At 58.4% G+C, this 57671-nt stretch carries 53 protein-coding genes (2 of these 53 running past the window's edge); 24 read left to right on the forward strand and 29 right to left on the reverse strand.

What is annotated here, in order from left to right; translation table 11 throughout:
- From AWB80_RS05775 to AWB80_RS05815, 9 genes are all read left to right on the forward strand, one after another.
- Window positions 1–422, forward strand: the 3' end of a protein-coding gene (locus AWB80_RS05775; RefSeq protein ID WP_061173928.1) for an ApeI family dehydratase. Its footprint begins 1270 nt before the window's first position; only the last 422 of its 1692 coding nucleotides appear in the window; its start codon lies beyond the left edge, outside the window; the stop codon is at window positions 420–422.
- Window positions 423–490: 68 nt separating this feature from the next.
- Window positions 491–1399 carry an LpxL/LpxP family acyltransferase gene (locus tag AWB80_RS05780; protein ID WP_061173927.1) on the forward strand — a complete coding sequence of 303 codons (909 nt, stop codon included), beginning with the start codon at window positions 491–493 and terminating at the stop codon, window positions 1397–1399.
- 4 nt (window positions 1400–1403) lie between these two features.
- The gene (locus AWB80_RS05785; protein WP_061173701.1) at window positions 1404–1997 is read left to right on the forward strand and encodes a LolA family protein; all 594 of its coding nucleotides are present in this window, start codon (window positions 1404–1406) and stop codon (window positions 1995–1997) included.
- Window positions 1998–2004: 7 nt separating this feature from the next.
- Window positions 2005–4377 (forward strand): MMPL family transporter, encoded by a 2373-nt coding sequence (locus AWB80_RS05790; protein ID WP_061173702.1) that lies wholly within the window; start codon window positions 2005–2007, stop codon window positions 4375–4377.
- Window positions 4374–5189, forward strand: coding sequence for a polysaccharide deacetylase family protein (locus tag AWB80_RS05795; RefSeq protein ID WP_061173703.1), 816 nt, complete (start codon window positions 4374–4376; stop codon window positions 5187–5189). The genes AWB80_RS05790 and AWB80_RS05795 overlap by 4 nt, the downstream gene beginning before the upstream one ends.
- Window positions 5190–5228: 39 nt before the next feature.
- Window positions 5229–5951 (forward strand): class I SAM-dependent methyltransferase, encoded by a 723-nt coding sequence (locus AWB80_RS05800; protein ID WP_061173704.1) that lies wholly within the window; start codon window positions 5229–5231, stop codon window positions 5949–5951.
- A gap of 79 nt (window positions 5952–6030) precedes the next feature.
- Window positions 6031–7236 carry a beta-ketoacyl-[acyl-carrier-protein] synthase family protein gene (locus tag AWB80_RS05805; protein ID WP_061173929.1) on the forward strand — a complete coding sequence of 402 codons (1206 nt, stop codon included), beginning with the start codon at window positions 6031–6033 and terminating at the stop codon, window positions 7234–7236.
- Complete coding sequence (locus AWB80_RS05810; RefSeq protein WP_061173705.1) at window positions 7233–8030, forward strand: beta-ketoacyl synthase chain length factor; 798 nt, start codon at window positions 7233–7235, stop codon at window positions 8028–8030. The genes AWB80_RS05805 and AWB80_RS05810 overlap by 4 nt, the downstream gene beginning before the upstream one ends.
- Window positions 8027–8494 carry a hotdog family protein gene (locus AWB80_RS05815; protein WP_061173706.1) on the forward strand — a complete coding sequence of 156 codons (468 nt, stop codon included), beginning with the start codon at window positions 8027–8029 and terminating at the stop codon, window positions 8492–8494. The genes AWB80_RS05810 and AWB80_RS05815 overlap by 4 nt, the downstream gene beginning before the upstream one ends.
- Here AWB80_RS05815 and AWB80_RS05820 read toward each other — a convergent pair.
- The gene (locus tag AWB80_RS05820; protein ID WP_061173707.1) at window positions 8467–9219 is read right to left on the reverse strand and encodes a class I SAM-dependent methyltransferase; all 753 of its coding nucleotides are present in this window, start codon (window positions 9217–9219) and stop codon (window positions 8467–8469) included. The two genes, AWB80_RS05815 and AWB80_RS05820, sit on opposite strands and share 28 nt — an antisense overlap.
- A gap of 857 nt (window positions 9220–10076) precedes the next feature.
- Here AWB80_RS05820 and AWB80_RS05825 point away from each other — a divergent pair.
- Window positions 10077–10178, forward strand: coding sequence for a SymE family type I addiction module toxin (locus tag AWB80_RS05825; protein ID WP_087131074.1), 102 nt, complete (start codon window positions 10077–10079; stop codon window positions 10176–10178).
- Between the two features lie 856 nt (window positions 10179–11034).
- Here AWB80_RS05825 and AWB80_RS05840 read toward each other — a convergent pair.
- Window positions 11035–15156, reverse strand: coding sequence for an NACHT domain-containing protein (locus tag AWB80_RS05840; protein ID WP_061173710.1), 4122 nt, complete (start codon window positions 15154–15156; stop codon window positions 11035–11037).
- Between the two features lie 204 nt (window positions 15157–15360).
- Between AWB80_RS05840 and AWB80_RS05845 the strand changes: the two genes are divergently transcribed.
- On the forward strand, window positions 15361–16188 hold the full coding sequence (locus tag AWB80_RS05845; protein WP_061173711.1) for a GIY-YIG nuclease family protein: 828 nt from the start codon (window positions 15361–15363) through the stop codon (window positions 16186–16188).
- A gap of 273 nt (window positions 16189–16461) precedes the next feature.
- On the opposite strand, the gene AWB80_RS05850 is transcribed toward AWB80_RS05845, so the two are convergent.
- Window positions 16462–16863 (reverse strand): CoA transferase, encoded by a 402-nt coding sequence (locus AWB80_RS05850; protein WP_087131014.1) that lies wholly within the window; start codon window positions 16861–16863, stop codon window positions 16462–16464.
- 356 nt (window positions 16864–17219) lie between these two features.
- Between AWB80_RS05850 and AWB80_RS05855 the strand changes: the two genes are divergently transcribed.
- Window positions 17220–17840, forward strand: coding sequence for a Pycsar system effector family protein (locus tag AWB80_RS05855; protein WP_061173713.1), 621 nt, complete (start codon window positions 17220–17222; stop codon window positions 17838–17840).
- A 98-nt stretch (window positions 17841–17938) separates the two neighbouring features.
- On the opposite strand, the gene AWB80_RS45525 is transcribed toward AWB80_RS05855, so the two are convergent.
- From AWB80_RS45525 to AWB80_RS05875, 4 genes are read right to left on the reverse strand one after another with little or no spacing between them, the layout of a single operon-like run.
- Entirely contained in the window at window positions 17939–18469 is a 531-nt protein-coding gene (locus AWB80_RS45525; protein WP_087131015.1) for a Mov34/MPN/PAD-1 family protein, read from the reverse strand.
- A complete protein-coding gene (locus AWB80_RS05865; RefSeq protein ID WP_087131017.1) occupies window positions 18403–20049 on the reverse strand; it encodes a ThiF family adenylyltransferase in 1647 nt (548 codons plus the stop codon). Before AWB80_RS05865 ends, AWB80_RS45525 begins: the two co-directional genes overlap by 67 nt.
- Window positions 20046–21182, reverse strand: a complete 1137-nt coding sequence (locus AWB80_RS05870; RefSeq protein ID WP_061173716.1) for a CBASS cGAMP synthase — start codon at window positions 21180–21182, stop codon at window positions 20046–20048. The genes AWB80_RS05865 and AWB80_RS05870 overlap by 4 nt, the downstream gene beginning before the upstream one ends.
- Window positions 21176–22186 carry a CBASS cGAMP-activated phospholipase gene (locus tag AWB80_RS05875; RefSeq protein ID WP_061173717.1) on the reverse strand — a complete coding sequence of 337 codons (1011 nt, stop codon included), beginning with the start codon at window positions 22184–22186 and terminating at the stop codon, window positions 21176–21178. Before AWB80_RS05875 ends, AWB80_RS05870 begins: the two co-directional genes overlap by 7 nt.
- An 89-nt stretch (window positions 22187–22275) precedes the next feature.
- On the opposite strand from AWB80_RS05875, the gene AWB80_RS05880 reads away from it, so the two are divergent.
- Entirely contained in the window at window positions 22276–23175 is a 900-nt protein-coding gene (locus AWB80_RS05880; protein WP_061173718.1) for a helix-turn-helix transcriptional regulator, read from the forward strand.
- Window positions 23176–23526: 351 nt separating this feature from the next.
- Window positions 23527–25140: a hypothetical protein gene (locus tag AWB80_RS05885; protein WP_061173719.1), complete on the forward strand. Its 1614-nt coding sequence runs from the start codon at window positions 23527–23529 to the stop codon at window positions 25138–25140.
- Window positions 25141–25268: 128 nt separating this feature from the next.
- Here the strand turns inward: AWB80_RS05885 and AWB80_RS45265 are convergent, their stop codons facing one another.
- Together AWB80_RS45265 and AWB80_RS05895 are read right to left on the reverse strand one after the other, a co-directional pair.
- Window positions 25269–26291 (reverse strand): H-NS family nucleoid-associated regulatory protein, encoded by a 1023-nt coding sequence (locus tag AWB80_RS45265; protein WP_087131019.1) that lies wholly within the window; start codon window positions 26289–26291, stop codon window positions 25269–25271.
- Window positions 26292–26479: 188 nt separating this feature from the next.
- Window positions 26480–27913, reverse strand: a complete 1434-nt coding sequence (locus AWB80_RS05895) for an SWIM zinc finger family protein (RefSeq protein WP_061173720.1) — start codon at window positions 27911–27913, stop codon at window positions 26480–26482.
- Between the two features lie 396 nt (window positions 27914–28309).
- Here AWB80_RS05895 and AWB80_RS05900 point away from each other — a divergent pair, with 396 nt between their 5' ends.
- Window positions 28310–28723 (forward strand): hypothetical protein, encoded by a 414-nt coding sequence (locus AWB80_RS05900; protein WP_061173721.1) that lies wholly within the window; start codon window positions 28310–28312, stop codon window positions 28721–28723.
- A 225-nt stretch (window positions 28724–28948) separates the two neighbouring features.
- Here AWB80_RS05900 and AWB80_RS05905 read toward each other — a convergent pair whose 3' ends face one another.
- Window positions 28949–29200, reverse strand: a complete 252-nt coding sequence (locus AWB80_RS05905) for a hypothetical protein (RefSeq protein WP_061173722.1) — start codon at window positions 29198–29200, stop codon at window positions 28949–28951.
- Window positions 29201–29378: 178 nt separating this feature from the next.
- Window positions 29379–29708: a hypothetical protein gene (locus AWB80_RS05910; RefSeq protein WP_061173723.1), complete on the reverse strand. Its 330-nt coding sequence runs from the start codon at window positions 29706–29708 to the stop codon at window positions 29379–29381.
- Between the two features lie 301 nt (window positions 29709–30009).
- Between AWB80_RS05910 and AWB80_RS05915 the strand changes: the two genes are divergently transcribed.
- From AWB80_RS05915 to AWB80_RS05935, 5 genes are all read left to right on the forward strand, one after another.
- Window positions 30010–30348 carry a hypothetical protein gene (locus AWB80_RS05915; RefSeq protein ID WP_061173930.1) on the forward strand — a complete coding sequence of 113 codons (339 nt, stop codon included), beginning with the start codon at window positions 30010–30012 and terminating at the stop codon, window positions 30346–30348.
- A gap of 740 nt (window positions 30349–31088) precedes the next feature.
- A complete protein-coding gene (locus AWB80_RS05920; RefSeq protein ID WP_061173724.1) occupies window positions 31089–31448 on the forward strand; it encodes a response regulator in 360 nt (119 codons plus the stop codon).
- 665 nt (window positions 31449–32113) lie between these two features.
- A protein-coding gene (locus AWB80_RS05925; protein WP_087131022.1) for an IS5 family transposase occupies window positions 32114–32925 on the forward strand; the annotation gives its coding sequence in 2 pieces (ribosomal slippage) (window positions 32114–32462 and window positions 32462–32925; 813 coding nt in all).
- Window positions 32926–33116: 191 nt separating this feature from the next.
- Complete coding sequence (locus AWB80_RS05930) at window positions 33117–33440, forward strand: hypothetical protein (protein ID WP_061173726.1); 324 nt, start codon at window positions 33117–33119, stop codon at window positions 33438–33440.
- 273 nt (window positions 33441–33713) lie between these two features.
- Window positions 33714–34526 carry an H-NS family nucleoid-associated regulatory protein gene (locus AWB80_RS05935; RefSeq protein ID WP_061173727.1) on the forward strand — a complete coding sequence of 271 codons (813 nt, stop codon included), beginning with the start codon at window positions 33714–33716 and terminating at the stop codon, window positions 34524–34526.
- A 53-nt stretch (window positions 34527–34579) separates the two neighbouring features.
- Here the strand turns inward: AWB80_RS05935 and AWB80_RS43865 are convergent, their stop codons facing one another.
- The 11 genes from AWB80_RS43865 to pxpA form a co-directional block, all read right to left on the reverse strand.
- The gene (locus tag AWB80_RS43865; RefSeq protein ID WP_160147412.1) at window positions 34580–34723 is read right to left on the reverse strand and encodes a hypothetical protein; all 144 of its coding nucleotides are present in this window, start codon (window positions 34721–34723) and stop codon (window positions 34580–34582) included.
- Between the two features lie 315 nt (window positions 34724–35038).
- Complete coding sequence (locus AWB80_RS05940; RefSeq protein ID WP_061173728.1) at window positions 35039–36409, reverse strand: acetyl-CoA carboxylase biotin carboxylase subunit; 1371 nt, start codon at window positions 36407–36409, stop codon at window positions 35039–35041.
- A gap of 8 nt (window positions 36410–36417) precedes the next feature.
- The gene (locus tag AWB80_RS05945; RefSeq protein ID WP_061173729.1) at window positions 36418–36663 is read right to left on the reverse strand and encodes an acetyl-CoA carboxylase; all 246 of its coding nucleotides are present in this window, start codon (window positions 36661–36663) and stop codon (window positions 36418–36420) included.
- A 13-nt stretch (window positions 36664–36676) separates the two neighbouring features.
- The gene (locus AWB80_RS05950; RefSeq protein WP_061173730.1) at window positions 36677–37684 is read right to left on the reverse strand and encodes a 5-oxoprolinase subunit C family protein; all 1008 of its coding nucleotides are present in this window, start codon (window positions 37682–37684) and stop codon (window positions 36677–36679) included.
- Window positions 37685–37688: 4 nt separating this feature from the next.
- Window positions 37689–38546, reverse strand: a complete 858-nt coding sequence (locus AWB80_RS05955; RefSeq protein WP_061173731.1) for a 5-oxoprolinase subunit B family protein — start codon at window positions 38544–38546, stop codon at window positions 37689–37691.
- Between the two features lie 28 nt (window positions 38547–38574).
- Window positions 38575–39429: an ABC transporter permease gene (locus tag AWB80_RS05960; RefSeq protein ID WP_143327958.1), complete on the reverse strand. Its 855-nt coding sequence runs from the start codon at window positions 39427–39429 to the stop codon at window positions 38575–38577.
- Complete coding sequence (locus AWB80_RS05965) at window positions 39426–40340, reverse strand: ABC transporter permease (RefSeq protein WP_087131024.1); 915 nt, start codon at window positions 40338–40340, stop codon at window positions 39426–39428. Before AWB80_RS05965 ends, AWB80_RS05960 begins: the two co-directional genes overlap by 4 nt.
- Window positions 40341–40363: 23 nt before the next feature.
- Window positions 40364–41569 carry an ABC transporter substrate-binding protein gene (locus AWB80_RS05970; RefSeq protein WP_061173734.1) on the reverse strand — a complete coding sequence of 402 codons (1206 nt, stop codon included), beginning with the start codon at window positions 41567–41569 and terminating at the stop codon, window positions 40364–40366.
- A 31-nt stretch (window positions 41570–41600) separates the two neighbouring features.
- Entirely contained in the window at window positions 41601–42797 is a 1197-nt protein-coding gene (locus AWB80_RS05975) for an ABC transporter ATP-binding protein (protein ID WP_087131026.1), read from the reverse strand.
- Window positions 42791–44299: a TCP-1/cpn60 chaperonin family protein gene (locus tag AWB80_RS05980; RefSeq protein WP_087131027.1), complete on the reverse strand. Its 1509-nt coding sequence runs from the start codon at window positions 44297–44299 to the stop codon at window positions 42791–42793. Before AWB80_RS05980 ends, AWB80_RS05975 begins: the two co-directional genes overlap by 7 nt.
- A 20-nt stretch (window positions 44300–44319) precedes the next feature.
- Window positions 44320–45045 carry a 5-oxoprolinase subunit PxpA gene (pxpA, locus tag AWB80_RS05985; protein ID WP_061173931.1) on the reverse strand — a complete coding sequence of 242 codons (726 nt, stop codon included), beginning with the start codon at window positions 45043–45045 and terminating at the stop codon, window positions 44320–44322.
- Between the two features lie 402 nt (window positions 45046–45447).
- On the opposite strand from pxpA, the gene AWB80_RS05990 reads away from it, so the two are divergent.
- Together AWB80_RS05990 and AWB80_RS05995 are read left to right on the forward strand one after the other, a co-directional pair.
- The gene (locus AWB80_RS05990) at window positions 45448–46527 is read left to right on the forward strand and encodes a phosphotransferase (protein ID WP_160147413.1); all 1080 of its coding nucleotides are present in this window, start codon (window positions 45448–45450) and stop codon (window positions 46525–46527) included.
- Between the two features lie 6 nt (window positions 46528–46533).
- Window positions 46534–47871 carry an aspartate aminotransferase family protein gene (locus AWB80_RS05995; protein ID WP_061173737.1) on the forward strand — a complete coding sequence of 446 codons (1338 nt, stop codon included), beginning with the start codon at window positions 46534–46536 and terminating at the stop codon, window positions 47869–47871.
- A 57-nt stretch (window positions 47872–47928) separates the two neighbouring features.
- On the opposite strand, the gene AWB80_RS06000 is transcribed toward AWB80_RS05995, so the two are convergent.
- Both AWB80_RS06000 and AWB80_RS06005 read right to left on the reverse strand, forming a co-directional pair.
- Window positions 47929–48723: a GntR family transcriptional regulator gene (locus AWB80_RS06000; protein WP_087131031.1), complete on the reverse strand. Its 795-nt coding sequence runs from the start codon at window positions 48721–48723 to the stop codon at window positions 47929–47931.
- A 283-nt stretch (window positions 48724–49006) separates the two neighbouring features.
- Window positions 49007–49915, reverse strand: coding sequence for a LysR substrate-binding domain-containing protein (locus AWB80_RS06005; protein ID WP_061173738.1), 909 nt, complete (start codon window positions 49913–49915; stop codon window positions 49007–49009).
- A 102-nt stretch (window positions 49916–50017) separates the two neighbouring features.
- Here AWB80_RS06005 and AWB80_RS06010 point away from each other — a divergent pair, with 102 nt between their 5' ends.
- Window positions 50018–51112: a tartrate dehydrogenase gene (locus AWB80_RS06010; protein ID WP_061173933.1), complete on the forward strand. Its 1095-nt coding sequence runs from the start codon at window positions 50018–50020 to the stop codon at window positions 51110–51112.
- A gap of 6 nt (window positions 51113–51118) precedes the next feature.
- Window positions 51119–52591 (forward strand): NAD-dependent succinate-semialdehyde dehydrogenase, encoded by a 1473-nt coding sequence (locus AWB80_RS06015; RefSeq protein ID WP_061173739.1) that lies wholly within the window; start codon window positions 51119–51121, stop codon window positions 52589–52591.
- A 315-nt stretch (window positions 52592–52906) separates the two neighbouring features.
- On the opposite strand, the gene AWB80_RS06020 is transcribed toward AWB80_RS06015, so the two are convergent.
- The 5 genes from AWB80_RS06020 to AWB80_RS06040 form a co-directional block, all read right to left on the reverse strand.
- Window positions 52907–54499, reverse strand: a complete 1593-nt coding sequence (locus AWB80_RS06020) for a gamma-glutamyltransferase family protein (protein ID WP_061173740.1) — start codon at window positions 54497–54499, stop codon at window positions 52907–52909.
- A gap of 9 nt (window positions 54500–54508) precedes the next feature.
- Window positions 54509–55852: an aspartate aminotransferase family protein gene (locus tag AWB80_RS06025; RefSeq protein WP_061173741.1), complete on the reverse strand. Its 1344-nt coding sequence runs from the start codon at window positions 55850–55852 to the stop codon at window positions 54509–54511.
- Window positions 55853–55890: 38 nt separating this feature from the next.
- Window positions 55891–56946: a phosphotransferase gene (locus AWB80_RS06030; RefSeq protein ID WP_208635609.1), complete on the reverse strand. Its 1056-nt coding sequence runs from the start codon at window positions 56944–56946 to the stop codon at window positions 55891–55893.
- Window positions 56947–57037: 91 nt separating this feature from the next.
- On the reverse strand, window positions 57038–57541 hold the full coding sequence (locus AWB80_RS06035) for a VOC family protein (RefSeq protein WP_061173742.1): 504 nt from the start codon (window positions 57539–57541) through the stop codon (window positions 57038–57040).
- A 32-nt stretch (window positions 57542–57573) separates the two neighbouring features.
- On the reverse strand, window positions 57574–57671 hold the final stretch of the coding sequence (locus tag AWB80_RS06040) for a GlcG/HbpS family heme-binding protein (protein ID WP_061173743.1). Its footprint extends 319 nt past the window's final position; the window shows 98 of its 417 coding nt (coding positions 320–417); its start codon lies beyond the right edge, outside the window; the stop codon is at window positions 57574–57576.

Here is a 57671-nt window from a genome sequence, read left to right on the forward strand (position 1 = left end):
TGCCGCGTCCGCTGCTGTTCGTCGATGCGCTGCCGCGCAACGCCACCGGCAAGCTGCCGCGCGAAGTGCTGACGCAACTGATCGAACAGGAGCGCACGCGCCGCGCGGCGCTGCGCTTCACGGTGCCGCCGGAACATCCCGCGCTCGCCGGCCATTTTCCCGCCCGACCGATCGTGCCGGGCGTCGTGCTGCTCGATCACGCGCTCGATGCGATCGGCTCCGCGCTCGGACAGCGCCTCGATGCGTGCCGAATCGAATCCGCTAAATTCCTGAGTCCGGCCGAGCCGGGCGAGCCGCTCGATATCGCCTTCGAGACGGCAGCGAGCGGCGCGATCCGCTTCACGATCCGCGCGGGCGCGCGTGCGGTGGCGAGCGGCGCGCTCGCCGCGCCTTCCACGTCGACGGATATGCACGCATCGTGAACAAGCCGCGCAATCGCGACGACTGGGCCGACCGCCAGGAACGCAGCAACTTCGCGTTGCTGCGCTTCATGACGTGGGTGTCGCTGCGCTTCGGACGGCGCATCGGGCGCGTGCTGCTGCGGATCATCACCGCGTATTTCGTCGTGTTCGCGCCGCGCGCGCGACGGGCGTCGCGCGCTTATCTGAATCGCGCGCTCGGCCGGCATGCAGGCTGGCGCGATGGGTATCGGCACGTCTTCTCGTTCGCGTCGACGATTCACGACCGCATCTATCTGCTCAACGAACGCTTCGATCTGTTCGACATCCGCACGCACGGCGTCGATGAGGTCGAGGCCGCGCTCGCCGGCGGACGCGGCGCGTTCCTGATGGGCGCGCATCTCGGCAGTTTCGAGGTGGTGCGCGCGATCGGGCGGGCGCAGCCGCATATCCGCGTTGCGATCACGATGTACGAGGAAAACGCCCGCAAGATCAACGCGATTCTCGCCGCCGTGAATCCCGCCGCGCATCACGATGTAATCGGACTCGGCAAGGTCGATGCGATGCTCAAAGTGCGCGAACGGCTCGATGCGGGCACGCTCGTCGGCATGCTTGCGGACCGCACGCTGCGTCAGGCCGGCGACACGCTGAAGGAACGCGATTTCCTCGGCGCGCCCGCCGCGTTTCCGCTCGGGCCGCTGCACATGGCGGCGGTGCTGCGGCGTCCGGTCGTCTTCATGACGGGGCTGTATCTCGGCGGCAACCGCTACGATATCCACTTCGAGACGCTCGCCGATTTCTCGACGATCGAACGCGGCGAGCGCGCCGCCGCCGTCGATGCCGCGCTCACACGCTACGTCGCGCTGCTGGAGAAATATTGCCGCGCGGCGCCGTACAACTGGTTCAACTATTTCGACTTCTGGCAGGCGAATGCCGCAACGGAATCCGCGCCGGCGCGCGCGACGGGCGCCCGCTTGCAGGAAGTCACGAGGGATTCCTGAGCTTATGCGAGTTTTTTCCGCGCTGCTGAGCGCCGCCGTGCTGTGCGCCGCCTCGACCTTCGCCGTGGCGGCGGACGCGCCCGCTTCCGGCTGGACGCTCGACCGGCTGATGAACACGCTCGGCGCGAAGAAGTCGGGCCGCGCGCGCTTCACCGAGACGCGCTATCTGAAGATCGCGCAGGAGCCGCTCGAATCGTCGGGCGAACTGGTGTTCGTCGCGCCCGATCATCTGGAAAAGCATACGGTCAGCCCGAAGCCGGAAAATCTCGTCGTCGATGGCGACATGCTCACGGTCGATCGCAACGGCCGCAAGGTCACGATTCCGCTGCGCAACTATCCGGAACTGGGCGCGTTCATCGAAAGCATTCGCGCGACGCTCGCGGGCAACCGCTTCGCGCTGGAAAACGCGTACACGGTATCGATCGCGGGTCAAGGCGACGACTGGACGCTCACGCTCGTGCCGATCGATTCGCGCATGAAGCAGAAAGTCGCCTCGATCACGCTTGCCGGCACCGGCGCGACGCTCGCGCGCGTCGAGATCAGACAAGCCGATGGCGACCGCTCGCTGATGCGCCTGCAAGACGCGTCGGCGCACTGAGCGCGGCATGCGCGCGGTTTCGCGTTCCCTGCGTCAGCCCGCGGTCATCGTCTGGCTGTGTTTTCTCGCGGCGTGCGCAGCGGTCATCGCGCGCACGAACTTTTCCGCCGATCTCTCCGCGTTCCTGCCGCGCTCGCCGAGCGAGCAACAGCGCGTGCTCGTCGAGCAATTGCGCGACGGGCTCGTGTCGCGGCTGATTCTCGTCGGTATCGAAGGCGGCGATGCGAACGGGCGCGCCGATCTCTCGCGCAAGGTCGCGGCGACGCTGCGCGCGGACAAGCGCTTTTCCGCGATCAACAACGGCGAGCCCGTCGGGCAGGCGCGTGATGAGCGCTTCGTTTTCGAGCATCGTTACCAGTTGAGTCCGGATGTGACGCCCGCGCGTTTCAGCGATGCGGGCCTGAAGGACGCGCTCGCCGACAGTCTCGATCTGCTGAGCTCTTCCGCCGGCATGATGGCGAAAGACCTGTTGCCGCACGATCCGACCGGCGAAGTCACCGCGCTCGTCAGTCAACTGGACAGCGGCGCGCAACCCGCGATGCGCGACGGCGTGTGGGCCTCGCGCGACGGCCAGCGCGCCGTGCTGCTCGCGCAAACCGCGAGCGCCGGTTCCGACACCGACGCGCAAGCCCGCGCGATGGCCGCGCTCCGCGATGCGTTCCGGCAAGCCGCGCCGGGCGCGTCGCCATACCGGTTGCTGATGACCGGGCCGGGCGTATTCGCCGTCGAAACGCGCGATACGATCATGCGCGACGTGCGCTGGCTGTCGGCGGCGAGCATCGTGCTGATCGTCGTGCTGTTGCTGGCGGTGTATCGCTCGGTGCCGACGCTCCTGCTCGGGCTGATGCCGGTGTTGTCGGGCGTGGCGGCGGGCGTGGCCGCCGTGAGCCTCGCGTTCGGCACCGTGCATGGACTCACGCTCGGCTTCGGCACGACGCTCATCGGCGAGGCCGTCGATTATTCGATCTATCTGTTCGTGCAATCGGCCGGGGTGCAGCGGCGCGAATCGCTCAAGGACTGGGTCGCGAGCTTCTGGCCGACGATCCGTCTGGGCGTGCTGACCTCGATCTGCGGCTTCGCGTCGATGCTCTTCTCCGGCTTTCCGGGTCTCGTGCAACTCGGGCTGTATTCGATCGTCGGTCTGTCGACGGCGGGCATCGTCACGCGCTTCGTCCTGCCGCATCTGTTGCCGCAAAACTTCGTGATCCGCGATGTCTCACGCCTCGGCAATGTGCTCACGCGCGTCGCGGCGCACGCGTCGCGCCTGCGTGTGGCGCTCGCGGTGCTGCTGCTCGCGGCGGTCGCGGCGCTGCTCATGCAACGGCACGGGCTCTGGAGTCAGGAGTTGTCCGCGCTGAGCCCGGTGCCGAAGGCGAGCCAGGATCTCGACGAACGCCTGCGCGCGGATGTCGGCGCGCCGGACGTGCGCTATCTCGTCGTGGTGTCGGCGGCGAGCGAGCAGTCGGCGCTCGAACGCGCCGAAGCGGTCGCGCAGCGCCTCCAGCCTCTCGTCGATGCGCGCGTGATCGCCGGCTACGAAAGCCCCGCGCGCTATCTGCCGAGCGATGCGGCGCAGCGCGCGCGCATCGCGAGCCTGCCTGCCGCCAGTGATCTCCGCACGCGTCTCGCGATCGCGCTGCGTGATCAGACGATCCGCGTGAAACCGGAAGTCTTCGAGCCTTTCATCGCGGATGTCGAAGCTGCCCGCGCGCAACCGCTGCTGCGCCGCGCCGATTTGCAAGGCACGTCGATGGCGCTTGCCGTCGATTCACTGCTCACCGCACGCGATGGCCGCTGGACCGCGATGCTCCCGTTGCGCGCGGCGCAGGGCTCGGACGTACAGGCGCAGCAGATCCGCGCGGCGGTGGCGGCGTCGCAGGTGCCGGACGCGCTTTTCGTCGATATGAAAGCCGAGGCCGACCGCCTCTATCAAAACTATGTGCGCGAGGACATTCGCCTGTCGCTCGGCGGGTTCGCGGCGATCGTCGTGCTGCTCGTGCTCGCGCTGCGCTCGCCGGTGCGGGCGGCGCGCACGCTCGCGCCGCTGGTCGCGGCGGTGATCGTCGTGATCGCGGGGCTTGCTGTCGCGGGCAAGTCGCTCACGATCCTGCATCTGATCGGCATGCTGCTGATCGTCGCGGTCGGGTCGAACTATGCGCTCTTCTTCAACTATCGCGCGCACGCCGAAGACAACGCGATTTCGCCGCAAACGCTCGTCTCGCTCGTGATCGCGAATCTCGCGACCGTGCTCGGTTTCGGCCTGCTCGCGCTGTCCAGCGTGCCGATGCTCAAGACCTTCGGGCTGACGGTCGGCCCCGGCGCGATTCTCGCGCTGCTGTTCTCGGCGATCCTCGCGCCGCGTTCGGGATTGACGCGATGAACCCGCCCGGCGAGCCGCGCCGGTGGACCCCGACGCCCCTGATCGGCGGCGCGGCGGCCGTGCATGCGGGCGCGCTCGCGGCGCTGGCCGTCGCGCCTGCCGCATGGCCGTGGGCGGCGGGCGGCGTGATCGCGTCGCATCTCGCGCTGACGGCGGCGGGACTGTGGCCGCGCTCGTCGCTGCTCGGACACAACTGGACGGCGCTGCCGGAAGCGGCGCGCGCGCGCATCGCCATCACGATCGACGACGGTCCCGATCCCGATGTCACGCCGCGTGTGCTCGATCTGCTCGATGCGCATCAAGCGCGCGCGACGTTCTTTTGCATCGGCGAGCGGGCGCGGGAGCATCCGCGCATCGTCGAGGCGATCGTCGCGCGTGGGCATACGGTGGAGAATCACAGCCAGCGGCATCGGCATCATTTTTCGTTGATGGGGCCGGGCGCGTTGCGACGCGAAATCGATGCGGCGCAGGCGACGATTGGCGCGATTGCGGGCGCGCGGCCGCTGTTCTTTCGTGCGCCGGCGGGTTTGCGCAATCCGTTTCTCGAGCCGGTGCTGTGCGGGCTGGGGCTGCATCTCGCAAGCTGGACGCGGCGCGGTTTCGATACCCGGACGAGTGATGCGTCGCTGGTCGCGCGGCGGCTGCTGAAGGGATTCGCGGCGGGCGATATTCTGCTCGTTCACGATGGGCACGCGGCGAGGGATGCACATGGGGCGCCAGTCGTGTTGGCCGCGCTCGATATGGTTTTGCGCGCGGCGGCGAATCGTGGGCTTGAGACTGTGACTTTGCGTGATGCGGTTTTGGGTTACTAACGAAAGTCTGGAATTCACGAGCCTCCACTGCCCCGCCCCATGCCCCCGACCGCGCTCATCGAAACCGCCAGCCTTCCCTACCGCGCCGCGGGCCGTTTCGCGTGGCACTTCGCGCTCGGCAAACTACGTCATGATCCTTTCTTCGGCCACATCCTCGAACACGGCCTGATTCCAGATGGCGCGCGCGTCCTCGATCTCGGCAGTGGTCAGGGACTGCTCGCCGCGTGGCTCATCGCGGCGCACGCGTGGCATCGCGACGGCGGGGAAACCGCGTGGCCCGCGCGCTGGCCGCCACCGCCCGTGCCGCTATCGATTCACGGCATCGAATTGACGTCGCGTGACGTCGACCGCGCGCGCATCGCGTTGAAGGCGCACGAAGCACGCATCCGCTTCGTCTGCGACGACATTCGCACCGCGCCGTTTCCACAGTCGGATGTCATCGTCGCGTGCGATGTGCTGCATTACATCGACGCCGCCGCCCAGGCATCGATCCTGCGCCGCGTGCATGCGAGCCTCGCTGCGGACGGCGTGCTTCTGCTGCGCGTCAGCGATGCCGACGCAGGCTGGCGCGCGAGCCTCGATCGCGCCGTCGATTTCGGCGTGCAGATCGCCCGTTCCGGTCGCGCGAAGGGCCTGACGGTTCGCAGCGAGGCGCAATGGCTCGCGCTGCTCGGAGACCTGCGTTTTCAGGTGACGGTCAGACCGATGGGCAGCGGCGCACACAGCGCTAATCGTCTGCTGATTGCACATCCCTTGAAATGAGCCGCGCGCGGCCCGAAAGGCCCGTTTGTTACAATTCATCGAATTCGAACGCCACCGGACTTTGGAAGACGAGCCCGTATTGAACCCTCTTCTGCTTACGCATTTCACCGCCACCAGCTGCGCGGGACGCGGTCTCGACGCAACGCTCGCGGCGCTCTCCACGGGGCGCAGCGGACTCGCGCCATGCGACTTCGAAGGCGCCGCGCTCGACACCTATGCGGGCCGCGTGGCCGGCGTCGAGGGCGCGCCGGTCCGCGCGGATCTCGCCGAATTCGACTGCCGCAACAACCGTCTCGCACAACTGGCCATGACGCAGGACGGCTTCGACGAACGCGTCCGCGAGGCCATCGCGCGTTATGGCGCCGGGCGCGTCGGCGTCTTCATGGGCACGAGCACGGCGGGCATTCTGGAAACCGAACTCGCCTACCAGCGCCGCGATGCGCAAACCGGCGCCCTGCCCGCCACGTTCAAATACGCCACCACGCACAACCCCTATTCGCTGGCCGCTTTCGTGCGCGCGTATTTCGCGCTGCGCGGGCCGGCGATGTCGGTGTCGTCGGCGTGTTCGTCGGGCGCGAAGGTGTTCGGCTCGGCACGGCGCATGCTCGAAACCGGTCTGATCGATGCAGCCGTGGTCGGCGGCGTCGATACGCTCTGCCTGACGACGCTTTACGGCTTCAACTCGCTCGAACTGCTCGCGCCGGGACCGTGCCGGCCGTTCGATGTGAAGCGCGACGGCATTTCCATCGGCGAGGCGGCGGCGTTCGGGCTGCTGGAACGCGATCGCCCCGATCATGCCGATGACGACGCGATCCGCCTGCTCGGCATCGGCGAATCGAGCGATGCGTATCACATGTCGTCGCCGCATCCCGATGGACTCGGCGCGCGCATGGCGATGGAACAGGCGCTCGCGAGCGCGGGGCTCGATGCGCGCGATATCGGCTACGTGAACCTGCACGGCACCGCGACGCCCAGCAACGACGCCGCCGAAAGCCGCGCGCTCACGAGCCTGTTCGAGCGCGTGCCGTGCAGCTCGACCAAGGGCGCCACGGGCCATACGCTCGGCGCGGCAGGCGCGCTCGAAGCGGTGATCGCCGCGCTCGCCCTGAAACATCAGATGATTCCGGCGGGCGCGAACACCAGCGAGCCGGACCCCGCCCTCGGCCTCGATTACGTGCTCACGACGCGGCAAACGCCTTTGCACGCGGTGCTGTCGAACTCGTTCGGCTTCGGCGGGACGAATTGCAGTCTCGTGTTCGGACGCAAGGGAGCGGGATCGGCATGACTGCATTGCTTGGCTTTATCGAAGGCGTCGGGGTGATCGGGCCGGGGCTCGCAGACTGGCCCCGCGCCGCTGATGTGCTGATGCGACGCACCACGCGCGACGCCGCGAAAACCGTGCTACCGGCGCCTGCCGGCCTGCCTTCCGCCGAGCGCCGCCGCACCGGGCCGGTGGTGCGCGCGGCGCTCGCGGCCGCGCACGAAGCGGTGGCGCAGAGCAGCCGCGATGCTGCGACGCTCGCCGCCGTGTTCGCGGCATCGGGCGGCGACGGCGGAAACTTCCACGCGATTTGCGAAACCCTGGCGAGCGACGAGCCGCAACTCTCCCCGACGCGCTTTCACAACTCCGTCCACAACGCCCCGGCGGGTTACTGGAGCATCGCGACGCGCGCGATGGCCGCATCGAACGTGCTGTGCGCGTATGACGGCAGCTTCGCCGCGGGCTTGCTGGAGAGCCTCGCGCAAGTGAGCGTCGATGGCGCGGCGACCTTGCTCGTCGCGTACGACACGGATTACCCGGAGCCTTTGCGCCACGCGCGCCCGATCGCCGATGCCTTCGGCGTCGCGCTCGTGCTCGCGCCCGAGAGAACCGAACGCACGCTCGCGCGCATCGAGGCGCGTCTCACCGATGCCAACGCGTTCATCTTCGCGGATGCCGATCTCGAAGCGCTGCGGCTTTCGAATCCCGCGGCGCGCGCGCTGCCTTTGCTCGAAGCGCTCGCGCGCGGGACGGCATCGCACGTCGTGCTCGATTATCTCGATGACACGCGCCTGGCCGTCGACATCGAACCATCATGACGGCCGCGCAAACGCTCAATCGCGACTGGATCGCCGCGCGCATTCCGCACAGCGGTTCGATGTGCCTGCTGGATGCGGTCATCGCGTGGGATGCGGAGCGCATTCGTTGCACGGCCACGAGCCATCTCGCGACTGACAACCCGTTGCGCTCGAAGGGGCGGCTCGCGTCGGTGTGCGGCATCGAATACGCGGCGCAGGCGATGGCGACGCATGGCGCGCTCGTCGGCGTGGAAGGCAAGCGTCCGCGCGTCGGCATGCTGACGAGCGTGCGCGGCGTCCAGACGCATATCGAACGGCTCGACACGCTCGATGGTCCGCTCGATATCGAAGCCGAGCGCATCGGCGGCGATGACAACACCGTGCTTTATCGTTTTACCGTGCGCTGTGCGGATCGGCTGCTGCTGAGCGGACGCGCCGCCGTGATTCTCGATGCCGCTCAGGCCGCCGGTTTGGTCGCGCAATAAGCGGAGAAGATGCCGAGTTCGACGTCGCGGCGCACGTTCGCGAAACCCGCGCGCGTGATGGCGGCGATCACGGTATCGGGCGGCACGCAGGCCTCGATCGTGTCCCAGTAGTAGCGCATCAGCTCGACGCTTTCCTCTTTCTTTCCGACGATGCGCGCGATCATCGGCACGACGCTGCGCATGTAGAACTTCAGCGCGGCGACACCCACGTCATGCGCGGGCCGCGTGATTTCAAGCACGCACAGCCGGCCGCCGGGCGCGAGTACGCGGAAATATTCGTCGAAGACTTTCGCGAGATCGCTCACGTGGCGCAGCGCGAAACCCATGCTCAGGAAATCGTAGGCGGCGCTGTCGCACGGCAAGTCTTCGGCGGTGCCGATGCGCGTCTCAACGCCGATCGGCAAGTGCGCCTGCCCGACCATGCCTGGACTGGGATCGACGCCGGTGACGAGCGCCGGATCGCCCGTTATCGCGACCGCTTCCTTCGTGACGAGCCCCGTTCCCATGCCGACATCGAGCACGCGCATGCCGCGCGCGAGACCGGCGGAACGCAGTGCGCGGTTGCGGTACCACGGGCCGGAGCCGAAGGCCATCGCGCGTTCGATCGCGTCGTAGTCGGAGGCGGTGCGGTCGAAGATGCCGCGCAGCCAGAGGCGCCGGTTCGACTCGTCGGGGTAGTAGGTCGTGAGAGGCTCGTGCGGGGCGGTTTCGTTTGGCCGGGTCATTGAGTCTTGTTTGGACGCCTTTCGGGGGTGCCGGGTGGGTCTGCGTGGATGGCGCGAGGAATTGATCTGCAGACTGGTGTCTGGCCTCTACCGGGAAAAGCGTCGGCTCCCGCGATTCGTCGAAGGGAGCGATGCCGCTCGTTTCCCTGGGAGCCGCGCTGTTTTGCCAACACGCATCGGTCATCTTCGGCAACCTTATTGGTGACCAGTCTCCATAGCAAGTTGAGGTTCTACGCGACATGCACCGCGTAACCGGCTTGAAACCACGCCCGAGGCTCATGAGCCATTTGTCGACGAGGGATGACGTCGATCTTAAACCATGCCAAACCGCGGCGGGATGCTTTGCGACGATTGCGCAGAGCCGGCGCGCGAGCCGCGGCCGGTACTAGCCGGCGCATCTGTGCAGCGAGTTCGGTGCACTCATCCTTCGATGGATCTCGTCTGCGGGATCAGATTGCCGTGCGCATCCCATGTCTGCCGCCGTTGGCCGCGCTCTGGATCCGTGATCGATGCAGGGCCGCCGGTCGGCTTCCGCGATCGTGCGTGCCTGTCACGGAACGGGCGCTGACTGTTCAGCAGTTCTATCGCAAGCAGAACTCCAACTGGTACGAACAGTATCGCGGTAGCTTCGAGCGACGGCCTGCGCGCAAGTCTGCGCCCTATGTCTTGTGGATTCGACGCGCCGGGCGATGGCTTGAACAGCTCTGTCACTTGCCCCGTCGACAAGTTAGTCCGAGCACCGATTGTCTTCCCAAAACCTAACTCATATTTTATTCGGCCATGCTTTTGTGCAGTCGACTCACCTTTCGAGATCACCTTATCAATAGCCCCCCAAATCTTCGCCCTATGTCCCGTGGATTCGACTCGCCGGGCGATGGCTTGAACAGGCTGGCTTCGCGCCAGGGCAGCGCGTGAAGGTCAATGTTGAACACGGGCGGCTTGTGATTACCGCCGAATAGACAAAGGGCCGCTTTTAAGCGGCCCTTTGTCTACAACAACATCATTTTTTAATTTTCTCACTTAATTCGTGAGATAAAAAATCATGTAAGCCGCTCGCTATACAGTCTGCATGCTCCGGTCTAACGAGCATACTAAAAAAATAATACTGCTCTAAGCATTCTTCCACATCACCAATAGGCAATATAAAAAAATCCATATATGTCTTATAAAAAGACTTAACTTTCTTCGAGATCTCCTCCAAATCCAAATCGTGGTTCGTGATATCAAAAAAGATTCTCTTATACGCCCCCATCGAACTTACTTCTATGTAAGGCAATTTCTTTTTTTCTCAATATTCCAGTGATTGGACCGATCTTCCGAATCTCGTTCAACGAATTTCATGGCGATCACTTGAATTTAAAGTCCGTAACATCAGTCATTATCCCATCACCATTGACTCTCGCCATATAGTGCACCGTTACGTCGTTTATCTTCTGCTCGTACTTTGACCAACCTTTCCCCGAGAAACAGCGATCTCCAATGTCTTCAGCCTTAATAATTTCCATCCCATTTTCGGGGTGGGTCATAATGTGAGACATCGCAAATCTCTCATTTTTATTTCGCGCCTTTGCTACTTAGCGAGGCCGTGAAGCCCACAAGAACTATGTGTGAAATCAACCAGAAGTTGGCACCAGAAGATAAGCAATTGCTGTCGTTTCACTAGCTAAACAGCGCGATTTCTAGAAATCACATTAAACCGCTCAACCAAATACTGTCGTTTCCCAACGCATCCACTTAATAAATGACTGCTCGGTCCCTGTTTTACTCCCGCCTCACTCGAAAGTGTCTCCAAAATGCAACACTCGCGGTTAGCCTTTACTTCCTCGAGAGGCTCCGGGACAAGTCAAGAACGAGGCCCACGATATGCCCGTCGTATTCGGCAGGCATGAGCGCACTAACCATCTCTGCCATTTCTTTGGCACTCTTCGGTTTTTCCTTATCTGGCCCTACCTTCGTTGCCTGCCCAAACCAGAGGATTATGAATACTCCGATGCTCTCTGCATCAGGGTTACGCATGTAGCGTGGTTCGAGTTGGTCACGCCAGGCGTGCCAGAGTTCGGGGTGATTGTCCTTCTTTATCTCGACGGGCACGATTTTGCGACCGCCCTGAACAACGATGCTCGTCTGCATGTCAGCGCGTTTGTCCGCGGCGGCGAGACTCTCCTTCTCGATTTGCACAGACCTTAGAGCCAAAGGTATCCGCAGTAGGCCGAGCAGTACATCCCGGCAGGCGTTTTCACTTTTCGGGATGAACACGCCTTTCTTGTCCCTGTCATAGAACAAATCCAGCTGATTCGTTTCCTCGAAGTGAATTTTGTTCCCAACTTGAATCAGCTGGTCTCGCAATAGCTCGGCCATATCGCGCGGATTGGCGGGTTGCTTGTTTGCAAGGACGTTCGCTACCGCCTCGGGAGTCGGAGGGACATAGTGACGGTTCTTTATGCTGCTGTCTTGCTGAAAGAACAGGGCTGCCAGCCACGTGCACCAAGGCTCCATTTTGGGGTCTCGACGCAGAGTATCCAGTTCTTGGCTGGCAACAGGAGACATCGATTCCGCCAGAAAGTGAGCAATCCGCCGCAAAACTGCACCCTGATGGTCATACGGTGAGTTATAGCTCTCATCGTCGGCCGGGGTTCGGACAGTCGGTGTCGACGCGAGCACCCGAATCAGGCGTGCGGCAATGGCAGGATGTCCTGCCAGGGCGTCATATGCGCTTTGACCCCGCTGCTCAATTGCCATTGCCAGCAGATACGGGCCGCCTGCTCGCATGGCCGCTTCATTTTCGATGTGTTGAATCTGGCTCACGGGGTCGTTGACGAACAATCCCGTGCGAATCGCCAACCGGAACTTGTCGCTCAACCCTGGCTTCGAAAGTAACGTCGTTAAGACTTGACTGACAGTATCTTTCTTCAGATGCCGCTCTGCCCCGGGAAGAAAGACATTGCTGAAAAGATGAAGCAAACGCTCATCCGGCTCCGCCGGCATAACACCGATGACGCGCGGAAGAAGCTTCGAGACTAAATCTCTTGGAGCGTTATTCTCTCTGAGGAAGCGGAGTGCTTCGACGTTCGGAACCCGACCGTCTTTTAGCTGCTCTTCCCAACAGGTAAACATAAGGTCGGAGACTTGGTCTGGCTTGCTTTCGGCGAGCGCTCTCAGCCAGCCCGGAAGGGGCGAACCTGAATCAATCATGTAGAAGCCGAGCAACGCTTCGACGACGCTCTGCCTCCACGAGGTTACGTCGGCGCCGTCAAAGAAACAAAGCTTGGCGGCAAGCAACGCCGGGAACGAAGCAGGATAGCCGTATCCCACCCGTCGCCCGCCTGAGACAATGTTAGCCAGCGATGGCAGATTTTCAGCGTCTACTATGCGCTTCATTGCTTCAATTGCCCTTTCAGCAACTGTATCGTCTACAACCAGAAGGTCCGCGACTCGCTCCAATGGCGTTTCCCCCTGGTGGTCGTCGTGAATCTTCTCGTGAGCGTACGCAATCGCTTGCACAAGCCCGATGTCTTGTGCTCCTTGTAAGAGGCTTCGAACACGAGGGCCAAGCTCGCTCTGCCGCAGGGCTCGCTGGTCTCGGCGACGACTTTCGACCTTCTGCTTCTGCTCCGATTGGCGCTTCTGCCAAGAATCGAGTGGCCACGCCGTGTTTCGTTGCACCCACTCTTCTGCCTGCGGCCAGCGCTTCCGATTTGCCTCAATCCAATTTTCGAGCGTCTCCAACCGGATGTCGAACTGCCCGGTGAAATTGACCGCAATGAATGCTGCGCGGTCAACGCAGCTTTCAACAAATTTCTTGTCAGACGATGCTGCGGCCTGCTCAAGCAGCCACCGATACCAATCTGCCGGGCGTTCTGCGTGGTATAGACATTTTTCGATACTATGTATTTCGTACGATATGGCGCCCGTTGACATCTGCTCTAGATTCTCGAGCACGAGCAGGCGCTGCATCTCTGGACGAGCACTCAACCAGTCACTCATAAATTTGATGGCTGACGACTCAAGCCCAGCGGAGCCGTATTTGTCGAGACCCAGCGAGAACCACTTCCAAAGCTGTGAGGGACAGACCGACTCGCCCTTAACGTCTACTGCCCGCACCAGAACCCTTGCGGCGACTTCACGCACGATGTCATAAACACGGGTGGGCGTATCGATGTCGTCGCGCGCTGCTGCCGTGCCTAAGAGGGCTTGAAGAACGTCCAGTGCCGCCGGCAAGTCTTCGTCGGGAAGTCGGCGATTGAATTCGGCCGCCCAAAACATCCTGAATTGACCGATGAGGTTTGGCTGCTTTGGTGGCCTGCAATATGCAAGGACGTCTTGCACTGTAAGGTGCCGGGGATAGAGGCAATTCAGTATCTCGCCGAGAACTTCATCATCTTCATCCTTCACTGCATCCGACCTCAAATCGCGCAGAAGGTTTTGGGCAGCGGTCATCTCAAAAGCGTCGTTGCGCAGCCACGCCGCGACCGCACCGACCCGCACTCTCTGGTGTCGAGACTCGTCCCGCGCCATTTTCTCGAAAGTGTCGCCGAGGCCTGGGAATGTCTCACCGTATCGAATCGCATCGAGGATGCAAATGGCGAGTGCCTCGTGGCCAAGCTCCCCGGAACCGTCATTGAGCAGTCGGTCGAAGGTCGACTCCATGTCTGCCGTACCAAGCGCTCCGAAAGGATGGGCTTCCCAGTTCTCGTTCCGAAACCAAGGATTCTCAGTCGCCACACGTGCCAAGGACATCAGCAGTTTTACCTTCTGCCCCACCGAAAACGGCTTGACATCGCCATATAGGATTAACCCAAGCGGGTCTCGACGTGCTAGGAGTTCCCTGTCATCAACACAAAAGAGGGCCATCCAAGCATAAACGCCCCTGAGCACGTCGACCGTCTGGCTCCCAGCCACTGTCATAATTGCGAGGACCCGCTGCAAAGGCAATCCGTGACGAGATACCAGTTCGCCGACTGCATGCCCTGCGAGATACTCTCCGACCGTCCTGTGCACCGGCACCCGGAAATCTCCGTCAGCCGCGAAAAGCTTAGTGTCAAGCGCGGCCGTCGCGACCGCCTTGTCGACATTTAAATCCGAAGGCAAGTCGTCGATGTGGAAGGAATTCTGCGTAGTGATGCCGGAACCGCGGACCTGAATTGCCGATGAGTTTGAAAGAAGCATTACGGCCGCCAGCTTTCCGGCCGTCGACAACAGGCCCTGGGCACTTACTGAATTGAGATTGGAGCGACTCCGTTGGTGCACCGGATTATGCTCTTGCACAAGGAGCTTGCACGCCGCCGCATAGGTCGCGCTACGGCTATCCGGCCAATTGCCCTTCTGAACGACGTCAACCAATAATTTCAACAGGAGCGGGTTTGACAGGAGCGGAGCCAGCTTTCGAGCTTGCGCCTCCTCCAGAAACAACGCCGGGTCGGCCACTTCGGATGAGGGCAAGTTGCGCAGCAACTCAAGAATCTCGACCTCGTTTAGGGGATTCAACCAAAGTGTTTTGACTTCCTCGGACGGCGATACTTCCTGTAGGTCTACATCGCCACCACCTAACCAATCAGCCTCACGACACGACAGCCGAAACCGCGGGCGCCCTGCATTTTGCAATGCGCGGCGAATTTCATCGAGCGCCGCGTATGGGGAAACTGAGTCTGTGCGATGCTCATCCAATGAATCGATGAATAAGGTCTTACCTGCCACGCCGGGGGGAAGGCCCAGCACCGCGAAGTTCCGCGCGGTGACGTAAAGCGCCGAGTCACCCATGCGTTCCGCTTCCGCCTTGAACGCAGTTGTCTTCCCGGCGCCGGGCTCGGCCAGCAAAACATAGGCGTCGAGATGTTCCCAATCCGAAAGACGCCGGGATTGAACTTCCGAAGTCGAAGCCTTGAGGGTTGCACTGCGCTCGACGACAAACCCTTCTGTCTTGTGCGTTCCACCAACCATTGACCATATCTCCCTGTTCCGCCTTCATGCATTATAAAATCTCGAGGGCATTTACACACGGGGTAGGCATATCGAAGCGAAAGTCTCGGACCCAGCTAAGGGCTCTCCCGTAAGCAGGGGCTCTTAGGCGCTCCGTGCACACGCTTTGAGCCGGCAGCATCCACAACGAACAACGTAATTATAATCGACCGATTCGACCAAGCAATGAAGATTGAAATCACGGCTGACAAGGACATTCCAGACGCGCACAAAATCACAAGTCCCGAGTGGGATGGTGTGATTTTTAGAATGACGCACAAAGCATTTCTGCGATGGTTAGAAAGGCACGACAAAGATTTTGATACTGCTGGTGCATACATTCTCTACGCAAATCACTTTGACAAACGATTAGGTAAGAATATTTATATTGGCCAGTCAGATGATATAAAACGTCGCATCAACCAACACATGGCCAACAAAGACTATTGGACCATGGCGGTTATTTTTGTGTCTCGGGCTGATTGGATGAATATTGCGCACGCGTTCCACATAGAAAGTACGTTCATTAGCTGGGCCACGAACGCGCACCGATATTCAGTCGCAAATGGAACGAAAGGGAGCACTTGTCACCTAGGGTTGGAAGACCAGGAGCGGGTGGCAAGCTATCTAAAGCCCGTGAAAGAAATTTTGAGCCTGGCTAATATTGACCTCTTCGAAAAAAACTATGACAACAGCTTTACTCTTGAGAATGGTCCTGTCGCAGCACGCGTCAAACATAAATCGCACGTCCAGATAGTTGCGCCGGCCACACCCGGCAAGCGAGTGCGAATTCTCTCAGGCAGCGTTATGTATGGGCTGGACGCAAAAATCGTGCAATCATATGGACTGTTCGGCGTCACTTACGACTCTGAAAATAAAACTCATACATTTTCTGAAGATGTCGAAATCGACACTATTGGCCCCGACAATCCCTTCCCTAGGTTGTTTGGCGAAGGGCTCAACCGTTGGACAGATACGACGGGCCTTAGACTTTACAGGGCTGTCGGCATTTAACGACGACGTCTTGTCGGCTTGGCCCAAGCCGCCCCCTGTGGTCATGCGGAGCGCCACGGTAGGTTGCGCTCCGCTCGCTCAGCACTCCGCCCACATGGGGCTGGGCCCCAAGTGACCACCGACGCCGACCGAGCGAATTTTGAGACAGGTCAGGTCATCAAACCGAATTCCATCAGCAAAAGAGCGCCCATTGACGACTTTGGGTACAAGTCCTAAAACGGCGCGCCTGCCTTCGCGAGCACCTCGGCGTTCGTTCAGGAAAGGGGGACCATGCTATCCGGTGACCAAGGGAAAGCTCTGAACTTGATTGGAGAGGTCGCAGCTAGACTGAGCTATTTGCACAGACAACGAAAGCAAATCGCTTCCGCGATTTGCTGCGCGCATGTCGACGTCCTTGACCAGCTTCTTGAGCGCTTCCGCGCCGATTTCCGTCTTAAGGTCCAGAGTCACCGAACGCTTACCGCGATTTAGGACCTTGTAGAACAGCCCCACGCCGTCCTTGGTTTCGCCCGAACGGCGAATTTCATCGCCGACTTGCGGGCGTTCAACCTTGATGACGTCAACGCCATGGTCGGCGAGAAACATGCCGCACATCGGCGCAGCTAGGAAATTCGAGATGTCGAGAACGCGTACGCCGCCGAGCGCTCGCGTCGATTTGCTGGGAAGACTTTCCAGTTGATATAGGCCGCGACGCGACGTTCACCTACACATGCCTTACGAACGACGGGCGAGAGCACCTGGCGTCTTAGCGATGCGGCGCTCAGCGGCATCAAGGGCGTCTCCGTAGATGGCTATTGAGACCATCATGCTTTGATGCCACTACTGCGAGAACCGTTTATTGGATTAGCATCATGTTTCCGTGCAGACGGCTCAGCGCTACCGGCATCTTGGTCATCCATTTGTTGATGAACGTGATGGCGCGCAAGGTCGAAACGCTCCGGACTGTCGGTGGCCCATAACTGCCAACTCACCGAGAAAAATGGCTTCGGTTCGCCTAGGGCGGCGAAAAGTGGCGTAATAAAGGCATCCCAATGAGCCAGCAACGCGAGCAAGATATTTTTGAACTTCAAACGGTCGCACGTCGTGCTGCGATTGAACGTGCAGAGAAGGAGTACAAGCTGCATTGTGACGTCTACGAGACAGCCGACCGAAAGGCGCAGGCAACCACCACGATTGCTGGTGCTCTCTTGGCAGCAGACCTTGGCTTCGTCGCGCGATTGAGTGAGAGGCCGAGCATCTTCGCGCTTACCATGCTCCTTGTGATTACTATCGCGCTCGGGGCAAGCGTGCTACTCGCATTGTGGGCGATGTATGTCCGTGATACGGAAATCCCTGCGATTGGCCCCGAAACCGTCACACATTATGACGCTATCCTCCGGCAACCATCGCCTGAGTCGTTCGAGCGGGCAGAGAGACTCTTTCTTGACTTCTTGCTAAAAAAACTGGGAACTGCCAACGAGTCGGTCAGTTCTGTTGGTGCGCGGAAAGCCGGCCTCGTGCACCGTGCTCAACAAGCCCTAATCGGTGCGGCCTTCGGGACAATATTGCTGACGCTTGCGCTCATATTCAATCCCAACTTGCTTGCCCTGAAGGCAACTGCCGAATCGGCGCCTGGACAGCCGTCAACGGCACAGCCCACACCAAAAAGCTAAGACGGAGCCTCAGTACGTCGACGACTGCATCCAATCAATCTCGTAGTTTCGATTGTCGCCTTCTCGCCTTTCCCTCTTGCGTCAACTTTGCGCCGGGCTCAAATCACTGAGTCTAGGAAATCGACTCTTGACCCGCGTTGCCATATGGAAACGGATAGATTGACGTCCCCAACAATCACAGCTAAAAACGGGAGCCCATCAATCATCTCTGTAGAGGCCTTTTCCCATTGTCGGATATCTATGTTTGACGGTGACGGGTCCTGCTCGGGATGGCTGTGCCATTCACCCAGATAGCCGATTTCTCGGCCCGAGGATGTCCATAGAGCGCTAGCTTCACTCTGATGCCCAGAGCTCTCCCGATTGAACGCCGTGCGCGTTCGGACATCGGTGGGAAATGGAACGGTCAGATGTGTTACGTCAAAGTGGCGGCCGCGCCGCTTACCTAGCAGGACGCCACCCGCTTCAAAATCGGTTGCTCGAAGCTGTCGATAACGCGCAAAGGTGATAAGGACAGACTCAGCAAAGATTGCCATCACACGATGGTCGGGCGTCGTCCAAGAATTCAGGTGGTGCATGCCGGACATTCCTGCAGTTGAGCCGGGTCTATCAGCTGGCGTGAGGAGTCCCATCGCGGGTCCAAAACCCTAGTTCGAAGACGGGGTGAGCAGTTCGCATTAGCCCAATCGACAGCCATGTCGGCGGCAAGACTTGCGGCCTGGACCGAAACGGTCGCCGGAAATGGCACGTACAGGCTCTCACATCCGTGACCGGCAAGCATCTGAGGAAGCTCACCTTCTGTCACTTTGTATATCGGTGACCTGTCCCGTGTTTTGAGGCATCTCACGCATGCCGCATCGCGAGAGTCGCGCATCAACGCACGAATGGCGGTACCTGGCCCTTCAATCCAGACCGATAGCATCGGGCGGAAAGCGTCGGCGGAGAGCTTACGCGCCAGAAGATGGCCGAAAGCCTCTTCACCTGTTGCGTCAACTATCAAATCGGCGCGGGACAAGTCAACTTGTAGCGCGTTAACAGGAATCGGAATGAGCTTTGCACCTGGTGCGCCCCGACGCAATTCTTTGGCTAACGCCTCAGCCTTGTTGCGCAAAATATAGTTCAAGCCTAAGCGATGTCGGCCCACGTTCTGTGGAAGCAGGATATCGTTGTCCACGAGGCTCAGCGCTCCGCCTCCCGTCCCCGCTCCGGCCTTCACGAGATATTCACCGAGAAAGCCACCTATCGTGCCGCAGCCGACAAGGATGATTTGCTTACCGGCCAGCGTGCGTCGCCCCGGCGTGCTTCTTTCAGCAGTGTACTGGTCGTCGATGCGAAGGCAGAACATTGGCACCACAGGGCTTCGATACGCAACTTCCAAGGACTTGAAATCGCGAGCGCGCTGCCCCTTCTCTCGACGGTCGTACTCGACCGCGAAAGCGTAGACGAATCGCGGCGACTCAATGATGCATAGCAGACTGTTCGCATCCGTTTTCGCTTCCGCATGGATGAGGTCTTCTAGCTTCCTCCGTGCTCGCGGGTCTAGCGTTGCCTGCCATTTCAATACATCAGCGACCGTCTCAGGAGGCCATTTTTCTTGCAGGGCACGCGGCGGCGCTGTCGTTCGCACCCTTCGCACGGTCACCTTGCGTGTCGAATCGACCGAGAGGCCAATGGCAGCGAGCTTCGACAATGTCCGATTTGTGTCGTCGCTTACCGCGGTTATCGGCCGAGCCTCATCCTTCGAGTCAAGCACGAGTACAGAAAGTGGAAGATGCCCTTTCTCCTCGAAGTCTAACAAGCATAGTGCGCTCTGCGGCCAGCATGAGAAAAACTCTTCCTCGAGGTCTTGAGTCAACTCCCCTCGAAGAATTTGCCCGAGCACCGCTTCAGCGCGTTCGATGCAGGCAAGCACCTGGCCGACGATGTCGAATACATCCAGGACAATCGCGCCATGCGCCAAATAGCAGAAGCTTCCATCCGCGCCAACATGCGGAGCTACAGGCTGAAGCGCGGCGGGAATCGGCGCAAGATAGACGCGCGGAAGGTCCTTCCCGTCTGGGTCCACTTCAAGGCGGACTGAAAATGGCGTTTCCTCGCTTATCAGGCTACCTGAAAACACGAACCAGCCATCCTCGTCGTGCCCAACATAAGCGAAGCCTCGCGAAGCCAGTGCACGCGAAAGTTCGGAGCCAGTCGGCCCTTGTTCGCTCATCCAGCCTGCCTCCTGCCTACCAGTGGAGACGCAACGGCACACGCTGGCGCGGTGAGGACGGTCGCGGCTACGCTCGTGACCTTGACTCTGTGAGGCTCATCTGGAAACCGGTCGCCAAACTGATTGACCAGCCACGAACACGCTTGCGCGGCGTTGCTACCATGAAGTGCCGCGCGGAGGAAGGACTCGAGACGCTCCAGCTTCTTTGCCGCTTCTTCGACGGCTGCGCGGCCAAGGCGGTCAGTCAATGATTCGTTTGGGTCGACCGGGTTGCGAACCCCGTCACGAAGGACCGCCGGCATCTTCTCAACGACATCCAGCAATGCAAGGTCATCGCGCCGCTCTCTGGCTTCGAAGACCGGCGCGGAAGCTGCCATGAGCAGAATCGATGAAGGCCCACCCGATTTCCACTGCCAGTCTCGGAAACCTTTGATGTATCTCACGGAACGGCGATATTGTTCGCCGTGACGGTCGACCTCTTCGAGGAACCAGGTCTTGACGGGGCGCGGGTCAGATTTGACCCAGTTCCTTTCTCGGTGCGCCAGCAGGACATGGTCGCGGGGAAGCGCTGTCCAGACATCCCGCTCAGCCTGTCCGAGAGCTGAATCGAAGATGGGGTAACCGTATTGCTCCATCGCCTTTTGCAGCGTCTCGAATTCATCGTCCGGAATCGCGTAAAGCGGAATGTCCACATGCGCGAATTTCGCAATCTCGATACGGATGCAAGTCGGTTTGTCCGTCACGAGCTTCCACCGACGTGCCTTGACGAGTTGCTCAAGCGCCTTCTCAGCCGCCTCGAAAAAGATGCCGCTGGCAACGCTCGGCTTTTCCTCCTGCGAGACAAAGCTCAGTGGCAGATATGCGCCGTCATCGACGTCCGCTTGCTGCGGTGCCTGCGCAGGAGCGTTCAGCGTCTTGTATGCCCAAGAGCCTTGCGTGAAGAATCGGGGATGAACTGCAGCGCCGTCGTAGCCATGCTCTCTTAGCACCTTCATCAAGTTGTCGCGAAGACATCGACGCACTGCACTCTTTGCCTCGGCGATGAAGATGCGCTCCTCATCGTTCAGGTCGAGATTTCTGAGCAGAGTCTGTTCCTCAACCGACGAGTAAAACAGTGAACTCAGGTTCAGCATGTGGCTACCTCTACGTTTTTGCGGGGTCCGTGATAGAACTTCGGTGTAGCAGCGGTGTGAGACTTGAATAGCGGGTACCTAGGGTCACCAAGCATCCGCCGCGCGGCCTGTGCGCCGCGCTCACGCAGAACTGTCGTCGCTCCTTTGCTCACAACATCGAGTGACGAGATATCGCGACTCTGGTCAGGGGTCGCTTGGTCATCGACGCGCAAATAGTTCGTCCCAAGCGCCTGCTGCAGCATGTAGTCGACCGCGCCCTCTTGCGCAGAAATGACCAGGTCGAAGACTTTGGCTCCCCACCGGGCGACACCCCGGTCAAGCGCAGACGAGCCCCGCATCGTTGCGCCGACGGTCATCGTTCCGATGGCCAGGACGCGAATCGTGGTCTTGTTATCGACGCCTAGAAAGTGTCTGGCTTCGTGGAGCCCGAAGAGTCCCGGAGAATTGCCAACAAGGCCACCGTCCGCGAAGGTTCCGTGACCATCGATGCGATGAAGCGGAAAATAGGTAGGCGCAGCCGCCGTCGCCAAACCCACATCGACCAGCGTCCGGCGCGCGTCGCCTTCAAACGCCGATGCGTGCGGGGTCTTGAAAAATTGACCCTTCCCGGTGCTGTAGTTGACCGTCGGGATGAGGATTCGATGCTGAAGGTCGCCGATGGTCCGGTTGCCCAAGCGCTCGGACAAAACAGTTCTCAACCCGTCGGGCGAATGCTTAGCCAGCCACCATTTTCCGAACACCCGACGAAGCAAGCTGCGACTTCCAAAAATCATCTTCCCCTGTCTGACGAACATCGCCTCCAGGTCCGCAGCCGGGATTTCCGCTGCGAGCCCCAATGCGAGCAAGCCACCCGCCGAGGTGCCACAAATGAGGTCGAAATGCTTCGCCAACGGCCGTCCGCAAGACTGTTCGAGCGCGCGCAGAATGGTGGCTGTGTACAGGCCGCGGTATCCGCCGCCTGACAGCGCAAGAATATGAAAATCAGGGGCGAGTTGGTCATCCACGGCAACAAGGCGATTCGTATGAGTGAACTAACTATACGCGATTTTCTGAATCGCGTATACTTTCTGTACTGATTTCGAGCGGGAGAAATATGGCAACCGAGGACGTCCCGGCGGTCGGGCATGGCGAGCCAAGAATTAGTTCGAGGTGGGGCCAGGAGCGGCGCCTCGAATTTATAGACTTCAGACTCCAGTGGGATGGGCGGATAAACCGAAGTGCGCTGACCGATTTTTTCGGAATCTCGACGCCGCAGGCTTCGGCAGACATTGCTAAGTACCAAGACCTGCGGCCACAGAACATGGAATACGACCGCAGCCTGAAGGTTTACGTTAGAGCACATGAGTTCGCCCCTGCGTTCCCGGTAAGCCAGCCTTCGAGGTATCTGAACGAGTTGCTGGCAACGGCGACAGGCATTCTGCCGAGAGATGCCACGTTTGTCGGATGGTGGCCCTCCGTCGCGGTCGCGCCATTTCCATCACGCAGGTTGGACGTGGAAGTCCTTGCTGCCCTTCTAAAAGCAATTCGAAGTCAAGAAGGGCTACGAATCTGCTATCAGTCCATGTCGCGCACTGAACCGACGAGCCGCACTATCTCCCCGCATGCGCTAGGCTTCGACGGCTTCAGATGGCACGTTCGAGCGTACTGCCACTTGCGAGACCGATTTTTAGATTTTGTCATTGCTCGGATATTGCGTATCGACGGCACGGAAGCTTCTGGGCAACTGCAAGAGAGGGATAGCGAGTGGCATACGACGGTGACACTCAAGATTGCACCGAACCCAGGCCTCATCGAAGCAAAAAGGCGAGTTGTTGAGCTTGACTATGGGATGGAAAACGGCGAACTCGAGTTTCGATGCAAGCAAGCGCTGCTGTTTTACTGCATGAAGCACTTGGGACTGGCCGCTGACTCCGGGGTGAAACCCGAAGAGCAGCAAATAGTGTTGAAGAACCGTGCGGAAGTGGAACGCTTTCTACCCTTCCGCGCACCGTAGCCTTCCGAGCTTTTTTGTTCGGCTCTTTCGAGCAGAGCGCGATAGCTTGCGTGACGCGACTAATCCATTCACCCTCGTACCTTCGTGAAGCGTAGTTGCCGGATTGTTGCGATACCCTTCATGGACGCACGTGCGCTCATTGCGAGAGCCAGTGCCGCAACATGCTCATATAGTCAATTTGCTGCCTTCTCTTTTTTGCTTTTAGAAAAGCTCTCTTAACGTGGAAGAGCTTTTTTTGACGAACTTAGAGAGTCGTATTTAAATTTAACCGAGAAAATATCTCGATAGTGCAAAGATTGAACATCGCTTCGCTCAATACTTTGACCAAAATGAACAAACGCGGACATCCGAATGTCGACCTCACCACGCCCCTTAGAATCGACCGCACCCCTGCCCCAGTCGACCGCTGAACAGGCCGCTGCGCCCGAGGCGACTTTCACGGGCGTCTTCGATATCTCCGACGCGGACGGAGTGAACGAATCCGAGCGCCTTCTGATGCGCCTCTGCCGCCGGTCATTCCTCAGCCTTTGGTCTTTTGCGAATCTGCATACCGACCAAGATATGCGCGGCGGGCGTGGTAGCGCAAAGGAATTCGCCGACGTTCTCGTCGTTTTTGGGAACGACGTCGTCATCTTTTCTGACAAGCACGTAGCTTTTCAAGAGGACAGAGACCTTGGCGTTGCGTGGCGACGTTGGTACAAACGCGCCGTCGAAGAATCAGCGAAACAACTGCATGGCGCGATGAGTTGGGCGCGGCGGTTTCCCAAACGTGTGTTTCTTGACACCGCGTGCACACGGCCCTTGCCCGTCGCTCTTCCGTCGGCGGATTCAGCACGTTTCCACTTGGTGGCTGTGACGCGCGGAAGCTATGAGGCCTGCGCGCGATTTTTCTCGGGAAGTCTCGGCACACTGCAGATTCGCACCGACGTCAGAGGCTCGGCGCACGCTGACAATCCGTTCTTTGTTGGACTGGTCAATCCGGAAAAGGCCTTTGTCCATGTCTTCGATGAGTTCTCGCTCGAGATGGTGCTCAAAGAAATGGACACTGCGAGCGACTTCATCTCCTATCTGAAAGACCGCGAGGCGTTTCTCAATCGCCAAGACCGAGTCGTGTATGCGGCCGGCGAAGAGCAGCTGCTTGCAAGTTACTTGACGAATGGCGACGAATTGGGGCGGAACTTCTTGCCACCAAGCGCGCGGGAGGAGGAAGCCACAGTCATCGCATTTGACGAGACGCATTACGAGTCTCTGATGTCGAATCCGAGCTTCCGCGAAAAGAAGCGTCTGGACAAGCCCAGTTACCTCTGGGACCGGATGGTCGAACGGTTCATCCGTCTCGGCGACCCCGAGTTGATAGCACCGGGGTTCGACCAAGATAATAACGAGACCGAACAAGCGCTGCGGCTTCTGGCGCGGGAATCACGATTCCGTCGACGCATCTTGGTGGACGCGATACGTGGGGTACTCACGAGAGCCGCGGATGAAGGAAGGCAAGCTGCGCGTGTCTTCACCACAGACCAGGACACGTCGCTTGTGTACGTCTTCGTGCTCGTTCCAAAGCGCGCCAACGAAACCTACGATGACTATCGAGGGCATCGAATTGCAGTGCTCCATGCCTATTGCAAATGTGCAAAACTGCGATTTCCAGAGGGTTCGACATTTATTGGCATCGCATTCGACCATCCGACGAGAGACTATCGCGGCTCCTCTGAAGACCTCTTTGTGTACATCTGCGAACACCTTGGTGACGAAGAAAGGGAAGAAGCGGAGCGATATCGGCAAGAGCTTGGAATTCTCCCTGACAACATGGAATTGAAACGCATGAGCACAGCCGAGTTCCCAGCTTTCGTCACAAAGGCTCAGCCTGTCAAGAATGACACCAAGAGGCCAAGTAAGAACGATGAGCGCAAGCGCAATCGAAGCAAGATGGCTAAAGCATCGCGGAAGCGCAATCGTAGGCGATGAGCAGCATCAGTCCTCATGTGCCGGCTCCAAAAACGGCGCCGGCACAAATTGTTCTTCTCACTGCGTTCACAAACGAGGAGCCCGCTAAACTCTGCGGACTGCCATCAGCCGGCCTTAGGTCAATGCTTTCAAGTAGCAAAAGTGCCGGCGTCGACTTCGCTTGTGCTCGCAGGGAGCAACGTCGTCGAGTCCACGGCGTTCTCCGACGTCGCCTTGCCAGCAGCGCCCTTCGTCCCGACCTTCTTGGTTGCAGCCTTCTTGCCCCCAGCCTGCGGTCCCTTCTTCGCTGCGGACGTCGACTTCTTCGCAGCAGCTTTTTTGCTGACAGCAGTCTTCGCCGACGTCGCCGAAGCTTTCTTCGCCGCCCCCTTCTCGGCAGATGTCGTCGCCGTGCTCTTCTTCGCCCCTGCCTTCTTCACCGCGACTGCCTTCGGTGCACTTTCCTTGCCATCAGCAGCCGTGGCCGCAGCGCCGTCAATAAGGAACTTCGTCCTGTCTCGGGCACCAGCTAGCCAAGCTGGCGCTTTCCCACGGCCGCTCCACGTCGCCCCGGATTTCGGGTCGCGATATTTCGCAGGCTGAGGTCCACGAATATAATTGCCCACAGACTTCGCCGAATTTTTATCTACAGCGGGCGCGGCCGTCGCATTGCCATCAATTAGAAACCGGTCGCGATTTTTCGCAGTCGCCAACCATCCCGGCGCTTTTCCACGACCACTCCACGTCGCCCCGGACTTCGGGTTGCGGTACAGCGCGGGCTGCGGACCGCGCACATAGTTGCCGACAGCCTTCGGCGACGCTTTGCCGGCAGTCGGGACCGCTGCCGCATCGCCATCAATTAAAAATTTGTCGCGATACTTTGCGCTTGCAATCCATCCCGGCGCGCGGCCATGTCCGCTCCAAGTCGCTCCAGACTTCGGGTCACGATACTTCGCATTCGACGCTGTCTTGTCCGAAGCTGACTTCATCTCCATTTTGCCGCCATGCTTCCTGCCACCAACCGCCGAGCAAAGGTCATCCATCGATATCCCGTGCTCTGCCATCAGAGTGTGAATCCCGGCAATGACGCTCGCCGATTTCTTCTTGGTGATTGCCTCCGCTTCAGCTTGAAGTTTCGCAATCTTCGCCTGAATCGACTGCAGCGTAGCCATGACTTTCCCCTTTCGTGATTGCAATCAACGCACTATGCCATATGCGCATTGAACAATGCGAGTTCTCGGCCTAGAGCGATGCTCTAATGAAGCGCGGAGAGTAGTTTTTCTGACAACAACAGTCATTGCGAAATTGCTTGTAAGTCACCGAAGCAATTAAGGGTTTGCCTCATTCAGCCGATACGACCTTATTGCCGCGTCGGGTGGTACCACATAGACTTATTGGCGGCAGCCGAAGCTTCCTCCTTCTTCACGAGAGCCCAAAGGAGCGTGAAAGCTCTCTCGCGCGCCAGCTCAACGCTGTTCGTCGCTCGGCCAACTTCCATCAGCGCTGCGAACCCGTCGGCGTCGGGCCGCTGCTCGAAACGCAACCAAGCATACAAATTCGCTTCCACCGACTCATCCCGGCGCAAATACTCCTGCACGCAGAAGTCGAGCAGGCGCCGGTCCGGGTCTTTGAAGGTGGCGAGTCCTTGCCGAGCCCAATCAAGGCCCTCATCGAACCGACCGTTCTGGGAGCAGGTTTCTGCAATCAGCAGATAACGATACGGTGCCGAGAGGTCCTTTTGCCGAATTGCAATCAGCTCGTCGACGTCCCTATCGTGCTCCGCAAGTGCCAACATCGCATGTTCGAGCCGCATTCGATTGCCTTCGAACGTTCGGCGCAGTCCGTCGCTGGGCGACAGGCTTGGGAGCTGGCGCCATTGCTCCTCGACAAGTTGTCGGTATCTCTGTAATCCGGCATCGCCGAGTGGCTCTTCGTAGGCCGGTATCACGTCATAGAAAGTGTCCCATAGGCCTCCTATTTGGAAGCGGAATAGACGCTCAGCAAGTTTGATTGGGTCCGGCGAGGTTTGTCGGCAGGCCTCGAGATGAACCGCTGCCAGCTCGAGAATGCCTGGCATCACATCGCCGTTCGAATCATCAATCTGTTCGAGGCTCTTTTCGGCGCCGGCAATGGCCAGTTCCGCAAGTTCTACCACGTCCGAGGCCGCAGACCTGCTGAGTCGTTGGCGAAGCGCGTCGGCGAGCGAGAATAGTCCGTCGCCGTATGCACCAGACTCACGCCAATCAAGCGGTCGACCGATTCTTGTCGCCTCCCTTACCGCCGCCTTCATGCCGGGTAGGTCGTGAGCGCTGGCCGCTCGCGCTGCAAAAAGCAATTTGTCGCGCAGCACCATGTCGCGCTCAACCGCATCGAGTAGCAGTTCTCGCATGGCGTCGTCGTCCAACGTCGCCACGTACTCGGCGATAAGCTCTTCGGCGGTCTTGCGCTTCTTTCTGGTCTTCGTCGGCTCTGACTCATCCGGATGAAAGACCTCAACGCCGGAATTTTCGAGCCAGGAGAGCGCAACAGCCACGACATGCTTGCAAAAGGTCCCTGATTGTCCAACCGGACAATCGCAACTGTAGTCAAGTTCTCCGTCGAGTCCGACCTTCATTTCGACGCTGTAACGGGTCGAACCGTTGACGGTTGCACGCAAGGCTCCGCCGCTCTCGTCGAGTCGTGATACGGCTCCCTCATGGAAGTACGCTTTCCCGCGAGCGAACGTCTTGAAGTCGGCGAGAGACTGCAATTCGTCCAGTGTCAGCACATCGCGGAAATGAGTTTGGCTGGTCATGAGTTTGCGTCGGCGGGTCGTCAATCCACATTGTAGTCAACCCATATCGCGCTCTCACGGCGCCGCGCTTCGCCTGCACGAGCTTCGCGTTGTGCGCCCCAACAGATTTGATTCCACGAAGCCGCCGGCAAAAGGCACAGGCGGTTGCCCTTCCATGCCACGTCAGCTCTGGGATAGAGGCAGAAGGCCGCATTGTCCTCCAAGTGGTCTTCGGCACGTTTTCCCGCGACGCGCGGTCCGGAAACGACAGAATGTTTTCCACCGGACAGACGTCCTTTGCCAAGGCCCCTACGCTGCAACCCATTGGGGAACGATTTTTACAAAAGCAGAAGGTCACAACCAGTGCCCAGGCCGGCTATACACAACAAATCATTTGGAGCGACAATCGTCCAAGAGTTGCTCCGCGAGACCCGCGCCGTAGGCTTTGCATTCGCGGGCCTCGGCGTCGGCACGGGCGTTGGGCTTTTGGCGGCCGCCATGCTTTGGGCTGCCGACATCGACATTGTTCAGTGGGGCACCGCTTCCGTCACGTGTATGGCTGCCGGCATGTTCCTCGGCTTCACGCTGGTCGTAGGGTACGGCATTCGTCTGAGAACAACCCACGGCCGCCTAATTTCGCTCGGAAAAGACATCGAGGCGTGGTTCACGTGTGCCGGCGCTATTGGCGAGGCAACCAACGTCGAACCGCCAAGTTTCGGAAAGGCCGCGAAGCGCACGCACTCGGATACGTACCCGGCGGAGCTTGAGCACGATGCGGAGAAGCAGGCTACTGCTCTCCTTGTGCGCTTCATGCTGCCGCGCAAGCAATAACGCTCCGTCCGACTCCGAAGCATCTTTGCTCACGGCGCGTCGATAACGAGCCGGCAACTCACCCCGCACACACGCCAAAAGCACTGCGTCCTGAGAGACGCTTTTAAGAGGCGCTGACCGGCGTGTTCGCGGCTGCACAAGGTTTGCGTTGACGCCGTCGCCCGATGCTCAAGCCTCGAGCCGATTTGATTGCTGCCCGCAGACTGACCGTGCCGACGCCGTCGCTCAGCGCATGACTGTCGGCTGCATCTGCCCGTGCTCCTGCAATTGCGCCTCAGCGGCAGCTTGCTTGCGCTTCTCCTTGGCGAGATGCCGCCCGGCGACACAGCCACCGACGGCGCCGACTACAGCGTGATGCCCAGCATAGTGACCAGCGACACCACCGACTACCGCCCCTTTCAAGCAACCTTCAGCACTCGCGGCGCCGGCAGATGCAAGCAGAGCACTTCCCAACAGGACCAAAAACATGTTTTTCATTGATTCACTCATTTTCGTTGCGAGTGTGGCGACATCCGACACCCGTGTCGCGGGCTATGCCCAGAACATCAGTTCCTTGTTAAACAAACTACGTAAGCCCTAACCGCTGCTCGCGCAGGTGCATTCGCGCCCGCAACGCCGAAGAGAAATCACCCATTCGGCGCTGCGGGTTTCAAATTCACTGACCGATTTGCCGACTTACCCGATTCTCCTGCTGGTTGAGCGCTCGGTCTTCTTGACGGGTGATGTGGCCGCCGTTTTGGCTCGCCATCAGACGTTCCTCATGACGCACTTGATGGTCTTCGCGATGCAGCCGCATCGCCTCGCCACGCGACAGTTCGCCTTCCCGGACTTCTTGATGGATTCGGCGGTCCTGATTGGCCAGCCGCTGATTAACCTCAGCGCGACGCGGATGCGATGCATCCCAATTGGTTGCAGCCGATGCGGTTCCCGCGAACGCGATTGACAGCGCGGCGATTGCTGCGAGCTTCTGAGTGAGCGTTTTCATGCTTATCTCCCGTCGAGTCGATGAGACGGCTTCGTGCCGTTCATTGCATCAACGCGCCCCTTGTCCGCCTTGTTGACGTTGCATATGTGAGTTGTGAAACCGAGTATTTCGGGCTAGCTGGACTTCGCGGAGTTAAGCCGGAACGAGCCCTTGGTCAACGTGTCGAACGCGCGTTGAGATGGCGCCTTGCTGGGGCGCCCGCACGGACTGCGACGACGAGCGTCGCCGGCGAGAGCGACATCCGTTCGCCTTGGGAGTAAGCTTCTGCACTGAGCCCATATCCTTGGACGGAGACGGCAAGATGGGGAACGCTTTAGCTTCGACTTCCGGCTTCGACGGGCATACGCCCGAGTCGCTGCGCACACTGGCCGCATATCTAGAAATTTCTCTCGAAGAGGGCAAGTGCGTGGTCGTGATGCGCCGAGGCACCGACCTCTGTTCTGTGCTAGTCGGTGACCCCGCCGACGAAGACGGCAAACTGACTGACCACGGAACAATCGCTGCAGGTGTAGTGGACGAATTGCTTAAACTGACTCATGTGGGTTTGAACCGAATAACGGTCGACGACCAGACTTACCGCTTTTTTCGAAGCTTTACGCTAATCTCTGACGTCGGCGCGGTGGTGTTTACTCCGGCGTAAGCCGTAACGGGTCGCCGGCTATGTCAACGGCGACTATCCGCGCCGGTCGGTGCGCTATTCAAGTTCGACCAGTTGGTACGTACTTAAGCGCCGCACACGACTCTGCCATTCAGCAATCGCGGCCTCATGGCCGCCCACTTTTGCTGCCGAGCCCGGGACGGTCGAACGTTGCGACGGCATCACCTTGGAACCTCGCAAGTGCGATGAGCAAACATCGGCTTGCGACGCGTTCCTCAACGCAAGAGCCGACAGAAAGCTGCTGCGTCGTGGAGAAGTTCGCGTTTTGCAATGAGATGGTCGGACGCGCGCCGGTCTTGAATTAAACCGCACGTGAAGGTGTGGACAAGGGAACGGTCTTCCCTCTTGCCAACCGCTTCTCGCGCGATGATAGACGCAGTCGGTGTGTGCTTCTCGGCGGGTCTGGCTCCATCTCGGTCCTTGAACGTCTTCATGCGCGAGCCGGACCACAGCTCTTTTGTCGCCGTACAAGACACGGGAAACCCGGTTGCCATACAGTATTGCCGTTCGGAATGTGACCGCAGTACCTTCCTTGAAAACTCGGCGCGTGCCGATGAACCTTGAAAGATATCGCCCATCATACGCACTCAGGTCGGCCGAAATGGAAGGCAATTGGACATCAGTCTCGAAGCTCAAGCGGCACATTCGGTAGTCGACGCTGCAGTACACTGCAAGCTACGGTGCTTAACGAATCCGCGGGTCGAGTGTTTGGAGCACTTCAGATGAAACTCCTCTTGGTAGACGATTACAGCGCTACGACCGATTTGCTCGCCGATATCGCGCGCTCGAGGGGACACCAAGTGACGCTTGCATGCAATGCCGCAGAGGCGTTGGTTGCGACGAGCGGCGAAGGCGTATTCGAGCTGATTCTCCTGGACATCGGGCTACCGGACATCAACGGTCACGAGCTGTGTATGCGACTTCGTGCGTCAGAAAAATACGCATCCCGGTCCATCTTTTCCCTCACGGCGCACGACGACGTCGGCGAACGCTTCGAGATGTCGTGTTTCGATGGTCAACTTTTGAAGCCTCTTTCGCTTAACGATTTCGAGTCGTTGCTCGCGAGTAGCGGGCGGACGTAAGCCGCGCTCTTAATGGGGAGTTTCCTCGGGATGGATTGCTCAGCGAATCCATTCGGGTCGCAACATCGCCTTCCCGGAGCCTAGTCGCGACATACTTTTGAAAGTAACCTGCCGTCAGTTGCAGCCGTATCCCGTACGACGATTCCACCAGCAGATTGCCTCGCCTTGCGTGCAAACGAACATGCTGCCAACGGTGTCGCATTGAATGGTTGTCTGCCGACGACCGTTTGACGTCGGACTGTCTTTTGTTAGCTCCGAGTCTGATGACGCGACCGCGCTCTCTATCGCCGCGCGAACCTTCGCGGTTCCCTCGGTTGGCTTCTTTGTCGCCACGCCAGGCGCGACTGTACACGCAGACATGAGGGCCGCCAGACAAATCGACGCGAACAAACGGTTTGTCGTCATCGAAGCCATGGTTTCCTCCCAATACTTAGTAGACACCCGTTGCGCCCCACCGTCTGAACGCCGAAACAACCATAGCGGGCATGGAACGATTCTATCCCCGCGTCTGTGATGCAATTTCAAGAGACCGTCGAAGACGCTAGGGAAACACCCTACCTGTCATTGCTTCGCTCCCTTAGAACCCTTAACAAAATGAAGAAAAGGGGCTGTTAACCCTTGATGAATGCTGTTAACCTGTTCATTGTTTCGGCGATGAAAGGAACATGGCTAAACCTATACTCGACGACGAACTCTGGGCACTCATCGAACCGTTATTGCCCCCTCCAAAACTACGACGCCACCGTTACCCAGGGCGCAAACCGCTCGACAATCGTGCGGTGCTCACAGGCATCCTCTTCGTCTTGCAGACTGGCCTGCGCTGGGACCTTCTTCCTCGCGAGATGGGTTGCGGCAGTGGCATGAGTTGCTGGCGTCGCCTGCGTGACTGGCAGGAGGCAGGCGTCTGGGACGAGTTGCACGAGTTGCTCCTTGCGCGGCTTCGGGCCGCCGACCAAATCGACTGGTCTCGAGTCATCGTCGACTCCTCTTCAATCCGTGCTATGGGCGCGGGTCAAAAACGGGACCGAATCCCACAGACCGCGCGCGACCCGGTTCAAAGCACCACCTCATCACCGAAGCGCAGGGCATCCCGCTCGCGGTGATACTGACTGGCGCCAACCGCAACGACGTCACTCAACTTCAAGCACTGGTCGAGGCCATTCCGCCCATCAGCGGCAAGCCTGGCAGACCACTATCGAAGCCTCGGGTCGTTCAAGGCGACAGAGGCTACGACCACGACAAACATCGACGTCCGTTGCACGCAGCGGGCATTGCCACGGAAATTGCTCGGCGCGGCCAGCCTCACGGCAGCGGATTGGGTAAAACACGCTGGGTCGTGGAGCGGACCATTTCGTGGCTTCACAACTTCCGCCGACTGCGCATCCGCTTCGAACGGCTCGCGTTTATCCACGAAGCCTTCATGAAAATCGCTTGCTGCATCATATGCTTGCGACAACTGCGAACGTCATTTTTTTAACGCCTCTTAGGAGCGTTTTTCAACCGCTCTGTCCTTTGCGACCAGCGCTTCGCTGAGGCTGTGAGTAGAGCAGCGATAGAGCAACCGATACGGCGCCGCAACAACGATTCCTATGGACTGACGTCAACGTCACAGCTCTCCCGGCGTTAATGAAGCAAGGCGCACAGCCTTCCTTTTCCCGGAGAATACCTATGAACAAGATTATCGCAGTCGCTGTGGCAACGTGCTTCTCGGTCGGAATCGCGTGCGCCCAAACGTCCGCGCCTGCCGCCGCGACCGCCAAACCCACGCCGATAGCCGCAGGGTCGAGTTGTGAGACCCAGGCAATCGATAAGAACGGAAAGCCGCTGGCCGGCGCTGCTAAGACCTCCTTCATCAAGAAGTGCGAAGCTGGCAACAAGAGCAATGTCTCCACTGCATGTGCGAGCAAAGCGGTCGGAAAAGACGGCAAGCCACTCGCGGGCGCTGCGAAATCGTCGTTTATGAAAAAGTGTGAGGCTGATGCCGGCAAGTAATCCTTGAGACGAAGAAGGCTGGTCTGATTGCCGTTGCGTGTGCGTCCGGCTTTGAGCTCCCAGCCTTCTTCGCCGTGTGTCGATTTATGGAAGTCGAATACCGACGCCCCCTTCTCTGTGGCTTCCGCCCCCGTTCCAGTATCTCGCTCCTCAAAAATCTCCTCTCGCCCCCGGGAATAAACTGATTGAGCTCCCGATACAAGCAAAGGTGTTTCGGTACTCTTTTCGAGAATGCTGTGTCATAGTTCCTTGTGCTACTAGACGGAGGAGAACATGACTACCCTTGAGAACATTCAGGCCCGTATGAAAAAGCTTCAGGCGCAAGCGGAGACCATTCTTGCAAAGCAAGCACAAGCCGCCGTCGACCAAATCCGCGAATTGATGCTCAAACACGGGCTTACTACCGCAGACATCGAAGCCAGAGCAAAAGCAAAAAGAGACGCCAAGGCCAACGGTCGCGTTGCAGTCGGTCGAGGCTCCAAGGCGCCAATCGCCACCAAACGAAAGTTGCCCGCAAAATACTTGAATCCGAAAACCGGCGAAACTTGGAGCGGACATGCTCGACCGCCGGCTTGGATTAAGCTCGTGAAGGACCGCTCAAAATTCCTCATCGACGGCGCTGGTCCCTCGTCCTCAACAAAGTCGGTCGGAGCGACTAGCGGAAAGACTTCGGTTCGCAACGTGCAATCAAAAGGTGCGTTGCCAGCAAAATATCGAGACCCCAAGTCCGGCGCCACGTGGAGCGGTCGCGGCCCTGCGCCCCGATGGCTGGAGTCGGCAAAAGACCGAACAAAGTTCTTGATTGAACAGACCCCTGCCGCCACATTTGATTCGCCGGCGACTCGCAAGACGACCACCTCGAAAGGTGCGACGAAGGTCCGCGCTGCGAGCAAGAAGGTTGGCGCCAAGAAGGCGGCGGCGTCTAAGAAGTCTGCGGGCGTAAAGAAGGCCGTGACGAAGGCTTCGGCAAAGTCAACCGTCACTGCAAAAAAGGTTACTGCTCGCAAAAAGACTGCGCGCAAGGTCGCGCCTACGACCGCGGCGACAGTGCCGGCACCTAACGCAGTGAGCGCTGCTTCCGCATGAGATTGTCGATGTAGGCGGCGCTCCTTCCCGCGGGTGCCTGTGAGTGGACTTCATCAACGTCCAGCCTTGTGGGCATTCGTCGAGACCACGCGGGGCAAAAGGTCGCCGTAAGAGTCGAATTGTTCTTCAGCGACCACGCCGGCATATTCTGTTGCCGGCATGGCTGCCAGCACGCTCGCCTGGTCGGCTGAGTTCACACGCTTCGCGGCGTCCACGATGATGTACGCGGAACGGAAGGTAAGCGGAGCGTCGATTTAAAGTGAGCACTAAAGTGCCTTGTGAACCTAGCCTCGATGTCTTCACCGGCTTTGCCCAGTATTTCAATCGACCGTTTCGGCTCAAAAGCAGATGACGTTCTCGTCGTATTTTTGCGAGAGTCGGAAGCGTATCGGTAGGCACGCAGTGGCCTGCTTGGACCCATCGTCATTGAGGACAGGCATCCCCCTTCGGGTCGACGACTTTTCGACAACTTTTTGTTGGCTGCCAAACGTTCCTTCGTTAGGATGGGATGTTTAAACGATACGCTTAACAATCTCGGTAAGATTCTCTTCAAGGTATCCGGTGTGATAATTCCCCTTGCGGATAGACGCGTCTTCCAGCAGCGCCAAATGGAGCGCCTTCGTAGTTTTGAGACCGTCGACGTCAAACTCGGTCAACGCTCGTTTCATCCGTTCGATGGCCTCCCCTCTCGAAGTATCCCACGCAACCACCTTGGCAAGAAGCGAATCATAGTATGGTGGAACTGCGTACCCCTCATATAAGTGCGTATCGACTCGCAATCCTGGACCCGCAGGCAGGCGAAGCGCTCCGACCGTGCCAGGGCCCGGCATGAAGTTCCTTAATGGGTCTTCGGCATTGATGCGACATTCGATTGCAGCACCGCGCAGCACCACATCTGACTGTTGATATCGGAGCGGCTCTCCTGTGGCCAGGCGCAGCGACTCGCGGACTATGTCTATCCCTGTAATCATCTCCGTAACGGGATGCTCAACCTGAACACGGGTATTCATTTCGATGAAAAAGAATTCGGCCGTGTTCTCGTCGTACAGGTATTCGACGGTGCCTACGCCGCGATATTGGACAGCCTCAGCCAATGCAACTGCTGCAGCACACATCTTTTCCCGCACTTCGCCATTAAGAGAGGGAGCCGGTGCTTCTTCAATAAGTTTTTGACGACGACGTTGCAACGAACACTCTCGCTCGAAGAGATGTATCGCCCGTTCGCCGTCGGCAAGAATCTGCACCTCGACATGTCGTGCCTTACCGACGAAGCGCTCAAGATAGAGACCGCCATAGCCAAATGCGCTCTGTGCCTCTCGAGTAGCGATGCCGAACTGCGACTCCAGTTCTGCTGGGTCGTTGGCGATTCTGATACCTCTTCCGCCCCCGCCAGCTGCGGCTTTGAGCATCACCGGGAATCCGACGCGCACAGCTGCTCGCAGTGCTTCAGCCGCATCTTCGACGACGCCGTCACTACCGGGTACTGTCGGAACGCCGGCGGCGATGGCGCACGCGCGCGCTTGGGCCTTGTCCCCCATCAATGAAATAGCCTTGGGCGAAGGACCGACGAAGACGATGCCCGCATCGTTGACCGCCTTAGCGAACTCGGCATTTTCAGATAGGAAACCGTAGCCGGGGTGAACACCGTCGGCACCGGCCTCCCGAGCCGCCGCGACTACAGCAGAGATGTTCAGATAGCTTTTCGCTGCAGGTGCCGGTCCAACCATGAGTACTCGGTCAGCCATCTGTGCGGCGAGACTTTTTTCGTCGGCAGTACTACAACCTAGAACGGTCCGCATGCCCAGTTCCTGCGCTGCCCGGATGATACGCACCGCGATTTCGCCACGATTGGCAACAAAGAGCGTTTTGATGCTTCGTTGCATGGAGAACCTCAATCGGTGGAGATAATGGCGATAACCGCGTCGGAATCGACCGCATCGCCGTCAGAGACCACGAAGGCTTTGAGCGTCCCTGCCGTGCCAGCAAAGACTTCGTTGAATTGCTTCATCAGTTCAATGTTCCCGATTATTGTTTCGGCGGTGACTTTCTGACCCTCGCTCACGAAGGGAGGCTCGCCAGGCGCTGGGCTACGATAGAAGGTTCCCGGAACCGGACTTGTAACTTCAATGTCTGCCATGCTCGCTCCATTTTTAGATTTCAGCGTGGTCGACTTCAACCAGCGACTGAATACCGCATAGCTTGTCGAGTCTGCGTCTTTGCTCGTTAGCCTCGTCTCGCGTTATTCGTCGAAAGCGAAGCTTCGCGTTCGGTCGAGCTTGTCCCAGGCGCCAGAGGTCAAATCGAGGAACAGTGAAAGGAACGATGAATCCGCCTGCACTCGGAGAATCATTGATAAATACAATCGGCGTTTGACCAGCGATGCTAACTGCCCCCACGGGGTAGCCATGGTCGAGGATGTTCGACGGCTCGCTGCCGTGCTCAGCTGGCTTTGCGTGGGCTTGGCTCGAGAAAGAGAACGTCGGTCCGGAAAGCCGAAGGCCAGTGCGGTTGCTGTTCGGACTGACCGTCCATTCACTGTCGAAAAATTTCATGACAGACGCGTCGTCGAGCCATGAGTCGTTCGGCCCGAGCATCGCAGCGATGCGGCACTCTGGGAACGCTGCATTTGTTCCCGGGACAATCGGCGGCCGTGCTCTTTCCGGCACCCTCCGCAATTTATCTATCGCATGCGCCTCTCCCACCGGCACCTGCTCCCCGACTTCGAGGGCCCCACCGCTCACGCCACCAATGCCGGCCATATGAAACGTCGCGCGAGAACCGAGTACTCTCGCGGTAGCGATTCCGCCAGACACAGCAATGTAGCCTCGCGCCCCCGTCTTGGCTGCAGGGCAAACAAGCTGCTGACCGGCGCGTACGAGGACGGTCTGCCACATGGGAATCGGGGCATCGTCAAGCTTTGCCGCCACCTCTGCGCCGGTGAGCGCAATGGCACAATCCCGCTGAAACCGCAAAGTGGGCCCGACAAACTGCCATTCGAGGGCGGCCGTGTCACGTGGGTTGCCCACGAGCAAATTCGCGAGCCGAAAGGACCATGCGTCTGCGGGTCCCGATGGTGGGAATCCTTGCTCCCAAAACCCTATCCGTCCGGGCAATTCCTGTACCGTCGTTTCGAGCCCATGCTTTACAACTTCCAGCATCGCCTTACTCCTTATCGAGGTCGCGTAACCAGTCGCGATATCGCTCCACCGAGAACATCTGGTAGTCGACCGCCGGATGTTTGTAGGTCCCTTCCCTCACGCGTGCCTCTATGAAATCGTATTCGTCTCTATCGATAGGCGTGAAGCGAACGCGGTCGCCGGCGCGAAATAGAGCTGCGCTTTCCTTGAACGCTGGCAATCGCTGGTCCTTGTCCCACGTTGGCATCGGTGTGCGCCCGAAAATCTGGTATCCCCCGGGCGTCCTGTCCGGGTAGATACAGGACAATCCACCGCCTAGCCCAATCGTCCCACGTGGCGTCCAGCCTCGCGGCGGGTTATATTTGGGTGCGGTTATTCTCGCCCGGGGGTCAAGTGGCATGAGCGAGCACAGACCTGGCCAGAAGCCGAGAGCGGCGACCCAGTACTCGGTGCTAATGTGGAGTCTTTTGAAAGCTGCCCGGTCGGCAATGCCGTTTGCCTCACACAGAAGCTCCGGGTCGGGAATCTTGTCGGGATAGGTCTTGCGATACTCTTCAACACATTCAGTCGTCCAAGGGTCGAAATACAGAACGGGGACGTAGAAGAGTCGGCTCGGGACTTCCGAAACGCCTTCCGCTTGCTGTTCGAAGATGTCCTTTATCTCCATCACTGCGTCTTCGTAGCTGAGGCGGTCGGGGTCGTAGGAAACCAGAAGAGAAGCCAATTCGGGAACCAGCTCGATTACACCGTCTACCTGGGCCTCCCGAATTGAATTCGCAAGTGCTTGAATCTTTACGTTCAAGTCAAAACTCATTTCATTGCCAAGTTCGACTTCGATGAAACAGTCGCCTGCTGGGCTGAACTGCGGCTCGTGATGATGCATGCGTCATCTCTATTGAGTTAAAGAGGCGTCAGTTCTTGTCCATTCGGACAAACAGAACCCAAAACAGTGCAGCAAGTAAGGGGAGCACGACGGCAAGTACTATCGTTTCCAGACAGAAAATGACAGGTACCTGCGACTGTTGAGAGGACGCCATCATCCAGTTCCAGATAGGCATGGTTTCAGCCGTGCCGCGCAGAAAGATGGAGCGCTGAACCTCGTTGAAGGAAATCAGAAAGCCGAACGTTCCCGCGCCCACGATGCCTGGGCGAAGTATCGGCATTTCGATATCCCAAAAGGTCCTCCAACCAGATGCGCCGAGGTCCGCGGCCGCTTCAACAAGTCGGGTATCGAAACGTGTCGTGAGGACAAGCACGATAAGCAGTGAGAACGGGAACGCCCAAACCACATGGCCCAGAAAAATCGACCAGTAACCGAGCGTCAGACCCATCATCGGTCGAAGAAAGATGAACTGGGCTGCTCCCATAGACATCCCGGGAATGAAGAGAGGCAACACAGCGAGTAAAACAAGCGTCCCGGAACGTTTCGAGTGCGGAAGCACGCGCCCAACCAAGGTCGCTGTCACTGCGGTGACGGTCCCGACCAACACGCCAATGAGCACACTAATACCGAACGGAGCAAGCCAATCGCTCGAGTTGAAGAGTGCCTGATAGTTAGCTCCAGAGAAAGGGAGCGGAAGTCCCGAAAGCGGCTGCGCGCTGACCGACATCAGAGCAAGCCACAATAGAGGAAAGTAAATCAGCCCAAGTGCTCCGAACGCGATGGTCCTCGCAACTGACGGCCATCCCGACCAGTAGCTCCAAGCACTGCCGTGGCTTTGCCGATTCATCGGCGATGCCGGCATTTCGATGACGGTCTCGTTCAACTTTGTAGACTCCGAAAAGATGTAGAGAGGTCAGCGAACTTACGCGTGAGCAACATCAGCAGCGCGAAGATAACGCCAATCATGAGAACGACGAAGCTCGATAGAGCGGCGACGACTGGATACCGAAGCGCGCCATAGGCACTATCCACGGAGTTGCTAAGCAGATTGACGAAACCTCCGCCGAGCAGGTTTGGCTCGACCCACGACGCCAATGCAGGTCCAAGAGTGAAGACAACTCCAGCAAGGATGCCTGGCAGCGAAAGCGGAAGGATGATATCGGCAACGATGCGCGCCGGCGTAGCGCCTAAATCTGCTGCGGCAGAAATTAACGTATCGTCAATGACGCTAATGGCCATATAGATGGGCAAAATCATCATCGGAAAGTACGACACGACCATGCCGAAGTGAACTGCTGCTTCGGTGTACAACATCCCCTTAATGGGAGACTGAATCACATGAAGCATCATCAGCAGATGGTTAATCATGCCGTTCTCATCCAGAATGCCGCGCCACACAATTATTCTGGATGATTGGTCGAGAAAGAACGGAATTGTCAGCAGGGCGAGGACGACAGCTCGCGTGGTTTTGGTGCACCTTCCCTTTGCGAGCCATAGTGCCGACGGAAAAGCAAGGACCAATTCGATAGCCGTAACCGTCAAAGCAATTCTCAGGGTCCGGACTGTCACTTCGAATCGACCCGATGTGAAAATGCTCTCCCATGTCTTGAGCGTCGGCTCATAGACCATCATGAAGTTCCGACTATCGAAGAAGCTGTAGACCACGAGAACAATCAACGGCGCGATGACAACGAATAGCCATACGCCCAGAAAGCCACGTAGCAACCAAGGTGAGCGGTCGAGCGGTGTACGCATGGTCCGCCGCTTGCCTCCAACCGTAGGTACTGTACTCATGATTTTGCCCCTCGCACGGCCCGTTACGCGTTCAAGAACCGTTGCCACTCTTCTTCAAGAGAATCAGCGTGGGAAGGGGTCGTCGTACTGACAAAGGGCTTCGCGAACTTCCGGTCCACCTTCTGCTGTGTCGCTTTCAGGTTTTCGACTTGGTCGGAGGACCAGTTATGCGCCGTCGCATACTCGACTGCGAGGTCCATATTCGGACCAGCATATCCGCGGTCGCGCGCTTGCATCGCCCGGTACTCACCGTCTAAGAAGTAGTTGAGCATCTTATACACGGTGTTCTCATTGCCCCTGCTTTTCACCTGGGACGCGATATACGCGCCATGTCCCCATTTGTAGTAACCCTCTTCGGTGTACGCGTAGCGGGTCGTGCCATTGCCCAACTTCAGGTTTGCTTCGCGGACAGCGGGCTCCCAGCAATTAACCACGTCGACCTCGCGGTTCGCGAGAAGCTGAATCTGTTGCTCGAAGGAGCCGACCAAGGTACGAAATTGTCCAGCTTTCTTGCGAGCAACCAGGAAGTCGACCACAGTCTTGGCCTCTGCCTGAGATAAGTCCGCAGGGTCCGCAATCTTTGCCTTACCGGTCGATTTCAAATAAAGCGCTGCAACGCCAATCGAATAATTCCAGGTGTTGTCGTACCCAACACGGCCCCGGGTGCGTTCGTCCTCGAATACGGTCTTCCATGAAAGGTCTGCACTACCGTCCGCCTTCACGCCCAGTTTGTCTGGGAAATAGCCAAAGCTGTCGGCGTTTCCTATCACCGGAACGCCGTACTGCTTTTTATCTTTCCCGACGACGACGGCCGAACGTTTCCACACATCCGGCGTACGTTGCCAAAGCTTGAGATTCGGGTTCTTCTCGTCGATAACCAGATAGGCACCCTGGGGCCCGAGAATGTTCTGGGTGCCACCCTCGAAGATGAAGATATCCGCCTTGTTTCCCATCTGCGAAGCCAAGATGTCGCGCATATAGACGCCGACATCGTTATTGGAGCCGATGTACTGCATCGTCAGACCGGTCGACTTCTGAAGCAGCGACCAATCTTTCAGTTGTGCTGTCGTCACGCCGTAAGCGCGAACCGTTTGAGAGTCAGCCGCCGCTGCGACGCGACTAAAGCCAAGCGTTCCGGTGAGGGCGAGTGCGCCGGTTGCAGCCAGGCCTTTCAGCATGTCGCGCCGAACCAGGTCAAGCTGCGAAGTAGTGGAATGGCGGTCTTTCATGGTCGAACCTCTCTGGCGACTGTCCGATTGGTTAGTGGGGAAGAATTACGCAGTCTTGTGTGCGACAGGTCACTGCGTTGAAGCTTCCGGGGGTGGCGCTCTGGTCCCACGTTCGAATCTTCAACCGGGTCGAATCAATTGTCTGGGCCGTCTGGTCGGTGTACTTGCCTCGATAAACATGCTCGGCCGGCTGGCACGCGATGACATTGCTTGCATTTGGCTCCCCCGCTCGACTGACCGGCGTAAGGCGCTCTGCCCTGACGGCGAATAGCGCTGTGTCGCCTTTGTGCAGTTGGGACTCGCGAGCGCAAATGCCGCGCAGCGTTGTACCCTTAAAGTCAACTTCAGCTTCACCGCTTTCGCTGACCGACCTGACAGTGCATGGCAGAACGTTATCGAAACCCATGAACTCGGCTGCAAAGCGGCTTGAGGGCCGGTCGAAGAGTTCTTCCGGGGTGCCGCATTGCTCAATGCGGCCACGGCGCATCAGGACGATGCGGTCACTCATCGTGAGTGCCTCCTCCTGACTGTGCGTGATGTAGATGAACGTCATGCCGAGAGCGCGATGAATTTCGACGAGCTCAGCCTGCATGTCGTACCGAAGCTTTTCGTCGAGCGCACCGAGCGGCTCGTCGAGCAACAAGATTGCGGGGCGCGTGACGATGGCTCTTGCGAGCGCAACCCGCTGACGTTCGCCCCCGGAGAGCTGCCCGATACGCCGGGTTCCCTTAGCAGAGAGACGGACCATTGCCAACGCGTCATTTGCTTGCCGACGCGCTTCTTCTTTTTCAACTCCGCGAAGTTTTAAGCCGTAGCACACGTTCTCTTCGACAGACATGTGGGGAAAGAGCGCGTAGCTTTGGAACACTGTCGTGCAGTTCCGCTTCGCAGCTGGAACGTCACGTACGTCAACGCCGTCGAGCGATAGTTCAGCTGCGTGGGATACCTTTTCAAGACCAGAGATGACGCGCAGAAACGTTGTCTTGCCAGAGCCGCTTTCCCCAAGAATAGTGAGGAATTCGCCCCGCCTTACGTCTAGCGAGACGTGGTCAAGTGCTGTGACTGGGCCATATTGATGCACCAAGTCCACAGCTCGAAGAATGAAGTCGTCGGGTCCCTTGGAGCGAATGTGCACTCCACGGACTTCCGTCTCCGGGCGTGCAGCAAGGCCCATGGAAGCAACCAGCGTGTTCGCGTATCCGGTTCCTTCACTACGCATTTTCAACATATCAAAACCTCTACGGTCAACATGGTTGCAGCGAGAGAGACTGCGTGCTGCAGGATGGCAAGGGTGGTCGACATAGGGTCAATCGGCCGATATCTGACTTCGGCGTCGCCGAGAGAGTCTCCTGCGTTCTTGGAGATTTGGGCGGCTACTGCGCCGGCGCCGGCAGCGACGCAGGCGATTGCAGCGCGTCGCAAATCACTCGGTGTGTCAAGACCAAGCTTTGCAAGCGAGTCCGCGACTGACTTGAAAGCTACGCCTCCTCCTGGCACGACGCCTGACTCGTCGACGGCTTTCAGTGCCGCAAGCGCGGCGTATGCGCCGTCGACTCGCTGCTCCGCTTCCCAGTGGCTCTGAGCGCCGACGTACAGAACGGCACAGTCGCCTGCGAGTCGAGCCGAACGTCGGAGCAGCTTCTCGCGGTCCAACTCAAGGTATTGCTGCTTCTGAGCCTGAGCGAGTACGAGAGTGCGGCGCTGGCGGATAGTCTCTGCGTCGCCTTTAGGTTCTGAGAAGATTGCACGCCCACCTTCGACAACCAGCCGGGACGCGCTCCCTAGCATCGAGGGCCGGACGTTTCCGATTGCCGTTCCTGTCTCTTCGCTGATGACCGTGGCGCCCGTTGAAACACAGAGGTCGTCGAGGACATGTATTGCCTGCTCGCCGACCTCTGCGGGAACGAGCCCAAGAACATGCATTCGCAGAGCAGCACGATTGGCCGCGAGCGTGCCACGAGCAACACCTTCAAATCCACGCGCAACGATGGCCAGCGATTTTCCGCGTGATGCAAACTGGTCGAGAATGCGTGCCAATGAGCCAAAATCACTGATTACCTCATTGACTACAAGTACATGGACGGAATCCATCTCGAAGCGAAGGCCCTGCTCCTCAACTGATGCGCCAATAGTTTCGGGAAGCACATCAAGGCAATAGCCGGAATAGCGCTCAATATCGATGTCTGAGCCACGCGCCTGCTGCACGTCAATTGCGCCTCGTTCGGGAAGGTCGGAGTACAAGGCTGCAATGGCCCGTGCGAGCTCCTCATCCATGCAAGCGGACAGGGCCACGTCTAGATTGTTCGACTCCCTACATTTCTGAGCTTCTACAAGTGCAGGTAACTCAGTCTGCAACTGGAGGATGGCCTTGTTTAGAAGCGCTGGCTGAAGACCGGAAGCGATGTGCTTCGTCGCTTCTGCGTAGATTCCGACAGCCATGCAAGCGGTGCGAGCGGTACCATCTCCCAACTCACGCTTCGTCTGCCACAAAGCGTCTTTCAGAATTCGAAGAGCAACCGATGCGGCGCCGGAGTCGTTCGTGATACGACGAGCGATATCAAGTCCGGAAGCGCTATAAATGGGACTACCGGAACCACCATCGAACATTAGTCCGAGCCCGTAGGGGCCGAGCGAAGAGCCAATGGCACGCGTGCCTGTTCGCAGAGCGCGCAGAATCAGCTCGCGCGCGCGCTCTCCAGTGACGATAGTTGATGTATTCAAGGCTTGCATGGCGGCGCCTCGCTAACCAGTCAGAGTCGGTTGGACACTGCTTCGAAGACAGCTTTCGCAAGTGGTAGCGCGCCAGGCGTGTCGCTGTGCACACAGATGGAATCGATTGCGACGGGCACCGATTTGCCGTTAATCGAAACTGCGGTCTTCTCACGCAACGCGCGCATGACTCGAGAGACTGCATCTTCCGGCGCGACGGCCTCGTGAATCATCGTGATGATTTGTCGAGCGTCATCGTCGTAGTCCAGGTCTGCGTAAAACTCGCACGCGTATTCGACCCCGCGCTGGTCGAATACACGCGTCATCTCGCTGTCGGTACAGGCGATGACGGGCAACTTGAGCGCAGTCGCGGCATCAGCAATGCCCTCGGCGACAGGGGCGTACTTCATAGCCATGCCCATGAGCGCGCCATGTGGCTTGATATGGGACATCTGCATACCTTCCGCATCGAGAAAGGCTTTCAGAGCTCCGGTTTGATAGAGCACAAGTGCGGCAGTGTCGCTACGGGAGAGCTTCATCTCCCGCCGTCCGAACCCTTCCCTGTCGGGAAGCCCGGGGTGCGACCCAACTTTGACACCGTGTTCCTTCGCCGCACGGACTGTTCTCCACATTACGTTTGGGTCGGAAGCGTGGAAACCGCAGGCAATGTTCGCGTGGGTTACATAGGGCATCACCGCGGCGTCGTCGCCCAAATGGTAGATGCCGAAGGCTTCGCCCATGTCGCAGTTGATGGTCAAGTTTTTCATCAAAGTTCCTTTCGACGCCCTACCGTCGGGGACAGTCAGAGCGCCGTGGTAATCGCTTCCTTTGCCAGGAAGCAGCACGATGGACTTGAATCGGCTCAGCCTCGACCCACAGTGTCAGCCCGGCGAGTCATGCGAGATATGATATATCGCGTTTGCCCGAAAAAAAATAAAAATCGACGGGTTTTTTAGTCCAGTCGCCTCGCTGAAAACCCTAATGTCGCCAATCATCAATCTAGCTGCGTCGCCTTAAAACCCTTATCTCGTAAGCGTTTCCGCAGATTTTCGATTCCCGAACATGACCAGGTTCGACACGTTTGCTCAAAAAGTTTGCTCCGTCGTTAGTGACATCATATATCATGTCGCAGCATGACGGCGCGCACTTTTCCCGAGTCCGGAGATACCATGGACGGTGTACAAACCAATGCGATGAGCCAGGCTGACAGGCTCGAAAGCGGCATCCTAAGCGTTGCTTCCGAGGAGGTTTCGCTAGCTACAGCAGAAGAACTGACCTACCAGCATTTCGGAATTGGTGGGACTGCGTCTCGCTTGACAAGTGAGCGCGACCAGAACTTCAAGATTGCCTCTGACGACGGTAGAGAGTACGCACTGCGCATCACAAATCACGCTGAAGACCCTTCTGTGAACGACTTGCAGGTGTCTGCGCTGCAACATATCGAGCAAGTCGACCCACTGATTCCCGTTCCACGCGTGTTCCCGGCATTGAATGGCCAGTCGCATCTACGTTTGCCTTTTGAAGAAGGCCGACTCCGCGCCGTGCGGCTCCTCTCCTACTTGCCGGGCATGCCCCTGAACACCGTTGAGCGCACGCCTCGGCATAGAACCGAACTCGGAAGCCACCTCGCGAAGCTCGATTTGGCGCTTAAAGACTTTTCTCATCATGCCGCCGGCCATGTACTGGCTTGGGACATACAGCATGCGAGCAGCGTACGACCGCTAGTCGACGGTATTGCTGACCCCGAACGTCGAGAATTAGTAGGGAGTTTCCTGGCTTCGTTCGAGGCGCGTGCCAAGCCAGTACTTCCGACACTTCGCGCACAGGTCATCCACAACGACCTGAATTTCTACAACGTTCTGGTTGACCCGAACGAAAAGGAACGGTTGGTCGGGATTCTGGACTTCGGTGACATGGTGTTCAGTCCGCTTGTTGTAGACGTGGCGGTTGGAGCTTCATATCACATGAACACCGCTGACGACCCGTGGGACGCCGTAGCGGAGTTCGTGTCCACATATAACGCCGTCTCTCCGCTGGAGCGGCGCGAGGTTGATTTGCTGTATGACCTGATTGCTGCTCGCTTCGTGGTGACCGTGGCGATTACTGGTTGGCGAGCAGAGCGACACCCCGAGAACAGCACTTACATTCTCAAGAACAACGCTGCCGCTTGGCGCGGCCTTGCACATCTATCAACCCTCTCACGCGACATCGCGCAACGCAGGTTGCGGATGGCGTGCAATATGGAGTAACGAGCGATGGTTAAACCACTGATGGTCAACGCCTTCAATCCTGCGAAGGCGGAGAATTTAAATGCGGATTTGCGCGCGCTACTCGCGCGCAGGCAACGCGTATTGGGCCCCTCATACAAGCTCTTCTACGAGGAGCCGATTCATCTGGTGCGCGCTGAAGGCGTCTACATGTATGACTCGCAAGGGAACCGCTACCTCGATGTTTACAACAATGTTCCGTCTGTGGGCCATTGTCATCCGCACGTTGTCGAAGCAATCACAAAGCAGGTTGCAACGCTCAACACGCATACTCGGTACCTTCACGAACTCATTCTGACTTACGCGGAGAAGCTGATTGGGACGTTCCCTTCAGAGCTCTCGAACGTAATGTTCACGTGTACTGGCAGCGAGACGTCCGACTTGGCATTGCGCGTCGCGCGCAACTTCACGGGCGGGACAGGCGTCATTGTGACCGAGACTGCTTATCATGGTATTACCTCGGCGGTCTCGGAAATCTCACCATCTCTGGGTGACAACGTTCCGCTTGGCCAACATGTTCGTACGGTTCCGGCGCCTGACCCGCTACGCGGTGGAGGAGAGGATGTCGGCGCAACTTTTGCCAAGAACGTACAGGCGGCCATCGACGACCTAAATCGCCATGGCATAAGGGTAGCGGCGCTCATCGTCGATACGATTTTCTCAAGCGATGGGGTCTACGCTGACCCGGCAGGCTTCCTCGCGCCGGCCGTCGAAGCCGTTCGTCGAGCGGGCGGCGTTTTCATCGCCGATGAAGTGCAACCGGGATTCGGCAGAACAGGTGACGCAATGTGGGGCTTTATGCGTCATGGCGTCGTGGCCGACCTGGTCATCATGGGTAAACCGATGGGCAATGGCCTGCCCATTGCTGGGTTGATAGCGAAACCCGAAGTGCTTCAAGACTTCGCGCTCAAGGCGCGATATTTCAACACATTTGGGGGAAATCCGGTCTGCTGCGCCGCGGGGCTGGCAGTGCTCGAGGTAATGGAACGCGAGCAATTGATGCAAAACGCCAAAACCACCGGCAGCTACATGAAGCAAGGGCTCGCTGAACTCTCAAAGCGGTACCCATCTATTGGCCAAGTCCGCGGGGCAGGCTTCTTCATGGGCGTTGACTTGGTGAAGGACCGAGAAACGCAGGAGCCTGACCCCGACTTCGCAATCCGACTGGTCAACGGACTGCGAAAGCGCTTCGTCCTTATCGGCGCCTCCGGTCCGGAAGGACATGTGTTGAAGATTCGTCCGCCGCTTCCATTCTCTCGCGAAAACGCCGACCAATTCCTCAACGCCATGGAAGATACGATTCGGGAGGAGTCTGCCCGCTTATGAAATGAAAAAGGGTAGCTCCGCTACCCTTTTCCTTGCTCAATTGGGACGCCCCCAACGTTAGGAACGTCCAACCTTGCGAGGTGCGACACTGCGAAGGGGTTGTCTGACCGAAGTAACGGCCAGCTTGCGGACCCCAGTGCCTGGCTCTGTCTCAGCTTGTGTGGGCAGACCAGCTTCGACCCCTTCTGAAACCAGTGACTGCAGCCTCGATATCAAGGCGTTTTCTGCTGCGACCAAGTCCTCTACAAGCTTCTGCCTCACTGCATCTTCGTCACCAGCCTCGATGGCCTCGACCAGTTCGCGATGATGCACATTGGCATGTTCACCGCCGTAGTCTGGGTCCTCAAGCAGGCCGTAAAACACCGGCCCGACCTGCCCCCATAGTCCCTGAATCATTTCGAGTAGCCGCGGCGAATTGGCCCGCTCATAGATAGCGAAGTGAAACTTCTCATTGAGTTCGCGATAAGCTGTCTTGTCTCCACGCTCGATTGCGCCGTCCATGGAGGCTAGCAGCTTCTTCAACCGAGCAACATCCGACGCCTTAAAGAAGCGAGTCGCCATCTGTGCAGCGAGTCCTTCCAGTTCGAAACGGATTCGATACAGCTCTCCGAACGCCGTAGGCGACAAAGTCGGAACGACGATGGAGCGATTGGGCAACATAACAAGCAAGCGTTCCGCGACCAACCGCTGGAGCGCCTCGCGAACAGGGGTCGTCGAAATGCCATAGCGCTCCGCGAGAGAGCGGATGATGAACACTTGCCCCGGGTGAAAGGAGCCGGAAATCAAACCACCCTTAAGCAGCGCGTAAGTGCGGTCGTTCAGATTCTGATGTTCTAGTTTGTCTTGCAGCATATAAGAGGCTTCCCTCGACCCTTACGAAAAGCTGCTGCACAGGGTCATAGCAGCAAGTAGACGCGTTTTTTGGATGTCGAGCCGCCTACCAAGGGCACGCTTGCTCCGCCACGCGGCCCATTCCCGTGCGTAGTCTGGAGCGTCACTACCGCGCGCAACCACAGGTCTGCTCGGAAAAAGACCAGCATTCGTGTTGTATCATATATCACGATTTGGAACAATTCTAGGCGGGCAACCACGAGATTTGCGGTCCACATTGACTTCTGTCGTCAGCGCGGCCCGCTTATTCGAACGTCTGCACCGAGAATTCTTCAGTTAGAAAATCCACGCAAACGCGGACCTTCGCTGACGACGCGAGCCTCGCCGGGTAAACGGCCCAGACATTGGCTGGCTGAGTCACATCTGGGAGCACCAGTCTCAATCGGCCGGCTTCGAGGTGCTCGCGTACGTTCCACATTGAGCGAAGCACAATCCCACGGCCAGCCAACGCCCACTGTACCGCCACCTCTCCGTGGTTCGTCGAAAGCGGCCCTGTGACCTTGACCGAGTTCATCGTCCCCCGCTCACTCAGCCGCCATATGCCGAATGGGTGGTCTCGCTCTTTGATGGCGAGACACTGATGCGTCGAGAGGTCAGCAATTTGACGCGGCGACCCGTGCTGAGTCAGATACTGCGGTGACGCACATAAAACCCGATGGTTGGACGCGAGCCGGCGGGCAATGAGATGGGGAGCGATTTCGTCGCCGATTCTGATATCGAGGTCAAACCCTTCGCCCCCGACGTCCACTAGCCGGTCGAACAGGTCAAGTCTCACTGTCAGTTGCGGATATCTCTCGTTCAATCGCGACAATGCAGGCGCCACAATGTGTCGGCCAAAACCGAAGCTGCTGGACACGCGCAGGGTTCCTCGCGGCAGCCGGCGTGTTGTCGAGACGTCCTCCACAAGATGGTCCACGTCATCGAGAATTTTGTTCGCCCACTCGTAAACGCGCTCTCCAGCCTCAGTCACCCCTACCCGTCTGGTCGAGCGATGAAGTAGCCGAGTTCCGCCAAGGTCCGTCTCAAGAATACTGACGCGTTTGCTCACATATGCAGGTGACGCCGAGAGTTCCTCGGCGGCGGCGCTGAAGCTCGCTTTCCTGGCAACGACGCAGAAAACCCTCAGGTCGTCGAGGTTGGGTATTTTATTCACGATTCGTGAAAGGTGGATTCACACAATGGGTGATTCTAACCTCATCCAGCGGGAATAAAATCTACGAATTCCGAGGGCACTGCTAACTTGAAGGAGACATCGATGGGCCAGAAATACCGAATTGCTGTCATTCCCGGTGACGGAATCGGCGTCGAAGTCATGCCGGAAGGACTGCGAGTCCTGAATGCTGCTGCCAAGCGGTTCAACATCGAGCTCGACTACAAGCATATTGAATGGGCGAGTTGCGACTATTACGAGCGACACGGCCAGATGATGCCCGACACGTGGAAGGCAGAGGTCCAGGAATGTGATGCCATTCTCTTCGGTGCGGTCGGTTGGCCGCAAAAGGTTCCGGACCACATCTCGTTGTGGGGCTCGTTGCTGAAGTTCCGTCGCGAGTTTGACCAGTACATCAATCTGCGTCCCGCGCGGCTCTTCGAAGGTGTTCCCTCGCCGCTCGCTAAGCGAAAGGCCGGCGACATCGACTTCATGATTGTGCGAGAGAACACCGAAGGCGAGTATTCGTCTGTGGGCGGTGTGATGTTCGAGGGCACAGAGCGGGAGTTTGTCTCTCAGACGTCGATATTCACGCGCCGAGGGGCCGAGCGAGTTCTCAAATTCGCCTTCGAACTCGCACACCGGCGCAAGAAACAAATCACCGTAGCAACGAAGAGCAACGGAATCTCCATCAGTATGCCTTGGTGGGACGCTCGCGCGGCTGAGATTGCCGAGCTTTACCAAGACGTTACTTGGGACAAGCAGCACATCGACATTCTTTGCGCACGCTTTGTCCTCAACCCCGACCGCTTTGATGTTGTTGTCGCCACGAATTTGTTCGGCGACATTCTGTCTGACCTAGGTCCTGCATGCACAGGCACTATCGGCATCGCGCCGTCGGGCAATCTGAACCCGGACCGCATATTCCCATCGCTGTTCGAACCTGTTCACGGGTCGGCTCCTGATATCGCCGGTAAGAACATAGCGAATCCGATTGCGATGATTTGGTCCGCAGCGATGATGCTGGACTTCTTGTCCGATGGCCAAGGCCCTGGGCACGACGCGCACGACGCCATCCTTTCGGCCATTGAATCTGTCCTCAAAGATGGTCCAAGAACTGGTGACCTCGGCGGAAGTGCCAACACGACCGATGTTGGCAAGGCGATTGCCTCACGCGTCGCGACAACTAACAAGGAGTAAAGCACAATGGGCTTCAATCTCACGAATGGTGGATTGATTCGCCGCGAGAACTTCATCGACGGCGAATGGACGCCTGCGAAAGACGACGCGAGATTTGCGGTTTCCAATCCCGCGACCGGCGACATCATTGAGAATGTGGCCGATAGCGGCGCGGGCGATGCGCGCGCTGCTGTTGATGCTGCCGCTCGAGCGTTTCCCTCGTGGCGCAACACCTTACCCAAAGAACGCGCGGCTATCCTGCGCAAATGGCACACACTAATTCTTGAGCATTCAGACCTGCTCGGCGAACTCATTTCGCTTGAGCAAGGCAAGCCGTTGGCCGAAGGCCGCGGCGAGGTCGCATATGCCGCATCCTACGTAGCTTGGTTTGCCGACGAGGCAACGCGCATTTATGGCGACATAATTCCTCAACAGCAGCGCGGCAAACGGATGTCCGCAGTGAAGGAACCCCTCGGTGTAGTCGCGGCCATCACTCCGTGGAACTTTCCGGCTGCGATGATTGCGCGCAAAATCGCGCCGGCTCTTGCCGCCGGCTGCACGGTAGTCGCGAAACCCGCAGAAGACACGCCTTTGACTGCTCTAGCGCTGGCGTTACTCGCCCACGAGGCCGGTACGCCGAAGGGTGTGCTCAATGTAATTTCTGCCTCGAGGGACCGTGCTGTGCCTGCAGTGGCGGAGTGGCTTCAAGATAGTCGTGTCCGTAAGATTACCTTTACGGGTTCAACGCCGGTCGGAAAGTACCTGGCGCGTGAATCGGCCGGTACGCTCAAGAAGCTTTCATTGGAGCTTGGAGGCAACGCGCCATTCATTGTTTTCGATGATGCCGACCTTGACGCCGCGGTAACGGGACTTCTTGCTGCGAAATTCCGCAACGGTGGACAGACGTGCGTCTGCCCCAATCGTGTCTACGTTCAAACAGGCGTGTACGAGCGATTCTCAAAGCTTTTGAGTCAACGTGTAGCGGAGTTGAAAGTTGGCCCTGCGACCGACCCGTCTTCACAAATCGGCCCGATGATTAACTTCCGTGCCATCGACAAAATCGCACGGCACGTTGACGACGCAGTCGCGCATGGTGCGAAGGTTTTGACTGGCGGGAAGACCTTGCCTGAACTCGGCCCACATTACTTCTCCCCAACTGTATTGGCCGACGCAAGCGCAGACATGGTTCTCTGCTGCGAAGAGACCTTCGGTCCTGTCGTACCGTTGTTTCCTTTCGTTGACGAAGCCGAGGCGGTCCGAGCAGCGAACGATACGCCGTTTGGACTCGCTGCCTACTTCTACAGCGACGATGCTCGTCGTATTGACCGGGTGGCTCGTTTGCTAGAAGCCGGCATTGTCGGTATTAACGAAGGCGCTCTTGCGAGCGAAGCTGCGCCATTTGGAGGGGTAAAGGAATCGGGCTACGGCAGAGAAGGGTCAAAGTACGGCTTGGACGATTACCTCTCAATAAAATACATCTGCCAAGGCGGCCTCGACTAAAGCATCAGAAGCAAAGGTTGTGGGGCAGCTAGAGTGAACCGTGGTCAAGCATTCTGCGCTGACCATGGCAACTGAGCCGGGGTGGACTCAATTCCGCGATGCGCTAGCGTGAAGTTGGCCTGAGTGGTATGTCGGTTCTTGCCATCGGCTGCGATTAGCTCTTGAACTCGTGCCGGCGACGCTAGAGACTTCGACAGCCGCGGACACCTGATGCAGACAAAACCTTTTTCATGTCAAAAGGCAATATAGCCTTCGGCGTGCAGCACGCCGAAGGCTAGACAAACGACCTTGAGAAGACTTCCCCTCAGAGCGCAGTTAGCAAGCAACAGCCTGACCGTCTCTTCGATGGTCAGAGCCAGCGATATATGCCGCCAAGCGTCCATCTTCAGGCAGCTTTTCAATCAGCTGAGCCGACCCAAAATCGAGGTTATCGAAGTCCAATACGGTAGGCGTGTGTCCCATCGCGCGAAGCTCCTCGACGACTGAGGGCTCAACAGTCGGTTCCACCGTGAGTTCGGCGTTGTCGTTAATACGCCAACGCGGTGCATCCGAGCATGCTTGCGGGTTCTCCCCCTCAAGGACGCGCCGCATGACCATCTGCGTATGACCTTGCGCTTGCATATTTCCGCCCATCACCCCGAAGGCCATGAGCGGTTTCCCACCCCGCGTCATGAACGCAGGAATGATACTGTGCAAAGGCTTCTTATTCCCGTCGACCTGATTCGCGTGCCCTGGAGTCGTGACGAACCCGGAACCGCGGTTGTGAAGCGAGATGCCTGTGTTGGGCACTACGACGCCGGAGCCGAAGCCGCGGTAGTTCGATTGGATGAATGACACCATCATGCCGTTACTATCCGCGGCGCACAGATAAACCGTGCCACCGCTGGTCGGCTTGCCCGGTCCCGGATTGCCGGCACGACCGAGGTCGATTTGCTTCGCGCGCCGCTTCAAGTATTCAGCGTCGAGCAGGTCGGAGGCTCTGACCGTCATGTGTGCGGGGTCAGCAACGTAGGCCTGCAGGTCAGCAAAGGCCAGGCGCATCGCCTCAATTTCCAAATGCATGCGCTGAGCGGAACCCTTCTTGAACTCCTCGAGGGGCAGTTGTTCTAGCAATCCTATGGCAATGAGCGCGGCGAGTCCCTGACCGTTTGGTGGAATCTCGTGAATCTCATGGCCGCGAAACGACGTGGAGATAGGCGTCACCCATTCTGCTTCGTGATTCTCAAGGTCATTCACGTCGAGCACAGCGCCGTGCTCTTTCGCGAAGTCACAGATGGCTTGAGCGAGTCGGCCCTTGTAGAACGACTCGCCTCTCGTGCGAGCAATCTCTTCGAGAGTCTTCGCTTGCGCCTCGAACCTCCAAATTTCGCTGGCCCTAGGAGCGCGACCGCCCGGCATGAACTCCGTGAACCCCGGGTAGGTATGCAAATCTTTGACAGACTGCTCCCACTGCCTTGAAATGACGGGGCTAACAGGGAAGCCATCGCGGGCGTGACGAATTGCATCGAGGAAGAGGTCTTCGAACGGAAGCAGGCCAAAGCGTTCGGATAACGCAACCCATCCCGCGACCTGGCCGGGAACCGTCACGCTTTCCCAGCCTCGCATCGGCATCGCTTCAAGGCCCTTGAAGCGGTCGGGGGTCCAACCCGCCGGCGAACGCCCGGAGCTGTTCAGCCCGTTCAGCCGATGTCCGTCCCAAACGAGTGCAAAGGCGTCCCCGCCGATTCCATTCATCACGGGCTCGACCACAGTCAGCGTAATCGCCGCGGCAAGAGCCGCGTCGACAGCGTTTCCGCCGCGCAGGAATGCCGCAGCCCCTGCTTGGGCAGCAAGGGGTTGGGACGTTGACACCACATTTCTACCGAGAACGGGCTGCCGACCTGATGTGTATGGGAGTTGAATGTTCATGGCTTCGACCTACTTGAGAACCGAGCGGATGACTTCGAGGAAACGTTCTGCGTCCGCCGCGGAGAAGACGAGCGGCGGACGAATCTTGAGAACGTTTCCGTTGTAGCCTGTCGCGGAAATGAGAACATGGCGGTTGCGCATTTCGGTTACGATGGCCGCCGCCCGCGCCTTGTCCGGTTCCTTCGAGGATTTGTCCTTTACGATTTCGACACCGATGTAGAGTCCTGCTCCGCGAACGTCACCAACGAATTCGCTGTCCTTGGCCAAGCTATTGAGACCATCGAGAAGCACCTTACCGACCCGCGCAGCGTTATCGAGGAGCCCCTCCTCTTGGATGACCGACAGCACCGCTCGCGCGGCTGCCATCGCCACAGTGTTACCGCCGAACGTGTTGAAGTAGCGCATGTCGCGACCGAAGTCTTCGACAACGTCATGGCGCACACCGATACCGGCAACTGGATAGCCGTTACCCATCGGCTTACCCATGGTCACGATGTCCGGGTCGATGCCATGGCGCTGATAGCCCCACATCTTGTCGCCAGTGCGTGCGAAGCCGCTTTGTACCTCGTCGGCCACGAACAACCCACCGGCTTTGTGAACGACTTCAATGACGGGTTTCAGTACGTCCGCAGGATGCGAATAGATGCCATCCGACGTGAAGAGTGAGTCAACAACGAATGCGGCAAGACCGTCGCCATGCCGCTCCAGGTCGTCGATTTGAGCTTGTACGTGGTCGGCGAGCCAGCGGCCGAGGTTGGTGGGGTCGATGCGATAGGAATCAGGCGCAGGCACGCGACGGACCCACGTGCCCAACGGCGAGTATTCGCCAAGCGACGGGGAAAACGCTGCCGTCGCATCGGAGTTGCCGTGATACGCCTCAGAGGTGACGATGACTCCTTGCTTACCCGTGCGGTGCTTGGCGATGCGCAAGGCGAGGTCGTTCGCCTCTGAACCCGTGCAGGTGAAGATAGTGTGTCCGGTATCTCCAATCGTGCCGCCAAACGTCGGACGAAGTTCTTCAGCGTATTCCAGAATGTTCGGATGCAGGTAGCGTGTGTGCGTGCACAGCGTCTTCATCTGCTGATGAACCGCTTCAACTACTTTGGGGTGTCCGTGTCCGACCGACACCACGTTGTTGTAGGCGTCGAGATATTCATTACCTTGGCTATCCCAAAGCTTGACACCTTCGCCGCGCACGAAGTCCACCGGCTCGGAGTAGAACAGACGGTATGACGGACCGAGCAGCCGCGCGCGCTGCTCAACCATCTTGCGCGCGGCCGGCTCCAACTTTTCTGCCGACTGCGGGTCGAACGAGTTGTTCATTTTCCCGCGTGCTTTAATGACTTCGCTCATACGTTCCTCTACGAAAAATTGGTTCTGAAGTGCTGGTATTAGGGCAGAAGCGTTTCAGACACTTCATCGACGGTTCGTGACAGGAACCAGTCGAGTTGGCCCCAGCCTTGCTCGGTGTTGCGCATGATGTAGGTTGCGTTTTCAGGAAACTGCTTGACGCGCCAAAGGGTAATCAACGCCCTAGCGACGACTCGCGCCATCGTGAGATGTGGAATCAGTCGCAGTTCCTGCTCTGTGAGTTCTGCGACGCTGAGATATCCACGCAACAAATCGCGACCATGCGCGAACAGGTCTTCGACTGGATTCTCGCGGGCGTCACGCGGCAGTTGGTTCAACAGCGCTGTTGACACATCGATAGCGACTGCTGTGCGCACCGAATCGCCGAAATCGATAATGCCGGTTACAAACTCCGGCAAGTCATGGTTGACAACGATGTTGGACTTGCTGAAGTCGTTGTGAAGCACCTGTCGACGAAGCTTTGCGATTTGCGGCGCAAGGGTTTCGTAGCGCCCCATGCCTTGTTCGAGTTGCCGGCGCTGTTCCGCGTTGTCGACCCCATCGAGGAGCGGGACAAGATTGAGGAGATGCTGAACGTCCCAGGCGAGAACGCGCCCTTCGCCGGCATGTTTGAAGTCCTCTAGCGCATACCGCATACGCGCCAGAATTTCACCTACCTTTTCGCGCTCACGCGGATTTGACCCGGTGCTATCAAGTGGCGTGCCGTCGGCGTACGTCATCAAGCGCACGATGCGGCGCTGGCCTGCGCCGTCTTCAATATAACGATGCAGTCTTCCGCTTCCATCCGCAATTACACGAGGAACGGGGACTTCTGGGTCGCGCTCCTCGATGTGCACCATCATGCCGACCTGGAAGTCTATTTCTGCCTCATCTTCACTAGGATTCGCGACTTTCAGGACGAACCTACGCCCGTCGTCCGCGCTGATTCTGAAGGTGTCATCTTTCTCAGTGGCGAACTTTGTTGCCGTACCCCGAACCCCGTAGACGTCAGCGGCAAGTGCAATTGCCTCATCGGGGTCCATCGATACGTACGCTGCTGCGAGGCCGCCCTCACTGGAAACATCAATCACAGACATAGTTGTTTATCCGCTAGAACCGGCTGGTAACCGATTGTCGATTGGCGACAATCAAGGAGCACGCCCGGAACCCGGGCGCGCGTGCCTTCAGTTACTTGCTGTAGGTCGCTGTTAATGCGTTGTAGTTTTCAGGGTTGAAGAACGATTCGCCGGCTCGATATGCACGGCCGGGACTCATGTCGGGCTTCTCGCCTTTTTCGCGCGTGCCGTCGAACGTAAACTCAAGCAATACGCCGTTAGGGTCATAGATAAAAAATTGCCAGATGGAGCCGCCGGGGACTTCGTTCTCACGCCAGTCAACGCCGTACTTTTTCACGTTCGCAAGGACATCGTGATAGCCGACCGCGCTGAGAGACACGTGGTCGATGGCAGCCGTGCCCACTGCCACGCTGTCGCCGCCAGCAAGCGCCGGTTCGCCGGCGTAGATATGGATGATGGGCTTACCCGTCGGGCCAGGGACGCCGAGCCATGCACCCGGAAACTTGAACCTGGGGCGGTCGAATTCCTTCAGACCGACCACTTTCGTGTAGAAATTGACAGTCGCCTCGAGGTCGGCTGTCTTGATGGCAATATGAAAAAGCTCAAAGACAATCATGTCTGCTCCTTAGCAAGTATTCGGTTGAGCCCTTAGGCCCAGTTAAGGTAGGCAGCGACGCCCGCCGTTGCAATGGTTGCCGACAGTTCAGGCTTGCAGCCGGCGACACCTACGGAGGCAATGACCTGCC

The sequence above is a fragment of the Caballeronia pedi genome, from assembly GCF_001544915.2.
Lineage (GTDB): Bacteria > Pseudomonadota > Gammaproteobacteria > Burkholderiales > Burkholderiaceae > Caballeronia > Caballeronia pedi.

Excerpts from the sequence above, each read along its gene's own strand:
- AWB80_RS06030 (WP_208635609.1), bottom strand. The coding sequence starts at position 56,946 with ATGTCTGTGATTGATGTTTCCAGTGAGGGCGGCCTCGCAGCAGCGTAC.
- AWB80_RS05990 (WP_160147413.1), top strand. The coding sequence starts at position 45,448 with ATGGACGGTGTACAAACCAATGCGATGAGCCAGGCTGACAGGCTCGAA.
- AWB80_RS05975 (WP_087131026.1), bottom strand. The coding sequence starts at position 42,797 with ATGTTGAAAATGCGTAGTGAAGGAACCGGATACGCGAACACGCTGGTT.
- AWB80_RS05780 (WP_061173927.1), top strand. The coding sequence starts at position 491 with ATGACGTGGGTGTCGCTGCGCTTCGGACGGCGCATCGGGCGCGTGCTG.
- AWB80_RS06020 (WP_061173740.1), bottom strand. The coding sequence starts at position 54,499 with ATGAACATTCAACTCCCATACACATCAGGTCGGCAGCCCGTTCTCGGT.
- AWB80_RS05910 (WP_061173723.1), bottom strand. The coding sequence starts at position 29,708 with ATGAAAACGCTCACTCAGAAGCTCGCAGCAATCGCCGCGCTGTCAATC.
- AWB80_RS05965 (WP_087131024.1), bottom strand. The coding sequence starts at position 40,340 with ATGAGTACAGTACCTACGGTTGGAGGCAAGCGGCGGACCATGCGTACA.
- AWB80_RS05845 (WP_061173711.1), top strand. The coding sequence starts at position 15,361 with ATGAAGATTGAAATCACGGCTGACAAGGACATTCCAGACGCGCACAAA.
- AWB80_RS05820 (WP_061173707.1), bottom strand. The coding sequence starts at position 9,219 with ATGACCCGGCCAAACGAAACCGCCCCGCACGAGCCTCTCACGACCTAC.
- AWB80_RS05905 (WP_061173722.1), bottom strand. The coding sequence starts at position 29,200 with ATGAAAAACATGTTTTTGGTCCTGTTGGGAAGTGCTCTGCTTGCATCT.
- AWB80_RS05995 (WP_061173737.1), top strand. The coding sequence starts at position 46,534 with ATGGTTAAACCACTGATGGTCAACGCCTTCAATCCTGCGAAGGCGGAG.
- AWB80_RS05980 (WP_087131027.1), bottom strand. The coding sequence starts at position 44,299 with ATGCAAGCCTTGAATACATCAACTATCGTCACTGGAGAGCGCGCGCGC.
- AWB80_RS06025 (WP_061173741.1), bottom strand. The coding sequence starts at position 55,852 with ATGAGCGAAGTCATTAAAGCACGCGGGAAAATGAACAACTCGTTCGAC.
- AWB80_RS05865 (WP_087131017.1), bottom strand. The coding sequence starts at position 20,049 with ATGAGCGAACAAGGGCCGACTGGCTCCGAACTTTCGCGTGCACTGGCT.
- AWB80_RS05810 (WP_061173705.1), top strand. The coding sequence starts at position 7,233 with ATGACTGCATTGCTTGGCTTTATCGAAGGCGTCGGGGTGATCGGGCCG.
- AWB80_RS45265 (WP_087131019.1), bottom strand. The coding sequence starts at position 26,291 with ATGGCTACGCTGCAGTCGATTCAGGCGAAGATTGCGAAACTTCAAGCT.
- AWB80_RS05950 (WP_061173730.1), bottom strand. The coding sequence starts at position 37,684 with ATGCTGGAAGTTGTAAAGCATGGGCTCGAAACGACGGTACAGGAATTG.
- AWB80_RS05930 (WP_061173726.1), top strand. The coding sequence starts at position 33,117 with ATGAACAAGATTATCGCAGTCGCTGTGGCAACGTGCTTCTCGGTCGGA.
- AWB80_RS06035 (WP_061173742.1), bottom strand. The coding sequence starts at position 57,541 with ATGATTGTCTTTGAGCTTTTTCATATTGCCATCAAGACAGCCGACCTC.
- AWB80_RS05870 (WP_061173716.1), bottom strand. The coding sequence starts at position 21,182 with ATGCTGAACCTGAGTTCACTGTTTTACTCGTCGGTTGAGGAACAGACT.
- AWB80_RS05895 (WP_061173720.1), bottom strand. The coding sequence starts at position 27,913 with ATGACCAGCCAAACTCATTTCCGCGATGTGCTGACACTGGACGAATTG.
- AWB80_RS05935 (WP_061173727.1), top strand. The coding sequence starts at position 33,714 with ATGACTACCCTTGAGAACATTCAGGCCCGTATGAAAAAGCTTCAGGCG.
- AWB80_RS45525 (WP_087131015.1), bottom strand. The coding sequence starts at position 18,469 with ATGGGACTCCTCACGCCAGCTGATAGACCCGGCTCAACTGCAGGAATG.
- AWB80_RS05955 (WP_061173731.1), bottom strand. The coding sequence starts at position 38,546 with ATGCATCATCACGAGCCGCAGTTCAGCCCAGCAGGCGACTGTTTCATC.
- AWB80_RS05915 (WP_061173930.1), top strand. The coding sequence starts at position 30,010 with ATGGGGAACGCTTTAGCTTCGACTTCCGGCTTCGACGGGCATACGCCC.
- pxpA (WP_061173931.1), bottom strand. The coding sequence starts at position 45,045 with ATGAAAAACTTGACCATCAACTGCGACATGGGCGAAGCCTTCGGCATC.
- AWB80_RS05940 (WP_061173728.1), bottom strand. The coding sequence starts at position 36,409 with ATGCAACGAAGCATCAAAACGCTCTTTGTTGCCAATCGTGGCGAAATC.
- AWB80_RS05815 (WP_061173706.1), top strand. The coding sequence starts at position 8,027 with ATGACGGCCGCGCAAACGCTCAATCGCGACTGGATCGCCGCGCGCATT.
- AWB80_RS06000 (WP_087131031.1), bottom strand. The coding sequence starts at position 48,723 with ATGCTGCAAGACAAACTAGAACATCAGAATCTGAACGACCGCACTTAC.
- AWB80_RS05920 (WP_061173724.1), top strand. The coding sequence starts at position 31,089 with ATGAAACTCCTCTTGGTAGACGATTACAGCGCTACGACCGATTTGCTC.
- AWB80_RS05945 (WP_061173729.1), bottom strand. The coding sequence starts at position 36,663 with ATGGCAGACATTGAAGTTACAAGTCCGGTTCCGGGAACCTTCTATCGT.
- AWB80_RS05800 (WP_061173704.1), top strand. The coding sequence starts at position 5,229 with ATGCCCCCGACCGCGCTCATCGAAACCGCCAGCCTTCCCTACCGCGCC.
- AWB80_RS05880 (WP_061173718.1), top strand. The coding sequence starts at position 22,276 with ATGGCAACCGAGGACGTCCCGGCGGTCGGGCATGGCGAGCCAAGAATT.
- AWB80_RS05855 (WP_061173713.1), top strand. The coding sequence starts at position 17,220 with ATGAGCCAGCAACGCGAGCAAGATATTTTTGAACTTCAAACGGTCGCA.
- AWB80_RS06010 (WP_061173933.1), top strand. The coding sequence starts at position 50,018 with ATGGGCCAGAAATACCGAATTGCTGTCATTCCCGGTGACGGAATCGGC.
- AWB80_RS05885 (WP_061173719.1), top strand. The coding sequence starts at position 23,527 with ATGTCGACCTCACCACGCCCCTTAGAATCGACCGCACCCCTGCCCCAG.
- AWB80_RS05795 (WP_061173703.1), top strand. The coding sequence starts at position 4,374 with ATGAACCCGCCCGGCGAGCCGCGCCGGTGGACCCCGACGCCCCTGATC.
- AWB80_RS05970 (WP_061173734.1), bottom strand. The coding sequence starts at position 41,569 with ATGAAAGACCGCCATTCCACTACTTCGCAGCTTGACCTGGTTCGGCGC.
- AWB80_RS05790 (WP_061173702.1), top strand. The coding sequence starts at position 2,005 with ATGCGCGCGGTTTCGCGTTCCCTGCGTCAGCCCGCGGTCATCGTCTGG.
- AWB80_RS06015 (WP_061173739.1), top strand. The coding sequence starts at position 51,119 with ATGGGCTTCAATCTCACGAATGGTGGATTGATTCGCCGCGAGAACTTC.
- AWB80_RS05785 (WP_061173701.1), top strand. The coding sequence starts at position 1,404 with ATGCGAGTTTTTTCCGCGCTGCTGAGCGCCGCCGTGCTGTGCGCCGCC.
- AWB80_RS05840 (WP_061173710.1), bottom strand. The coding sequence starts at position 15,156 with ATGGTTGGTGGAACGCACAAGACAGAAGGGTTTGTCGTCGAGCGCAGT.